Source organism: Methylobacterium sp. J-067 (genome assembly GCF_022829465.1).
GTDB classification, from domain to species: Bacteria; Pseudomonadota; Alphaproteobacteria; order Rhizobiales; family Beijerinckiaceae; genus Methylobacterium; species Methylobacterium litchii.
In genome coordinates this window covers 1-53,330 of sequence record NZ_JAKSXZ010000092.1, presented here as the reverse complement: position 1 = coordinate 53,330, position 53,330 = coordinate 1, and the positions used below count along the sequence as shown (strand labels likewise).

The following is a 53,330-nucleotide window of genomic DNA, read 5'->3' as shown; positions in this document are numbered from 1 at the left end:
GCTGCGGTCGGCCAGCATCACCATGTCCCGGTCCAGGGCATCGAGGCGCTGCGCGATCCGCGCGGCCGCAGCGGTCGCGGCGGGCGGAACGTCCTCGTCGGCGGTTTCGAGGCGGTGGAAGACGGCCCGCAGGCCGAGCAATTGCCGGTGAAGCCGCACGGCATCCCGCCGGATCGGCCCGAGCCTGCGGCGCTCGCCGCGCACGCGCTCGTCGAGGATGTGATCCTCGATCTCGTCGAGTTCGTCCGCGAGGCGGCTGCCCGTCCCGACCATGGCGGTGATGACGTGATCGACGATCCCCTCCAGCAGGTGGACCGGCGCAAGGATGCAATGCCCCTGGGCCGCCGCGTCCCGGGCGAGGTCCGGCCCGAGCACGGGATGGCGGCGGCCGCTGGCGAGGAGCCGCGGCCCCATCACGAAGTGCAGCCGCCCGCCCGCATCGACGGTGCGGCCCTCGCCGGCCTCGCGGACGAGATCGGCGACCACGCCGCCGATGTGACCGGCCTCGACGACGATGCGCTGGTGCGGATCGCTCGCGAAGGACGCGGCCGCGAGATGCGGCGGGCCGAGGCGCCCCTCCGCGACAAAGGCCGGCAGGCGCGCGTCGTTCAGGTTGAAGTGCAGCCAGGTGAAGCCTTCGCCGAAGCCTCCCGGATGGAGCGGCGGCTCGTCGCTGTCCACCGGATGACCCCGGCCGGTCTCATCGAACCGCATCGCCCAGAGCAGCCCCGGCAGGGGCGGCTCGTCGCAGAGGCGGCGGGGACTCGCGCCGGCCAGGGCCTCCATGGTCGTCAAAAGACGTGGCGGAGGATGAAGAACAGCGTGCCGGCGATCAGGATGGCGGCCGGCAGCGTCGTCACCCAGGCGAGCGCCATGTTGCGCACGGTGGCGATCTGCAATCCGGAGCCGTTGGCGGCCATCGTCCCCGCGACGCCCGAGGACAGGATGTGCGTGGTGGAGACCGGCAGGCCGTAGAGCTCGGCGAGCCCGATCGTGCCCGCCGCGACGATCTCGGCGGACGCACCCTGCGCGTAGGTGAGGTGGGTCTTGCCGATCCGCTCGCCGACGGTGACGACGATGCGCTTCCAGCCGACCATCGTGCCGAGGCCGAGAGCCAGGGCGACGCAGACCTTCACCCAGTCGGGGATGTAGCGCGTGCCGGCGTTGAGCAGGTCGGTATAGCCCTTGAGGGTCTTGCTCTCGGCCTCCGAGAAGCTGGCGCCGGTCTTCGGCAGCAGGCGGATCGCGTCCGAGGCGAGGTACATGTCGTTGCGGACGTTGGAGGTCGCCGCCGCCGGGACCTGCCGGATCGAGCCGTAGCCCTGCACGGCCTTGGCGATGTCGGTGGAGAGGGCGGCCAGCGCCGCGTAGACCGGCGGCTTATCGAGCTCCTTCGCCTTCAGCGCGTCGCTGACGACCTTGCGGGCTTGGGCCGGATCCGGCTGGGCCGCGCCGTTCGCCCGCGGCGCGAAGACGCCGCTCGCGGCCTGCGAGGATTGCACGAAGGCCGGCGTGGCGTCGGCGGTCATGGTGCGGTTCAGGGCGTAGGCGGTGGGGGCGGCGCCGATCAGGATCAGCATGATGAGGCCCATGCCCTTCTGCCCGTCGTTGCCGCCGTGGAAGAAGGAGACCAGCGTGCAGGTCAGGATCAGCAGGCTGCGGATCCACAGGGGCGGCGGGGCATCGCCCTTGGGCGCCTCGTAGAGGTCCTTGCGCCGCACCGTGAACTTCAGGGCCAGCAGCAGCAGCGCGGCCAGCACGAAGCCGCAGATCGGGCTGAAGGCGAGCGCCTTGAACACGCCGAACGCCTGGTTCCAATCGACGCCGGAGGTGCCGTCCTGCCCGCCCATGAGCTGGTTGGCGAGGCCGACGCCGAGCACCGAGCCGATCAGTGCGTGGGACGACGAGTTCGGCAGGCCCAGCGCCCAGGTGCCGAGGTTCCAGATGATCGCCGCGAGCAACAGCGCGAAGATCATCGCGTAGCCCGCTCCCGAGCCGACCTGGAGGATCAACTCCACCGGCAGCAGCGTGACGATGGCGTAGGCCACCGCGCCGGAGGAGAGCATCACGCCGAGGAAGTTGAACGTCCCCGACCAGATCACCGCGACGAGGGGCGGCATGGAGTGGGTGTAGATGACCGTGGCCACCGCGTTGGCGGTGTCGTGGAAGCCGTTCACGAACTCGAAGCCGAGGGCGATCAGCAGGGCGAGGCCCAGCAGGGCGAAGGCGCCGTAGGCGAGCGGCGCCTCGCCGACCGCGTTCATGTCGGTGACCAGGCTGACGACCGCGTAGGCGAGTCCCCCCACCAGGACGAGCAGGAAGGCGATCACGCCCCCCGGATGCATGGCATGGTCGAAGCGAGGCTTGCCCGCAGGCGAATGTCCAACCGCTCCGGTCGGAGCAAGGGCGGCGTCGGCCATAGCAACCTCAAAAAAATCACGGTTTCCGAAGGATTAAAGTCGGCTCGTGACGGTCAGGTGACGTGCTGTGGATGGCTTCGCCGTGCCGTTCGTGCCGATCACGGCCCGACACGAGCGACGCGGGATCCCTCACCGCTGAGCCATCCGAACCCGCGTGAGGCGAGCTTGATTTTTATCAATGCGTCTAGCCACACTATCGAGCACTAATACTTCCCATGCATACGCCATTTTTAGAAGATGATAGCCGGTGGCAAGGACTGTCATCGAGACATGGCGCAGCAAGAATATGCGGAGTTCCGGAAGAATCGCACGGGTGGATGAGGCGCCCCACGCCCGCCCGATCGACGGCGATCCTCTCGGGCCTCGTCGACCGCGAGATCCTGCCGACGCTGCGCGGCCTCCATCGCGAACAGCTCGAGTCCGCCGATCAGGATTCGCGCAAGCTGGCGAGGCTCCTGCTCGACGAGCCCGCTCGATTCCAGGCGGAGGTCATGCGGCGGGCGCTTCGCGGGACCCCTTGGCCCGTCCTCGCCGCGGAGATGCTGGCTCCGGTGGCGCGCGATCTCGGCGTGATGTGGGAAGATGATCTCTGTGATTTCCTCGACGTGACGGAGGCGATGGGACGGCTCCAGTCCGTCCTGCGGGATGCGATCGGCCCCCAGGTCGGGCGCGGCCGCGCACGGCTCGGCCGCAGCATCCTCCTCGCCGGGGCGCCGGGGGAAACCCACACCTACGGCCTCTGCCACGTCGCCGGGCTGCTCCGCGATGTGGGCTGGACGACGACGACGGTCGCGGGGACCGGTGCCGATCCCCTGGCGGCCCTCACGACGGCCCTCGCGACGGGCTGGTACGACGTCCTCGGCCTCTCCCTGGCCTGCGACGCCCATTCGCCCGCCCTGCGGCGGGCGATGCCGGTGATCCGCCGGGCCTCGCGCAATCCCGCGCTGCGCGTCGTCGTCGGAGGCGCCCTCGTCGCCCGGGGCGGCGCGGAGCCCGGCCTGTGGGGCGCCGATGCCTGCCTCACCGACCCTGCCCTGCTGTCGCCGGTGCAACCGGCCGCGTGAATGGCCCCGGCCGACCTGCAACCATTCCGGTCATGCCCGGTTGGCCCGGACCTTCCCGCCCCGAGACCGTCGCCGTGGCCCGCTACTTCTTCGAAATCGAGAACGGCGGCCTGCACCGGGACGATACGGGCGCGGAATGCCGTGACCTCGACGAGGTCCGGGCCATCGCGGTGCGGACGCTCACGGGCATCGCGGCGGAAGAGGCCGTCCTCCACGACCGGCACACGATCGCGGTCGCCGTCCGCGATGCGGCCGGAACCTCCGTGCTCGATGTGACCCTGACCTTGACGGCCGCGTGGTCGCGCCGGCCCGAGGCATAGCCGTGGCGGGCCCCCACCCCCAGACCCTGACGCCCCTCCTCCGCAAGCTCGAGAGCGTCATCCGCCTCAACGACGAGGAGCGGCGGGCCGTGCTCGCCCTGCCGCACACGATCCGGCAGGTCGGCCCCCATGAGGACGTCGCCACCGTCGGGGAACGGCCCGCCCATTGCTGCCTCGTGCTGGAGGGCTGGGCGCATCGCTACGGCTACACCGTGGCGGGCGACCGCCAGATCCTGTCGTTCTACATCGCCGGGGATATCCCCGACCTTCAGCATCTCTATCTGCCGGTGATGGACCATTCCCTGGCGAGCCTCACCGCCTGCACCCTGGCCTTCATCCCCCACGAGGCGATGCGCGCCCTCGTCGTCGGCCGTCCGGGGGTCATGGCGGCGCTCTGGCGCGACACGCTGGTCGATGCCTCGGTCTACCGAGAGCGGATCATGACCCTCGGCCGACGGCAGTCCCTGGGCCGGACGGCGCATCTGTTCTGCGAGATGTACATGCGCCAGCGCGCCGTGGGCCTCGCGGACAATCTGTGCTGTCCGCTGCCGCCGACGCAGGCGGAGCTCGCCGATGCCGTCGGCGTCACGGCGGTGCATTTCAACCGGTCTCTGCGGACGTTGCGGGCGCAGTGCCGCATCGTCCTCCAGGGCGGCAACCTGACCATCGGGGACTGGCCCGGCCTCGTGACCACGGCCGAGTTCGACCCCGTCTACCTGCATTTCGACGAGGATCGGCGCCGCTCCGGCGAACGGGCTTCGGCTTAGCGGCGAAGCATCAGGGAGAGCCGGCGCGCGCCTTCCCCCAGGGCGGTCACCAGCAGCACGGCCGTCGTCAGGCGCACCGCCCCGGCCAGGGTGGCGGCCTCGGAGCCGAGGGTGAGGATCAGCGCCGTCGCGCCGCCGGCCGGGTTGACCGCACCGAGGAGGGCCTGCAGCAGCAGGGTCCCGGCCACGGCGACCATCGTCGCGGCCACCCGCCCGGCCGTCAGGGGGTGGATCCCGCTGAAGCTCGGGTCATGCGCAGCCCCGAGCGCGTAGAGTGCCGCGAAACCGCAGGCGACGCCGCAGAGCTGGCCGACGACCGTGTTCCAGGCTCGCGCGCTCGGCAGGTCCGGCAGGTGGACCTGCAGGAGGATCGCGGCCCCGAGGCTCGGCACCAGCAGGGGCTCGCCCACGGCGAGGGAGACGGCGCCGACGAGGCCGAGCACCAGCGCCGCCAGGAGCGCCTGGAGGAGGTCCGTCGTCATGGCTGCTTCCCGTCAGGCCGCCGTCGCGTGCGGCGTCGCCCTGGGTCGGATGTCCTGCGCGGTCAGGGCGGGCGCGGGGCCGTCGAGGCGCCGGGCGAGGCGGGTCCCGAGGAGCGCGGCATCCCGAAGGCCCCGGAGCATCGGTACCGGCGCGGACGGGCTCAGGCCGCGGACATGCGGCCAGAGCTTGCTGTACCCGACCCCGCCGCCGTCCCTCACGGCGAGGGCCACGTCCCCGGTCCCGTCGCCGTGGATCCGCACGGCGACGCTGCGGATGGCCCGGAGGGGGATGTCGACCGTGCCCTGGAGGGCGATGCCGTGGCGGATCACGACGCGCAGGCTCGTGACGGTGTAGGTCGTGCTGCGGGCGAGCGCCCAGGCGAGGTAGGCGAGGATCCCCATGAGGGCCGCGCCCTGCCCTATCAGCACCGCTATGTCGAACACCTCCTCGGGGCGCAGGCCCCGGAGAGCGACGATGAGCGCGAGTTTCCACCCGAGCAGGAGGGCGAAGTAGGCCGCGAGCCAGCGCCCCTTCAGGAGGTGGCGGCGCAGGGCCGACGCCTCCGGGCGGCCCTGCCACAGGATCTGCTCGCCGGGCTCCAGGCGGACGCCCACGGGGCGCGGGGGAGCGCCGGGGGAAGTGGCGCGGTGTGGCGTGCGCATAGTCATACCCTGGGTCTCCGGCCGAGCCCGTCGCGGGCGTCCGCCCCGCCGCCGAACGCGCCTCGGCGCACGCCCTCGGCGAACATCTTGCCCCCGGCGAAGTAGGCGCTGATCCGATCCTCCTCCCGGGCGGTGATCCGGTCGGGATCCTTCAGTTCGGGAATCGCCGCGAACTGCTCGGCGAAGATCGAGCGCGTCTTCACCCGGCGGAACTTCGGGCTGACGTTGGCGAAGAAGACCGGCATCAGCCGGCGGCGCCCGTCGTTCAGCTCGACTTCGAGGTAGCGCAGCAGCTTGGCGCCGCGGTCCACCCACAGGTCGCGGACATGGCCGGCGACCTTGTCGTCCCGCCCGACCACCGGCATCCCGACCGGATCGGAATCGCCCCCTTGGACGTGCCATGCGTCGCCGACCTTGCGCAGGGGCACGAGTTGCAGCTTCTCGCCCTCCATCAGAAGGGGCTCCTCGTCGCGCAGCACCCACGAGGCCGGGCCAATGGGGTCGCGCATCGGGTTGGCGCCGGTCGGCACGAAGGCCGAGCCGGGGAACGGATGGAGATGGCGGGCCGGCACCTCCGGGGGTGAGATGAAGTTCGGCAGGGTGACCGTCCCGCCCTTCTGGAGGGTGAAGGTCTTGGGCGCGGGCGGCGGCGGGAAGCCGACGAGGGGATGGGCGCGGGGTGGCTGCGTCGGGTCCTCCATCGGATAGCCTTCGCGCTTGTCCTCGGCGCGGAGGTACCAGCACAGGGTGCCGAAGAAGAGCGCGAAGGCCCAGAACAGCACGACGACGCCGTCGATGTGCTGCGTCACCGCCCCAAGGTGGAACCCCCAGGCCCCGACCGCGTCGCTGGCGGTCGTGCTGCCGATGAGGCCCGTGGCCGGGTCGATCCCGTGGCCGGCGGATCCGGCGATCTGGCTGACGCCCTCGTTCACGGCTGGCCTCCCTGGTCGGCGGCGGAGGCGGCGTGCTCGCGGCCGGGCCCCTTCAGGCCGGGGAAGACCGTGAGCAGTTCCTGTGCGTGGTCGGCGGGCTTCGGCAGCCCGTAATGGCAGGTGCCGCACAGGACGAAGCCGTTGCCCTCCTGCGGACCGCGCATCCGGTCGGGCAGCACGATCGTGTGGGGGTCGTCCGCCGTCTCCCGGGTCTGCGGCATCCGCACCGCCAGGGGCAGCAGCACGTTGCGGTTGATGTCCCGGACCATCTGGATGCCGGAATAGCCGGTCCAGCGGGCGGGCAGGCTCTGACCCCAATCGTAGAAGGCGCGGGAGTTGTGGCAGTAGGTGCAGTTGACGCCCATGCCGGCCGACATCTGCATCATCACCTCGTAGAGGCGCTTCACCACCACCTGATCGGCCACCTGCCCGTTGGGCAGCGCCGTGTAGGACTGGGCGAGGCCCGGCGTGTCCTGAAGCAAGTAGAGTTCATAGCCGGCATTCGGGAAGAACTGGCGCACGCTGTCGCCGGACTCGTTCCAGTTCTCCGGCTTGTCCATGTGGGCGCCCTGCGGATGGGGCGGGCGGGAGAACCAGATCTCCGCCGGCACCGGCTGGCCCCGGTGGCAGGACCAGCAGGTCACGCCGGCCGCGCCGACATGCTCCGTCCAGTCCGCGTTGAGGTGGCGGACCATCTTGATCATGTCCCGCGCGGCCGCCTTGGTCGGCTTCGCGTCCGAGGCGAAATCGGCCCCCGCGTGGCAGAAGTCGCAGCCCTGCTGCGGGGCGACCCAGTTGGTGATCGCCTGCTGCAATTGCATGAACTGCCCGGCATTCAGGTCGGTCAGCACGGTGACGTTCTTGTACGCCTCCATCGCCGGGCGGGTGTCCTCGATCAGCGTCGGATTGGCCGGGGGCGGGCCGTTCCGGGTCTGGAACAGCGGGCTTCCCGTCGGGGCGTATTGCACGAGGGACGGCCCGTTCGGGCCGGTCTGGGTGCCCTTCGTCGGCAGGTTCCACGTCGGCACGAACAGGGTGAACAGGCCGGCGCAGACGAGGCCGACCGCCAGGATGGGAGGGCCGATCCTCATCGTCCGAGCACCTTGTCCTGCATGGTCTTGAGCGCCTTCGCCGGCGGCGCGGCGGGCAGGTCCGGTGCCGGCCGGTATTGCGGCGCGAGCCCGTTCTTGACGCCCCACAGGTACCAGTTGTCGACGAGCGTCCCGGTGGCGAGGATGCCGATGCCGCCGGTCAGGGTGACGAGGGTGGCGAACCAGTAGAGCCAGCGGTGGATCGACTCGTAGTTCGAGTTGAATCCCATGGTCCACCGCCAGAACAGGGCCGCGCGCTCGGCCGCCGTGCCCCGGTCGGTGATCTGATGGGTCTCGCGCTCGCCGCCGAGCGGCGTCACCGCCAGGATCGTCCCGGCATGCATGGCGAACAGCATCGTCGATCCGTAGAGGAACGAGATCGAGAGCATGTGGAACGGGTTGTAGAAGATGTTGCCGTAGCGGACCGAGAACGTCGCGGTCCAGTTCAGGTGCGGGATCACCCCGAACGGCACCGCCTCCGACCATGAGCCCATGGCGATGGGACGGATGAAGCCGAGCACGAGGTAGAGCCAGATCGCGCTGGCGAAGCACCACGGGATGTGCGTGCCCATGCCGAGCGCCCGCGCCCGGCGGTACATCTTCACCCACCACAGCAGGATCGCGGCGGTGAGGAAGAACCCCGCCATCAGCCACCAGCCGCCCTCGCGCAGCGGCGGGAACGGGTCGAGGCCGTACTTGGCCGGGGGCGGATCGAGGGACAGGAACGGCAGCAGCCGGATGAACCGAACGGGGTTCCAATCCACCGAGGCCAGCATGTTCAGGCCGATGATCTCGATGGCGATGAAGCCGCAGAGCAGGGAAGCGACCCCGGTCGGCCCGAGATGGGTCGGCAGCACCTGCATCTCGCCGATGCGCCCGAGCCATTGCGAGTGGAACGGCTTTCCGATGCGGCCGGGCGAACCGATCTGGAGCGGCGGGCCGGCCTCGTCGGGGCCGCGCAGCTCGATATGCGTCCACAGGGTGTGGAACTGCGGCATCCGGGTGGTCTCCGTGAGGATGTCGTCGAGGACGGGGTCGAGTCAGATCTTGCCGCCCGTGCTCCAGATCGGCAGGTTCAGGTACCAGTCCCACCAATAGGGCCAGCCCTGGGTCCAGAACGGCCCGGAGATGATGATGCAGACCGCGCTCCACAGCCCCGCATTCAGGGCGAGGAAGTATCCGAGCCGGTGGATGCCGATCTCGCCGATCGAATACGCGATCGTGTCGCGGAAGTAGGCGCTCTCGTACTCGTCGTACTTCACCGGCTTGCCCTTGCCGGGATTGGCCGCTGCCAGGATCTCGCCGGCATGGAGGCCGAGCGCGAAGGTCGTGGTGAAGAAGCACGTCACCGCGATCATGTGCGCGGGATTGTAGTGGAAGTGCAGGTGCTGGTAGCCGACGTTCGACACCCAATCGAGGTGGCTCATGATGCCGTAGGGGAAGCCGTAGCCCCAGGCTCCGAGCAGGATCGGCCGCACCACGTTGAGCGAGGCGTAGGCGAGGATCGCGAAGGAGAACGCCACCGGCACGTGGTAGCCCATGCCGAGCTTGCGGCAGATCTCCACCTGCCGCAGCGCCCAGGAGACGAACGCGCCGAGCGCGCAGACCGTGATGATCTGCCAGAGGCCGCCGTGCTTGAGCGGCGCGAAGGCCAGACCGTTGGCGATGGGCGGCGGATCGATGCTGATCTGGAACAACGCCCAGGTCGGGCCGATGGCGGCGCCGTAGACGATGAGCAGCGTGCCGAGCAGGGCGAAGAACGCCGCCGTGACGCCGAAGAAGCCGACGTAGAACGGCCCGACCCAGAAGTCGAACAGGCTCCCGCCCACCAGCGTCCCGCCGGCGATCCGGTATTTCCGCTCGAACGAGAGCATCGCCATGCCTGCGGCCCCTGGCACCCCATGTGTCATCGAGAAATGACAGCATGGGTGTCAGTTCGGTATGACATTTATCAAGTCCGCAGGAGGGGCGACGCGATACCGTGCGGTGGGCCGACGGGATCGGCGCCAGTGGGAAGACGGGTCGATGGGACGGATCTGGTCGGTGGCCCTGACGGCCGGATTGCTCTGCGGCGCGGCGGTGCCGGCGTCGGCCGCGCCGGAGGCGGCCCGCTGGGACACGTATTTCTATGCGGCCCCCCGCGGCAGCGCCCGGGTGCTGGATGAGATCGAACGCGAGACACCCCTCGACGTCCGGTCGTGCCAAGCGGGCTGGTGCCGCGTCGTCTACGGCGAGACGGAAGGCTTCGTGCGGGAGGAGATCGTGCACGGGCCGTCGAACGCCGTCCTGCCGGACGGCCACCGGCCGGAGGGAGCCTGCTTCACTGCGGTGCAGCCGGGCGGGGGGGCGTGGCAGGACGAGCGGTTCTGCCAGACGAAGCCGTAGCGCCGACGCCTGCCTCGGGCAGGCCGGCGGCAAAACTGATCGGCTGACGGTCTAGAGGCGTCATCCTCTGTTTTGCTCATTGCGAGAAATGGATGATTGCAGATCATCCCTCGCAAACGGATTTTTAATCGGCTTGCGAGAAATCCGTAGCGTGAAACTCGGTCTGGCACGGCACCGGCATGACCCCGCCCTTCGAGAAAGGGTGGGTTAGAAGCTCGGTGGGACGATGCTCCCCACTGGTAGCGTCGCGCGGGCCGTCTCTGCCGCCACGCAAGGATGGCACATCATGCGGCTGATCGTCGGCACACTGGTCGTCTTCGCCTGCGTCTTCGGCAGCTACTCGCAGATGGGGGGCCATCTGGCCGTCCTGTGGCAGCCCTACGAGTTCGTCATCATCCTCGGCGCGGCCATCGGTGCGTTCATCATCGGGAACATCGGGCCGGTGCTCAAGGCCGTGCCCGGCATGCTGCTCACCCTCGTGAAGGGCCCCAAATATAACCAGCAATCCTATCTCGAATTGCTGGGGATGCAGTATTCCCTGTTCAAGTTCGTGAAGTCGAAGGGCGCGATGGCGCTCGAGCCGCACATCGAAAACCCGGGCGAGTCGACGCTGTTCAACGCCTTCCCAACCTTCGCCGCGAACCATCACGCGGTCGAGTTCGTCTGCGATTACATGCGGATGGTGACGCTGGGCGTCAACAACGTCTACGAGATCGAAGTCCTCATGGATGAGGAGCTGGAGACGCACCACGAGGAGCAGGAGCGTCTCGTGTCGGCCATGCAGTCGCTCGCGGACGGCACGCCGGCCCTCGGCATCGTCGCCGCCGTGCTCGGCGTCATCAAGACGATGGGCGCGATCAAGGAGCCGCCGGAGGTGCTGGGACACCTGATCGGCGGCGCCCTCGTCGGCACCTTCTTCGGCGTCTTCGTCGCCTACGGCTTCTTCGGGCCCATGGCGCAGTCGCTGAAGAGCCTCTTCGCCGCCGAAGCCAAGTACTACCTGTCCCTCAAGGCCGGCCTGCTCGCCCATATCGGCGGCCAGCCGCCGGTGATGTCGATCGAGTTCGCCCGCAAGTCCCTGATGAGCGAAGTCCGTCCGACCTTCAACGAGGTCGAAGAAGCGACCGCCGCTCTGCCCGCCTAGTCCGGCCTCCATCTTCAGCAGGGACGTCCATGGCCACGATTATCGTCAAGAAGGTCAAGAAGGCCGCCCATGGCCATCACGGCGGGGCCTGGAAGATCGCCTATGCGGATTTCGTGACCGCCATGATGGCGTTCTTCCTGCTGATGTGGCTGATCAGCATGACGACGCAGGAGCAGAAGATCGGTTTGGCGGAATACTTCGCGCCGGCGGCGCTGAGCCCCACGAGCAGCGGCGCGGGCGGCATGATGTACGGCACCGCCCTCGATTCGGCCGGCAAGAAGTCGTCCACGCCCCGCGATACGGAGACGGGCTCCGACGAACCGGACGACACGGCGCGCATGACCAAGCCGTCCCGCACCGGCGAACTCGATGCCACCCGCTCGGCCACCGTCGCGCAGGCCAACTTCAGCGCCATGGCCAGCCTGCGGCAGGCGCTCCAGACGATGCCGGACATCAACGAGCTGTCGCACAACATCGTCATCGAGCCGACCAAGGACGGCGTGAACGTGTCCCTTATGGACGAGAACGGCCGCTCCATGTTCAAGGACGGCTCCGTCCAGCCCTACGAGCGCACCCGGCGCGTGCTGGAGACGATCGCGCCGACCCTGCGCCGTCTGCCCAACCGCCTGACGATCACCGGCCACACGGCCACCGCGCGTCCGGGCGCGACGCCGGCCGTCGAACCCTGGAACCTCACCGCCGGGCGTGCCCTCGCGGTGCGGGAGATCCTGTCGGGTGCCGGGGTGCCCAACGACAACTTCGCGTCCGTGGTGGGACGCGCCGACACCGAGCCGGTTTTCCCCGACGATCCCTACATCGCGTCGAACCGGCGGGTGACGATCACCCTGCTCAACGCGAGCCCGCCCGCGCCCTCGAACCTCCTGCGCTGACGACGCGGCGGGTCGCACCGCGCGTGTCCTACCGCGCGAAGGCGGCCCGCAGGCTGTCGGCCCCGTACGGTTTCTTGACCACCGGGACGTCGCCTAGTTCGGCCGGGACCCTGAAGCTCTCGCCGTAGCCGGTGGCGAAGGCGAAGGGGATGCCGAGGGCGGCAAGCTTGGTCGCCACCGCCACGCTCGTCTCGGAGCCGAGGTTCACGTCGAGCAACGCCCGGTCGGGCCGCGACGTCTCGATCAGGCGCAGCGCCTCCCGCACGGAGGCCGCCATGTCCACCGTCTCCGCCCCCATGGCGGTGAGCACCTCTTCCGCCTCCAGGGCGATGATCATGTTGTCCTCGACCACCAGCACCGTACCCGACAGGGCGAACGGCACGCGCTCCTCGGCCTTCGCCGTCCGCACGGCCCGGGGCGGGGCGGCGCGAATGAAGGTGGCGGGAATCGCGAACCGCGCGGTCAACCCCGTCAGGGCGTAGCGGATCTCGGCCTCGCCGGTGAGTTCGTAGGGGATCGAGCGCTCGATGATCGTCGAGCCGAAGCCCCGTCGGCGGGGGGCCGTGACGGCGGGGCCGCCCGATTCGGACCAGTGGATGACCAGGGCGTCGAAGGCGTCCCGCTCCCAGCGCACATCCACCCGGCCCGCGCTGTCGCTCAGGGCGCCGTACTTGGCCGAGTTGGTGACGAGTTCGTGCACCACCAGCGCCATCGTCGTGAAGGCCTGCGGCTCGAGCAGCACGTCGGTTCCGTCGAGGACCACGCGATCCGCCTTCGCTCCGAGATAGGCGGCGGCCTCGACGGTCAGAAGCTCGGCGAGGGAGCCGGGCCCCCAATTGGCGGAAGTGACCTGATCGTGGGCGCGGGCGAGCGCCTGGATGCGGTCCCCGACCAGGGCGGTGAAGGTCGCCGCGTCCGCCGCGCCGGCCCGGCTCTGCGTGACCACGCCCCGGATGAGATTGAGGATGTTGCGGACCCGGTGGTTCAACTCGGCGATCAGGAGTTCCTGCCGCTCCTGCGCCTCCTTGCGCTCGCGCTCCGCCGAATCGCTCAGGCGCAGGATCACCTCGAGCAGCGTGACCCGCAGCGCCTCCGCCGTGCGGGCCTCGGCCTCCGACCAGGGCAGCGAGCGCCCGCGCACGACCTCCTGCCACGCCTCGAAGCTCTTGCGCGGGCTGAGGCGCACGCCGTTGGGGCCGGGATTCGCGGGCTTCTCCGGGTTGCCGGCCCAGGTCACCGTGCGCGCCACCTCCTTGCGGAAGAACACGAGGAAGTCGCGCGGGGTGCGCGAGACCGGCACCGCGAGCATCCCGGCCGCGCGCTCGGTAAAGTCGCGGGCCGGCTCGTGGAAGCGTCCGATCTCATCGACGGCGTAGATCCGGCTCGCGGCCGTGCGGTTGAGGAAGCGGACGAGGCCGGTGAACTCCTCGCGGGTCGGCGTCATCCCCTGCAGGGTGATCGCGCCGTTCACCCACAGGCCGAGCCCATCGCAGGCGACGATGCCGGACAGTTCCTCGGCGAAGTCGGACAGACCGTCGAGGCCCGTGCCGCCCGAGGCCATGGCGCTCATCAGGCGGTTGTGCGTCTCCCGCGACAGGGCTTCCTGGGCGGCCACGACCTCCCGTTCGCGGCTCTCCAGGATCCAGGAGAACATCTGGCCGAACAGCTCCGCCGCCGTGCGCCGCTCCAGGGAGATGTGGCGCGGCTCGGTGTGATGGCAGGCGAACAGGCCCCACAGGCGCCCTCCCCGCATGATCGAGACGGAAAGCGAGGCGGCCACGCCCATGTTGCGCAGGTATTCGAGGTGGATCGGCGAGACCGTGCGGAGCGTCGAGAGCGACAGGTCGAGGGGCTCGCCCGTGGGGTCGCGCGCCGGCACGACGGGGATGGCCGGGGCATCGACGTCGGCGATGATGCGCAGCCAGTTCCGCTCGTAGAGCGCCCTCGCCTGCTTCGGGATGTCCGAGGCGGGATAATGGAGGCCGAGATAGCGGTCGAGACCGGAGCGCACCGCCTCGGCGATGACCTCCCCGGATTCGTCGGGGGCGAAGCGGTAGACCATGACGCGGTCGAACCCGGTCAGCGCCCGCATCTGACGGGCGGCCTCGCGGCACAGGGGCTCGAAGTCGGCCGTATGCTGGAGACGGGCGACCATCGAGCGGACGAGGTTGCCGGCGCTCAGGTGCTCGGTGGCGCAGGGCTCGGCCTCGATGATGATGGAGCCGCCGGACAGGTGCAGGGCGACGTCGAAGGGCGGTCGGCCCGGAATCAGGTTCACCCCGAACACCCGGTCGAAGGCGTCCGGCCCGCGCAGGGTCTGAAGGTGGCCGCGCAGGAGGTGGATGGCCTCGCCGTCGAGGATCGCGGCGAGCGGCAGGCCGAGCAGGTCCTCCGCCGCGTGCCCGAGCTGGTCCGCCACGTTGGCGCTGGCGCGGGTGACGATCCAGTCGGCCGAGACGGCGAGCAGGAAGCCGAACGGCTGGGTCGCGCCGAGCACATGGATCGGCTCGCGGTCGCAGGTGGTGAGGTCGATGGTCTGACCGGTTTCGTCAGGGCTCGGCATCATCCGCGTCGCGACGTTTCGGGGCTGGTCACGGGAAACCCTTGAAGCGTCGATTGCGTTCGGCGCGGTCGGAACGGGACGACCGCCCGGGTCTATCATGATCCCGGGCGGTCGTCCCCACGTGCGGTCAGGCCAGGGTACGGACCTTCGGCTCGCGGTCCCAGTACCGCTTCTTCGCCGCCTCGACGAAGCCGCCGAGATCGGTCACGCCCTCGTCCGCCTCGACGCCCGCCTTGTCGAGCAGCGGCTTGGCGGCGGCGTTGGCGCCGATGGCCTTCAGGTGCCCGAAGGCATCCATCACCCACTGCACCGCAGCCGCTTCCTTCACGAGCTTGCCGGCGGCCTTCTCGGAGAGGATCACCGCGCAGCCATCGACCGTCACCGAGGGCTGGCCGAACAATTGCGCGTCGGCGGCGATGGCCGAGCCGTCGGAGAGCGGCACCTTGCCGACCTTCGGGGCGATGGTCATCGCGTGGCCGCCCGCGGCCTTGATCGCCTTCTTGAGCGCCTTCAGCTCGCCCGCATCCGTCCCGTCGGCGATCAGGATGCCGATGGTGCGGCCTTCCAGCGTGTGCCGCTCGAGGGGACCCCGGATGATGCGCAGGGCCGGCGACGGCGCCATGTCCAGGACCGGCGCGGCGGTCGGCGAGGCGGGGGGCAGGTCCATCGCCAGCCCGTCGGCGACGCGGGTCGCCAGATCCTCATCGACGTTGCGCAGGTTGGCGACCATCGTCAGCCGGATGTGCTCCAGACTCACCTTGGACAGCTCGAACACCAGCGCGGAGGCGATGTGCGCCTGTTCGGCCGGGTCCATGGACCGGAAGAACAGCCGCGCCTGGCTGTAGTGGTCGGCGAAGCTTTCCGGCCGGATGCGCAGCTTCTGCCCCTCCTCCTCCGAGCGGAAGGTCACGTAGCCCTTGGAGGCGTCCTCGCGGGCGCCGCCCGGCTCGCCCGCGCGGGCGAGGCTGTTCGGCTCGTAGTTGGCGCGGCCCTTCGGCACCGCCATCTGCATGTGACCGTCGCGCTGCTGGTTCATGAACGGGCAGCCCGCCGCCGCAGCCCGCCCCTTCGCGGCGTTGATCGGCAGCTGGTGGAAGTTCACGGAGCCGAGCCGCGAGAGCTGCGTGTCCGTGTAGCTGAACAGCCGGCCCTGGAGCAGCGGATCGTTCGAGAAGCCGATGCCCGGCACGACGTGGCTCGGCACGAAGGCCGCCTGCTCGGTCTCCGCGAAGTAGTTGTCCGGGTAGCGGTCGAGGACCATCTTGCCGACGATGCGGACGGGGAGCACCTCCTCGGGGATGATCTTCGTCGCGTCGAGGACGTCGTAGGGCTGGCTGTTGGCGAAGTCCTCGTCGAACAGCTGCACGCCGAGTTCCCAGGTCGGGAAGTCGCCGCGCCCGATGCGCTCGAACAGGTCGCGGCGCTGGAAGTCCGGATCGGCTCCGGCGATCTTCACGGTCTCGTCCCAGATGGTCGAGGCGAGGCCGGCCTTGGGCTTCCAGTGGAACTTGACGAAGGTGCTCTTCCCTTCCTTGTTGATGAACCGGAAGGTGTGGACGCCGAAGCCCTCCATGTTGGCGAAGGTGCGCGGCAGCGTCCGGTCCGACATCGCCCACATGATCATGTGGGTCGACTCGGGCATGAGGCTGATGAAGTCCCAGAACGTGTCGTGGGCGGTGGCCGCCTGCGGGTAGCCCCGGTCGGCCTCCATCTTGGCCGCGTGGATCAGGTCGGGAAACTTGATCGCATCCTGGATGAAGAAGACCGGGATGTTGTTGCCGACGAGGTCCCAGTTGCCCTCGCGGGTGTAGAACTTGACGGCGAAGCCGCGCACATCGCGCGGCGTGTCGATCGAGCCCGCGCCGCCCGCCACGGTGGAGAAGCGGGTGAACACCTCGGTGCGCTGGCCCTTCTTCTGGAACAGGTCGGCAACGGTGACGTCCGCAAGGCTCTCCGTGCATTCGAAGTAGCCATGGGCGGCGGAGCCGCGCGCATGGACGATCCGCTCCGGGATGCGCTCGTGATCGAAGTGGTTGATCTTCTCGCGATAGACCTCATCCTCAAGCAGGACCGGCCCACGGGGCCCGGCCTTGAGCTGGTTCTGGTTATCGGAGACCGGCGTGCCGTGGTTGGTGGTCAGCACGGGGTGGTCGGCGTCGGCATTCTGGTGGGTCTCGCCACCGTGGCCGGCGTTGAGCGAGGTAAGTTCGGTCATGGCATCCCTTCTTGGTCCAGGGTACCAACCGACCGCGACCCCTCAAGTATCCCGGCCCTCGGCCGTCACGGCCAAGGATCTCACGCGGCGCCTGCCGAAAAGCGCCCGCTTGTCCCGCCGCCCGCCGCACGACGCCGGATGATTCGGCGCGACGTCAGTCGTCCAACAGGAACGTCGCACTAGGTATCGCCACACATCAAAAGCCAGAAATAACGGCAAATTGTCTTAGCGATGGGACCGATTGGGCAATAGAAATAAAGTAAGTTGTATACGTCGCGGCTTCAGCTTATTACCCTGCGGCATGTCCCAGGCATCTGGTTCTGCAGCCCAGTTTGGGACGCATTCAAAGGAAATCGCGTCCGTTCTCGGCATCTCTGTCGAGCAACTCCACGCCGAGACAGCACCGGCGGCCGTGGAGGAGATGATCGGTCTTCTTCGCGCCTATGTCGGCATTTCGGACGTGCAGGGCCGTCGCCGGGTGCTGAGCACCGTCCGGCAGGAGGTCAAGCGCAGCGTCCCGGCCCCGCTCGAGGGGAACGAGGAGGGGCAAGCGGGCGATCACGCGGGGCGCGCGGTGTTCGGGCCCCTCATCAGCAAGCTCAGGCACGGCGCGGACCTCAAGGAAGCCGATTGCGACCGGCTGGCGCGGCTCGCGGGAATCCGGCGGATCGGCGCGCGCCAGCAGATCGTCCTGCAGGGCGACCGTCCCGAGAACGTCTACGTCGTGCTCGATGGGTTCGCCTGCCGCTATAAGGTCCTGCGCCAGGGCAAGAGCCAGATCATGGCCCTGCTCGTTCCCGGCGACTTCACCGACCTGCACGGCGCGGTCCTCGGGACGATGGACCACGGCATCATGGCCGTGTCGGCGTGCACCGTCGCGGAACTGCCGCGCACGGCCATCCTCGAACTGGTCGAGAACCATCCGCGCATCTGCCACGCCTTCCACTGGGCCACCCTGGTCGATGGGGCGATCCTGCGCGAATGGCTGGTGAACATGGCCCTGCGCGAGGCGCCGCAGCAGATCGCGCATCTGTTCTGCGAGCTTCTGGTCCGCCTCCGGGCGGCGGGGGTGGGCGATGCGAACAGCTACCCGTTCCCCCTCACCCAGCAGGAACTCGCGGAGGTGCTGGGCCTCACGTCCGTGCACGTCAACCGGACGCTGCAATACCTGCGCGACGATGGACTGATCGTCCTGCGCCGGCGCCGGCTCATCATTCCCGACGTGGATCGCCTGAAAGCCTATTGCGACTTCAATCCCGACTACCTGCATCTCAGCCGGCGGATCGAGTGAGGCTGGGCCGTCAGCCGAAGGCGTCCGTCTCGACCTCGGGGATCGGCGTGTCGCCCATCCACAAGCCGGCGAAGGTCAGCGTCGCCGTGTAGACGGTGCTGTCGTTCTCGTCACGCACGAGAACGGTGAAGGCCTGCCGGTCGCCATCCGTCGGGATGAGGTCGCAGGCGATCTGCGGCAGCGTCTGCATGGCCTCGACGCGGACGCCGCGGAAGCCATCGCATTCCATCCCGATCGCATCGCGCTTCAGCGACAGCCCATCATGGATATCGAAGAAGTAGCGAGGCATGCCTCTCCCGCTGTTCGGGGCGGGAGCGCATCCGTCTACCAGCCGCCGGCGCCCTCATTACGATGCCAGCGATACGGTAGCCATATAGCAGATTCTCCGTGCTTTCACTCACAATAGTGAGTTTTTGTGCGCGGGCCGCCGCTATTTTACCAGTCTTTTGAAGCTGCTCCGCGAAGATAGTTTTCTCAGCAATGCAATCTTTTTTGAAAAAGCCGGGTCGGAGGGTGCCGAACGGCCCCTCCCCGGTCATTTCTCTTCGAGGAGATTGGTGAAGTTCGCGACGATGCCGGGCAATCGGTCGCCCTTCCGGGTCGAGGCGATCAGCCGGACCCGGTATCGCGCGCCATCGGCCCCATCGACCGTCCGCTCGAACGGCCGTTTCTCCATGAGCACCGCCGGGATTTCGTCCTGCAGCCAGGACAGGGGGATCGGCGCCGAGAAGTTGCGCAGGGAGCGGCCGACATCGCTCGGCTGCAGGCCGAAGATCTGCGCCGCCGCGTTCGTGAACAGGCGGATCCGGAGATCGGGCGTCAGCAGAACGCTCGCCGTGTTGGTGCCCTCGAACAGCAACGACTGGTCGTCGGTCATCTGGTCGATGGCTTCGATCTTCGCCGCCAACTCGGAATTGACCGTCTGAAGCTCCTCGTTCAGCGACTGCGTCTCCTCCTTCGAGGCTTCGAGCTCCTCGTTCGCGGCCTGCATCTCCTCGTTGACGGAGTAGAGCTCCTCGTTCGAGGATTTCAGCTCCTCCAGGGAGGTCTCATACTCCTCGATGACGGCCTGAAGCCGTTCGCGCATGCTGGCCAGTTCGCGCTCCAGCCCCTGGATCACGCTGTCCCGCTCGTCCGTCTCCAGGCTCTGCTGCCGCTCCCGCGTGACGGGGGCGGCGACCTCGTTGAACACGACGAGGAACAACGGCTCGGTCTCGCCGGGCGAGGGCAATGGCTTGACGACGAGGGAGACCGTCTGGAGCCGGCCATCGGGCAGTTCGACGCCGATGCCGCCGCGCACGACCCGCGTATTGCCCTCGATCGCCTCGCGCAGGGCCGTCCGCAGTTCCAGGCGCAGCCCCTTGCGCGCCATCGCGGCGAGTTCGCGGGTCGGCTGGCCCGCGACGACCTCCAGATGATCGCCGATCCGCGACGAGTAATGCACGGCTTCGCCCGTCCGCGTCACGACCGCGTGCGGCGGGGTGAACTCGGCCAGCACCTGGGCCTCCACCGCGTGCCGCAGGGCCATGTGCGTCGTCGCGTTGCGCCGCCGATGCTGTGCCACGCTCGTGAAGCTCGGCGTCTCGGGTCCGGACATCGCCGGCAGCCGCGCGAGCACCACCGCGTCGCGGGCCTGGAAGATGCGGTGCCGCTTGTCGATCGTGTCGAACAGGTCTTCGAAGCGCGTGACGTTCTCGGCCATGCCGATGAACAGGTATCCGCGCGGCCGCAGCGCGTAGTGCAGCACCGGCATCAATTGCTGCTGTGCCTCGACGCCGAGATAGATCAACAGGTTGCGGCAGGAGACGAGATCGAGCCGGGAGAACGGCGGATCGCGCAGGACGCTGTGCGGGGCGAAGGTGCACAGGTCGCGCAGGTCCTTGCCGACCATCACGCTGTTGCCCTCGGTCACGAAGTTCCGGGCGATCCGCTCGGGCGAGACGGCGTCGAGATAGGCCCGCGGATAGCGCCCGGCGCGGGCGACCGTGAGGGAGCGTTCGTCGATGTCCGTGGCGAAGATCTGCACGCGCGGCGGATCGGCCAGGGTCGCCATGTGCTCGCGCACGAGGATGGCCAGCGAGTAGACCTCCTCGCCCGTGGAGCAGGCCGGCACCCAGATCCGCACCACGTCGGACGACGAGCGGTTGTCGAACAGCTTTGGGACGACCTGGGTCGCGAGGGCGTCGAAGGCGGCGGTGTCGCGGAAGAAGTTGGTCACGCCGATCAGCAGGTCCCGGAACAGCGCCCCGACCTCGGCCGAATCCACGCGCAGGAGCTTGAGGTAGCCGCTCGGCCCGGAGGCCCCGATGATGCTGATGCGCCGCTGCAGCCGGCGGATGAAGGTGCTGGGCTTGTAGCCGGAGAAGTCGTGGCCGACCTGCCGGCGCAGGATGCCGAAGGTTTCCTTGAGGAATTCGGCGTCGATCTCGTCGTTCGCCTGGCCCTCCTCCGAGGCCGGGGAGGCGCTGCGATCCTTGAGGATGTGGGCGGCGATCCGGTCTCCCATCCGCTCGGCCGTCTCGCCGAAATCGACGAAGCCGGTGCGCATCGCGCTGATCGGCATGTCGGCGGCTTCCGGGCCGTAGCCGTCCGCCACCTGGGCCAGGGTCAGGCCGCCGTATTCCTTGATCGCCTTGACGCCGATGGCGCCGTCGCCGTCCCCGCCGGACAGGATCACGCCGACCGCCCGCTCGCCCTGGTCGATCGCCAGGGCGGTCAGGAACAGGTCGATCGGCTTCGTCTCGCGGCCTTCCGGCCCGAGCGGCCTCAGGGTCAGCCGGCCATCCGCGATGCCGAGGGTATGGCCGGAGGGCATGACGTAGACATGGCCCGGCCGGACCGCGACGCCGGCGGTGGCGGCCACGACCGTGAGGGGCGTGAAGCGGGCCAGGACATCCGGCAGCAGGCTCTCGTGCTGCGGGCTGAGATGCGTCACGACGACGAAGGCCGCCGTCAGCGTTTCCGGCACCCCGCGGAAGAAGCCGCGCATGGCCTCGATGCCGCCGGCCGACGCGCCGAGGCCGATGATCGGGAAGTGATCCTGGTCCATGATCGTGTTTCAAACCTATGGTCGATGCCACGGCGCCGATCGAGCCGAGCATCGCCAGGCTTGGCCACGTGTGGGGGGACGGCCTGGCGGATCAACCGTCGTGAATGGCTTCCTGCACGACATAGGACAGGCAGCGGGCCCGTGCCTCGGGACTTTTCAGCCGCACGAACAGGCGCAGCAGCGCCAGGACCTGGGCCGAGGCGTCCAGGTCCATCCCGGCCGACGCGATGTCCGGACCGGCCGCCGGGTCGGCCGCGAGGAAAGCCTCGACCGGCACCCCGAGGGTGGAGGCGATGCGGCCCAGCACGTTGGCATGACCCTCGCCGTAGGGATCTTCACCGGTCATGTGCCCTCTTCGCTGGCGGCCGCAACGGTGCGCTCAGTGCACGGCGATACCCATCCCGTTCGGGCCGACCGTATTCAGGACGCGCCGCCCCAGATGCTGGAGCACATGGCCCAGAAGCAGGCAGGTCTGCGCGTCCGCCTCGTCCTGCGCCGTCTCGTAGGCGTCGATGACGGACTCGACCAAGTCCTTCGAGGGCGGGAGGTCGTCGCCGCGGCGCGGCGCGGGTCCCGCCGCCGAGAGCGACTGTTCCGTTGAGCGCCGGAGGAGTTCGCGCGAGGTCTGAAGAGTCCGCCGCGTCTCCTCGGCCGCCGCGCGCAACGCGCGGGCGATTTCGAGGCACCGGTCTGCACGCGTGCGGTCCATCGTGACGCTCCGAGCCTCAGTGAATCCGCAAGACGAGACAGCCCCTCGGCCGCCTCGACCATGCACGCAATCCGCGAATGTGGCAAACCGCGTTGGCCGCAAGCACAACTGATGGCGCTGAGTTTGTATTCAGCAGGCAAAAGTCATAAAGACAATTTTGGCGATATTATATTTGCCAAACCCAACGGGTGTGATACGGTAGTGGCATCAAGGGTTTGCCGCCATGTCCACCTCTGTCCTGAACGCCGCTCATTTCGCCTCCGAGGAAGCAGCCTACGGTTGGGTTGAGAGCCGCCTGTGGCCGGAAGGCCCGGTGTGCCCTCACTGCGGCGGCTTCGAGCGCATTTCCAAGATGCAGGGCAAGGCGACCCGTCTCGGCCTGTACAAGTGCTACCAGTGCCGGAAGCAGTTCCGCGTGACTGTTGGCACCATCTTTGAGGCCAGCCACGTCCCGCTGAACCTCTGGCTCCAGGCCATGTACCTCATGGCGTCGAGCAAGAAGGGTATCAGCAGCAACCAGCTTCACCGCACCTTGGGCGTCACCCTCAAGACCGCGTGGTTCATGTCCCACCGGATCCGTGAGGCCATGACCTCCGGCGATCTCGGCCCGCTCGGCGGCGAGGGCATGACCGTCGAGGCGGATGAGACCTACTTTGGCCAGAAGGAGGGCCCTGTGCGCCCCTCAGAGCAGCGCAAGGACCGGCCCTACACCAAGGGCGGCAAGTCCGGCCCGGCTCACAAGCGTGCCGTCGTCTCACTGGTCCAGCGCGGCGGCAAGGTCCGCTCGTTCCATCCTGAGAAGGCCACCAAGGAAGCCGTCGTCGGCATCGTGAAGGACAACATTGCCGCCGAGAGCCGCTTCATGACCGATGAGAGCCGCCTGTATCATGGCCTCTCGGCTCACTTCGGATCGCATCTGACCGTAAAGCACTCGCACGGCGAGTACGTCCGTGGCGACGCCTACACCAACACCGTCGAAGGCTACTTCTCGATCTTCAAGCGCGGCATGAAGGGCATTTATCAGCACTGCGCTGAGAAGCACCTACATCGCTACTTGGCCGAGTTCGATTTCCGCTACAACAACCGCGTGATCCTCGGCGTCAACGACCGCGACCGCGCCGATAACATTCTGCGCGGCGTGGTCGGTAAGCGGCTCACCTATCGAACGGTTGGTGGCGGGCTATAAGCACCGGGGGCCGCGCTCCAAGCCACGTGGCTAGCCGGATCGGCAGGCGGTGGGGAAGGCGGTGGCGCCGAGGCGGAAAACGCGTCGCTAGTACACCTAACGTCGCTATAGTTTCTAATTCTGCTTCTCTTGCTTTGCAAAGCGCTGTTTGAGTTTTTGTAGACTTTGGTCAGAAGCCGGGGCATCATGATGATTGATGGTGCGAAGGCCATACATCTGCTGTCCACCAGCGTAAGTGTTTAGACTTTTAAAAACGCTGTCTCTCAATGGTCTATTATAGCACTTTAAATGCAAATAATCCAAGTACCCTAAATCATCGACCTTGCCTTGCGGAGATAGTTTTTCCGCATAGGTAAGTCCATATATCATGAACGCAACGGTATCAGCAATTTGTAGTCCAGCGGTCAACGCTGAGTCTGCAAACATCGGCGCTTCAATAATCCTACGAAGCATCTGGCCATCTTTATTTCCAAATACAAAACTCAAATAACTGATTGCCACCGTACGATCTAGTCCCTTACCCTTCTGCGAATGCGCCATCCGAGAGTCGAGGATGAAAATACCCGATGAGTCGTTTTCTCGTAGAAATACATCAAATCTTTCCGCAAGGATTTGAAGTCCTTTCGTGTATATTGACGTCTTGTTCATGGGCGACCTAACGCTTTTCACGAAAGAAACGCCCATAACTCGTCCATTAAATTCCTTGACGAGATCAAGAACCTTATAGCAAAACACCTTATTGCGTTTGGATGATGCGTTGTGGGGCCCCATAAGGTAGGACCCTTTGGCCTCCCAAGCCGAGTCAGTTTTGGATGACCGATCAATTTCAGCAGAGAAAAATTCACGCTTGAGGTATAAGTACTTGCGGTCGTATTCACGCCATCTATCTAGCGGAAGCGCAACGCCACCGATTGTAAATAGAGGCGTTTCCCCGGTTGGAACCGGAACCTTGTGTGGGTCTACCGAACCTGTTTCATCAAGGTAAGGGGCCCATTCAGCCATCGTGCTTCCCCCGACGACAAACGGCCCCTCCCGTTAGGAAGGGGCCGTTTTGGGTACCCACTTCTGACCATAAGGTCGTTCCGTCCCTAAGGGCCGGGCAAGTGAGCCTCATCGATGTAGGGGCTCGATAGCGGCGCGTCAATCGCAATTTTGCAACATCCGTTGTTATTGTGGATAGAATGTAATAGCGCGGAATTTATCCGATCTAACAGGACTTTCCAAGTATAAATAGCGATGATCTGATGTATCGCGGCGGCCTACGGATCGTGGTTGGCCATCGCGCTTCCTAAGGCGACGCAGATGCCTCTCAGCCGTGTAGGTATCGTTCGGCGCCGTCAGTCCGCCGTGCCGTCCCGTACCCTCGCGCGTTCCCTCCCGCTAGCGTATGCTCGGCACCAAGCAGGAGTGAAGGATGCCACAACAATTCCCGGCGTGCGCATGGTGCGGCGAGCAGTTCGGCCCCGGCGTTGCTCCCTGCTCGCAGGTGGGCGAGCCCGAGAGGAGGATTGTCAGCGCAACCACGACGAACGAAACGTGCAAGCGCGAACTAAAAAAGCGGGGCTACTAGAATGCCCACCGGACCCAAGGGCCAACACCGCCCCGCCGACGCCGACAAAGGCCAACTCGACCGCTTCAAGCAAACCGCCCGCGAACTCGGTTGCGATGAGACGGGGGAGGCCTTTGAGCAGGCGTTCGCTAAAGCTGCTCCTGCCAAGCGTCCGAAGAAGGCGGCGCAAAACGACCGGCCTTGAAAGCAGGCTTGGCCATGCGTCTAAGGTGCCGCAGTTTCTGACGGTCGTACTCAACAGCTACAGTCGGCACTCGCATAAACATTTGATGTACATGCGATAGCTCCTCAAACTCTTGCTTAAAATGCCTCACATAAGAGGCATGGACAAACCATGAGTAGAGATCAGCAGCTTGCAAAGGGACTACGATTTTATCGTCACGAAACGAAGGGGCGTTGCCAATAAATGGTCTCGCCATTGGCCTCATACTTGTTTTAAGGTTCTGCCACCATTGGACAGTCTCCGCACCAAGCTTCCCTTGTTCGTCAAAGACGAAATCGCAAGGTAGCGTCTGATCAGTGGATTTTGCAATATGCGCCACGCCTAAGCATATTGAGTAGAAACTTACCCAATACGGCGAAGTATATTCTATTCCGAGTTCTCTGCCAGCAATCCTTTCTAAGCTGGCGACGTGATGGTTCCATTCTGATCGAAGGATCTTGCACGAGATCCGATGCTCAACATGCTCGCAGATGACCTCGGTTAACTCGAAAATGCGCTGGTCAATTATGTCACGGGTCCAGCCGCGCTCAAACTCACCTGTGCGGTTCCTGGCCTCGCTAGCCTTGAAGTATGCCAGCGGCGGATCCTGAGCGAGCACACCTCGCCACTTGTCGGAGAACGCCTCCCATTTCTCGACGGTGGACACTAAGCCGCCGAGCACGAACACCGGGTCGGTGGCGTTGCTCCCGCTATCATCGAAGTAGGCTTGAAGCATGACGAGCCGGTGGTGCTTGCGCTGGTGCGAGGCTAAGCCGCTCGCAAACGACCTTATCGCGTCGTCTCGGGGCGGCTGGTACGCACTGATTCGGTCAGACATGCTACCACCTCAGGTTTGAGCCGAGGCGGGGCGATGCACTTCGCTGGGTTTGCGAAGTACAATATCGCCACAATTTTCTCAACGTCGCGAAGGATAGACTTTCTGGGACGTCGCACGCGGCCGACCGCGTCCAGGCCATGTCTTCCCACGCGACGCGCTGAACGCCGTCCGCGTTCCGGAGGGTGGCGATGAGGGACAGCGCCCAGTCCGGGTCGTCGCCGCGATGGGCGCCGAGGCAGCGCAGCGTGCCTGTCCCGGCCTCCTGCTCCAGGGTGCTCGACCGGATGGCGAGCCCTTCGGCGCGCAGGCGCTGCAGCAGGGCGGCGTGGGATGTCTCCCCGGCGTCGAACGCCAGCGTGACGGTGCCGTAGCTTCGCTGCCGCAGACGCTCTTCGACCACGCCGAGCCCCTGCAGCGTGGCGAGGGAGATGAGCGTCGTCGCGACGCCGAGCGGCCAGGCGCCGGCCCCGAAGCAGAGGCCGACCACCGTCGCCAGCCAGACCGTCGCGGCCGTGGTGACGCCTCGGACGGTGCTGCCCTGCTTCAGGATCGTCCCCGCGCCGATGAACCCGATGCCCGCGAGGATGCCGTGGGGCAGCCGCATCAGGTCGAGGCGGGACAGGCCGGCGGCGTCGCCCCGGGTTTCCGTGAGGAGGACACTGCCGAGCAGCATCGCGGTGCACGCCGCGAGGCAGAGCAGCACGATGGTGCGCATGCCCGCCGGATGACCCAATTCCTCCCGGTTCCAGCCCAGCAGGAACGCGGCGGCGAAACTCAACGCGAGACGCACCATCACGACATCGAAGGTGAGATCGGCTGTCACTCAAGCTCCACGGTTTCAAGTCCACGCCCGGCCTCGGCCCATCGGGGCCGCGGGCGAAGACAGGAAGGCCGGGCCCACCCCGGCGTTCCGGAATGAACCGGAATTTAGGGGTGATGCCCCCGGGAAACGTTCGGGGCTTCGCGGGTCGCCACCCGGTCAGCGGACGCTCACCGCCGGCCGTGAGTCGCAGCCGGGCAACGCTTTTCCCTGGTCAAGCTCTACGGTATAGGCCCTCATGCCTCGACTGACGCAACTGCGCGATGCCGGAGATTGGTGGTCCGTCGACGCGGCGGCGGCGCGTGAGGCTCTCCTGCGGGATCGCCCCATCGAGCCGGACGGACCGATCGCCCTCGCCCTTCGGCGCCTCGACGCGAACGAGCCGCCCGACGAGACCCTGGCGGGCCTCGCGATCGCGTCCGGACTCCGGTTGCGCACGGCCGGCGAGCGGGGGGCACTGGCTCACTTCCAGACGGCCCTTGCGCATGTCCTCCCGCGGGCATGGCCGGCGATCCACATCGCCGGTGAATTGTTGCTGTCCAACGAGGTGGAGGATGCGCAGGCCACGCTCGAATGGCTGATCCGTCACGAAGGTCCCTCGGTCTCCGCTCTCGTGCACCAGGGTATCTGCCGCGAACGGCTCGGCCGGCTGGACGACGCGTGTGCATCCTTCCGAGATGCCGCCGAGGCCGACCCCTCCTCACCGGACGCCCCCTATCTGCTCGGCCTTTGCCTCGCCCGGCTCGGAAACGAGCACGGTTCACGACGCGCCCTGCGCGCCGCGTATACGGCGGCGCCGCAGATGGTCCATCTTGCGGTGGGCTATGCGGCCGCACTGCGCCGGGCCGGACGGTTGCAGGAGGCCATCGACGTTCTGTGCTTGCAGACGCGACGTGAGCCTGGGCTGGTCGAACCCAGCCTGCACCTCGCCCATACCCTGGTCGAATGCGGGCGGGCGGCCGAAGCCCTGGCCGAAGCGCAACGCCTCGACGCGCTGAACACCAACGCGCCGGATGTGGCGGCATTGCTCGGGATGATGGCAACCGCCGCCAATGACTGGCCGGCGGCCCATGAGGCGTTCTCGCGGGCTCTCGCGAGCGAGGGCACTCACCCGCCGAGTATTTACGAGGGCTATGCCCGCTCCGTTCTCCGCACCGGCGCGCCGCTTCCCCCCGCCCTCTCGACGATGCTCGAGGCAGCGGTGCGTGCGCATCCGCATGAGGTCGGCCTGCGCCGCGTGACCAAGGCGTGCATGGCCCTGACGACGGTCGAACAGTTCTGGCGCGCGTGGACGACGCGCCCAAGCTCGGATCGGACCCCGCTCGCCCCCTTGGCGGACATCGCCGCCGACACCATCCGCACCGTGTTCCTCGAAGGCCCTCCGCCGGCGGTGCTGGGCCATGACGAGGTCGAGCGAGCCCGGTCGCGGGGCGCGCCCTTGACCCACCCGAGCGCGTTCGAGGCCGCAGGCTTTCAATTCCCCGATCGCGTCGAGGATGACCGCAAGGCGCTGGCCTCGCTCAATCAGGTGGTCGCGGAGCGTTGCGTTGTGACCGGAGCGGCTCTGGCCCTCCAACTGTCCATCATCCGAGCCCGGGCCGTCGATCTCCCCTGCCCTTTCGGGGGGAAATTCAGGTCCACGACGTCCCTCGTTCTGGAATACGACCGAACGCAAGCGGGCAAGACCGCCGGGGGATGTGTCGCGTATTTCGCGTACACGCCCCGACCGACTTTCGTGTTCTTCTACGGTGAGGATTTCTGGCCGCTCGCTTGGTACGATCCGCTGTCGGAGACCATCGTCCATCACCGTTCAATGACGGGCTACACGGCCTATCTGATCGACCGGGTCGCCGAACTCAAGACGCTGATCATCGCGGAATACGACCTCTTTTCCCGATATCTGAGTGCCGCCGCGGCACCTCGCCTTCACGTTCAGCTCATCGGATCGCTGAAATACATCAGCACCCATTACTTCTCCGATCTCAGCGGCGTACAGTCCGTCATCTCGGCCGGCCTGGCCGGATCCATTGATCGAATGCTCGTGACGGCCAATGAAGTCTTCGGTCCACTCCAAGAACTGTTCCCGGAACTCGACAGCACACGGTTGGCGCGGACAGCGATCGAGGAGATCGCGGGGATCAACCGCCACCTCTGGAACTCGAACGCCTTCGGTTTTCGCGTCAGCGGAGGTTTTTCCGATCCGAGGGTCGCGGCGCGCATCGTGGATCATAGCAAGCGAGCGATCGACGACGAGTGGACACGCACGATCGACGATTTTGTCGGATCTCATTATCCGGTCGTGTTCGTTGCCCTTCGGGCCCATAACCGGCGCTGGCTCATCCCGGGTTCCGAGTTGGCTCGGCTCTTCGAAGAGATTGCAGCCGTTTATCCCCGGCTCGGCTTGCTCTGGGACGGACATGGGACGACGGGCGACGCCCTTCCGGACGCATTGATCGACGGCGAGAGAGCCCTCTACCATGGCGTGAGACGCTGCCTGAGCGACTCCGTCCAGACCGTCTCGCTGATCGGCCGCACACTGTCCGAGGGCGTGTACGCGGCCAGCCGCGCCGACTGTCACCTGAGCGCGCAGGGCACCAACACCACCAAGCCGTTTCTCATCGCCAACAAGCCGGGGGTCGCCGTGGGCTCGCAAGCCTTCTGGTGGGACGCGAGGGCGTACCGGCGGTCGCCTGCTCCCTGCGCCACCCCCTGGTCTGCCGCCCTCGACGTCGGGCCCGACTTGAACACGGATTTCTACCTCGATCCGCGCGTGGTTCGGGACAGACTTCTGGCCATGATCGAGGAATCACCGGAGAGGAAAGTGTCCGAGAAGCCCCTCTGATCCACGCTCTGTTTCCGGATCATCCCCCGGCGACGTCGGAGAACTGGCGGTAGCGGTCTTCGAGGTCGGTGAGGTCGGACGGGTCCGCCACGTCGCGGCGGGCGGCGGCGATGACGAGGGCGGCGTGGCGGGCGAGGTTGGCCACCCTGTCCTCCCGCCGCTCGACCTCGGCGACGCGGGTGAGCACGTCGAGCATCCGGGCGAGGACATGGACCGAGCCGGCCGCGTTCTGCCGGATCATGTGGAACATGGCATCGCACAGCCCGTCGTAATCCGTCACCGGATGGACGAGAACGGGGCGGCCGTCGCGCAGCACCACGCCGGTCGGCAGGTGGCGCGGGGCGATCCGGCACAGGGCGTCGCCGAGATGGTCCACCACGCTGCCGGCGGTGAACGGGTCGTTGATGCCCGGCGAGAGCGCCCGGACCGCGATCTCCACCAATTGCCGGATCGAGTATTCCGGGTCCTGAAGCGCGGCGGGGCGGCGACCGAACGTCATGGCATCCCGGATGGCCTCCTCCGCGCCCTCGAGCGGCCGGGACAGGAACGCGATCCCGTATCCGCTCGGCACGTAGTCGCCCGGCCGTACCCGCAGCGTGACCGTCACCCGGTTCTCACGGGCCCAGTCGGCGAGCGAGTCGGCATCCATGGCCTGGACGTAGCCGCCCTTCGTCGCGGCGATGGCCCGCCCGCCCGGCGCCCCTGTGGGACGGGCGGCCCCCGCCTCGTCCCGCGTATGGGTCGCGATGGCCCGGCAGAGGTCCTGCTGCACGGCATCGACCACGGTCTCGATGTTGATGCTCGTGGCGATGTGGTGGACGAACCATACCAGCGTGCCCACCGCAACCAGCGCCAGGACCAGGGCGCCGGTGATGGCGAGGTGCGGAACGAACGGGTTCTCCTCGACGGTGCGCACCGTGCGCAGGACCATCAGCGCGTAGGCGAAGGTTCCGAGGAAGATGCCGAGCACCGTCTGGTTGCGGGCATCGCGGATGAAATTGCGCAGCAGCCGCGGGCCCATCTGGCCGGAGGCCAGGGTCAAGGCCGCGATGGTGATGGAGAAGGTCGTCCCGGCGACCCCGATATTCGAGGAGGCGATGGCGCTGAGGAGCGCCCGTGCCCCTTCGGCGCCGCCGGAATAGCCCCAGTTCGCATCCGGCGAGGAGGCGTCGTAGCCCGCGATGTGGGCCGTCTCCAGCCAGATTCCGAACTGGGCCAGCAGGATGCAGCCGAGGACGACCAGGGCCGGGCGCAGCCAGAAGACGTCGCCGAGGATCTCGACCCAGGCCGAAAGGCGCGCCCTCATGCCCGTGTCATCCTGCTCGTGATCTCAATTGGCTGCCTCCGGGGCGACGAGACCCCGAAGGCGTGGGGGCGCGTCAGCGACGTGGGCCGCCGGTCGTCTGGCCGTATTGCTGGCCGGCCGCGCCGCGCGAGGGCATGCTGGCATTGCCGCGGCTGGCCGAGCCCTGGCGCATCCGGTGGCGGCGATGCATCCGCACCTGCGTGAGGTCGGCGTTCGCGGGCGCCTGTACGCCGAAGGCGGTCATGGGGAGCGCCGACGAGGGCAGCGTCGTGGCGCAGAGGCCGAGGCCGGCGAGCAGCGCCGAGGCGAACAGAGTGTGCTTCATGGGTGTTGTCCTCCGCGAGGGCATCGGCCGCGAACCGCACCCTGCAACGTGCGGCCCCCGGAAACGTTCAGCAAAGATCGCGCGACCCTGGGGAGAACGTCCTCGGGTGAGTGATCGCGCCCGTGGCCGGTTCGGCCGAGCCCGGATTGCCGGTCCGCTCCCCATCCGGGCGGGGCCGAGGAGAACCCCGTGATCTCGCTGTTCGACCTCGCCGCTTTGCTCCTCGTCCTGTCGGCCCTGTTCGGCTGGCTCAACCGCCGCTTCCTGCGGCTGCCGCACACGATCGGCCTGCTGATGATGGGCCTCGCCTCGTCGCTCGCCCTCGTCGCCCTCGATCTCGTCTTTCCGGCGCAGCACCTCTACCGCGACCTCACGCAGGTGCTGGGGCAGGTCGACTTCACCGACGTGGTGATGAACGGCATGCTGGCCTTCCTGCTCTTCGCGGGCGCCATGAGCCTCGACCTGAAGGCCCTGCGGGACCGGGCCTGGGCCGTGGCGACCCTGGCCCTCGTGGGCACGGTGATCTCCACCGCCCTCGTCGGCGCCGTGTTCTGGGCGGCGGGGCAGGCGCTGGGGCGGCCGGTCTCCCCCGGCTGGGCCCTCGTCTTCGGCGCGCTCATCAGCCCGACCGATCCGGTCGCGGTGCTGGCGACCCTCAAGAACGTGCAGGTCCCCGAGGCGCTGGAGGTCGAGATGCAGGGCGAGGCCCTGTTCAACGACGGCGTCGGCATCGTGCTGTTCACCGTCCTCGTCGCCTTCGCGGCGGGGTCGGGGGGCGAGGCCACCACCGCCGGGGGCGTCGCCACGCTGCTCCTGCGGGAGGCGGGCGGCGGCTTGGTCCTCGGCGTCGTGACCGGCTACGCCGCCTACCGCGCCATGCGGGCCATCGACGACTTCCCGGTGGAAGTGCTGATCACCCTGGCCCTGGTCACGGGCACCTACGCCCTGGCGCAGAAGCTCGGCGCCAGCGGACCCCTCGCCGTCGTGGCGGCGGGCCTGCTCGTCGGCGACCGGGCGCCCCGCGACGCCATGAGCGAGCGCACGCAAGGCTATGTCGAGGCCCTGTGGACGCTGATCGACGAGGTGCTGAACTCGGTCCTGTTCCTGCTCATCGGCCTGGAGGTGCTGGTGCTCCGGTTCGAGGTGAGCGGGCTCGCGCTCGCCGCCTGCGCCGTCCCCATCGTCCTGCTCGCGCGGCTGGTGGCGGTGTCCGTGCCGCTCCTCGCCTTCCGCTGGGGCGGCCACCTCTCGGCGCGCAACGTGCCGTTCCTGACCTGGGCCGGCGTCCGCGGCGGCATCTCGGTCGCCCTGGCGCTGTCGCTGCCGGAGAGCGGCTCCAAGTCGGTCATCCTCGCGGCGACCTACGCGGTGGTGCTGTTCACCATCGTGATCCAGGGGCTGACCCTGGGCACGGTCGCCCGGCGCACCCTCCGGGACCGGTCGCCGGCCCCCTGAGGGGCCGGATCACGCCGGGAACCAGTTGCCGTGGAAGCCCGGCGGGATGCGGTGCGCGAGGCGCACCGTGGCGACGGGCGGCGCCGCGAACGCGCGCGCGTCGAGGATGGTGAAGTCCGTCGTGTCGCGGGCCGTGTCGAGGACGAGCCCGACGAGCCAGCCTTCATCCTCCCCGGCTCCGGCATGGGCGGGCACGAAGACGAACTCCCCCGGGATACGGTCGGGGCCGAACGTGTGAACCTGCCGCTCCCCCGTGGCGAGGTCGTGCTTGTAGATCTCCGTCGCGCCCGCGAGTTGCGTGTTGCCGTCGGCGGGGACGCTCACCGTGTAGACGAAGCGGTGCGGCTGCCCGAAACGCCGCTCGTCGACGCGGGGGAATTCCTGCGCGTCCTGATCGAGCAGGCGCCGCGCGACCCGCCTCGTGACGGGATCGACGGTCCAGCGTTCGAGCCGGCCCGGCCGGTCGAGGCCGCCGCCGATGGCGGTGAACACCGACTCGTAGGCGATGACGTCGAGGACCACCCGCCCGTCCGCGTCGTCGTAGGCGTTGGCGACGTGGAACACGAAGCAGGGATCGACGTCGCACCACAGGATGTCGCCGCCCTCCCCCTGCCGGGGGAGCAGGCCCACGCGGGCCTTGTGCGCCGGGTTCCAGCGGAACGGGAAGCGATAGCCCGCGAGCAGGGCGCGGAACGAGAACGTGACGGGCAGGTCCAGCACGATCGCGAAGCGCGCGGTGATCGCGCAATCGTGGATGCAGGGCCCGTGCTCGACCGCGACCGGCACCTCCCGCACGACCTGCCCCGTCGGCGAGACGACGACGTGGCGGACGCTGTCCCAGACGCGGCCGTCATAGGCGATGGCGTGGGTCTCGCCGGTCAGGGGGTCGCGGTGGGGATGCCCCGTGAAGGACCCGGCCAGCGTCCCGTCGAACGGGTTGTAGCGCTGCTCCTCCAGGGTCCGCGAGAGCTCGACGGGAAAGCTGCCCGCCTCCACCACGGCGAAGATCCGCCCGCCGATCTCAACGACGTTGGTGTTGACGGTGTCGTTGCCGCCCCGTCGGGGCCCGGGCGCGGCCGGGCGTCCGAGGGCGGCGGCGGCCGTGCGGGAGCCGATCCACCGGTTGCGGTACCACGGCGCCCGGCCATCCTGGAGGGCGAGACCGTGCACCATGCCGTCGCCGAGAAACCAGTCGTGGCCCCGCGTCGTGGGGGCGACGGGGTTCGCCCCCATCTTGAGGTAGAGCCCGTCGAGACCGGGCGGGATGGCTCCGGTGACGGGCAGATCCGTCAGATCCAGCTCCTCGCGCATCGGCGCGTGGACGCCGACCACGAAGGGGTTTGCCGTGCCGGGCAGGCGCAGCCGGTTGCAGGCCGCCCACAGGCCGACGCCGCCCTCGGCCGCAAGCCGGAAGGCCGACTGGACACGGTTCGGCATCGGCCGCGATCCGTCAGTCCGCCCCGTCCATGTGCGGATGCCCGGCATCCGTGAGGGCGCGGTCCAGCGCCTCGATCGCGCCCAGGATCTTCCTGAAATCCTCGGCCATGGACACCGGCGCCAACTCGATCCCGCCCATGCGCTTGGCGATGTAGTTGCGCTGGCGGGCCAGGGCGCCGCGCGCCCGGCGCAGGTCTTCGACTTCCTCGGTGTTCATGGGTGTCGGGTCCTCGCTGCACATCGTGACTGGCGCGGCTTGGATCGCCGGTTCGATCCCCCACCGCCGTTCAGGCCCTCGGGCGGCCCGCGTCGCCGCCCGTCCCTGCCCCGAAGGCGTTCGGACCTTCGTTCGGTCCAGACGACTTGGCCTGATCGGCGGCAAGATCAAGCAGCCGCTGCGCAAGAAGCACGGCGGTGGCCGCATCGACCGCCGAGGCGTCCGCCCCCACCCGGTGAACGAGGTCCGGGTGCCGCAGGAACATCGGGCCGCCGACCATCACGCCGACGGCGCGGTTGCACGAGGCCTCCCGCACGGCGCGGATGATCGCGGCGACCGGCTCGACGCGGGTGACGCTGCTGAGCGTCAGGCCGACCACGCCGAACCATTCGGCGGCGACCCGGGCGGCGATCTCCTCCCGGCTCGCGGAGAGGCCGATCGCCACGTCCCAGCCCGCCCGGCGGAGGAATTGCTCGACGACCCGCACGCCGAGCGTGTGCTGCTCGTCCGGGGCGCCCAGCAGCAGCAGGCGCCGCCGCCCGTCCGGGGAGGCTGTCCCCTCCCCCAGGCGGAACCGCGCGACGAGGCGCTGGAGCCGGGCCACGCCCGTCGTCACCTCGATGAAGTCGCATAGATCCTCGTCCCATAGGCGGCCCAGGAGGGCCGCGCAGGGCGCCAGCAGGTCGAGGAACAGGCGGTCGGTGGAGTGGCCCGCCGCCATCAGGGCGGTGAAGGCGGCGACGATGGGCTCATCGTCCGCCGCCAGGGCGAGGTCGGTGAAGGCCGCCACCTCGCCCTCGGCGAAGTCGCCCGCCGGCTCGGCGCGCTCGGCCGGCGAATCGCGATGGCGGAGAACCAGCTGCGGAATGATCTCGGCCCGGACGACCTGCCCCAGGGCCAAGCAGCGCAGGCGCGCGGCCTCGGCGGCCCGCTTGCGTGCGTAGAGCTGGCGGGCTTCCGCCGCATGGTGGGAATCGCGAGGAGGAGCGTCCTCCCAACGGCGTCCGGACGAACCGAAGTCGCGCATCGTCCCCCCTTTGCGGAGGCAGCGGCGGCCTTACCGGCCGCTCGATCACCGCAACCCATGAGAGCCGTGCCCGAGCCCGATGTAAAGACCGCAAGAATATTCCTAGCGGTGGTCAGAGCCGGGTGGTCAGGGTGGTGAGCCAGTCCGGCGAGGCGTTCACCAGGGCGGTCTCGGCCGCCTTGTCGTAGCCGGTGGCGATCATCAGGCCGGTGGCCACGAGGATCAGGCCGAGGGCGGCCTTCAGCCCCTTGCCGAGCCCCATCATCCGGTCGCGCCAGCGCATCAGCACCTCGCGGGAGAGGAGGCCGAGCAGGAGCAGCGGCAGGGCCGCGCCGAGGCCGAACAGCAGCATCGTCAGCGCCACGACGCCGAGGTCCCGCCCCTGCGAGGCGAGGAGCGAGGCCGCCCCGAGGGTCGGCCCGACGCAGGGGCTCCACACCGCCCCGAGCAGCAGGCCGACGCCGAACTGGCCGGCGAGCCCGGCGGAGGAGAAGCCGCCGAAGCGGCGCTCGGTCCAGTCGCTCACCGGCCCGGCGGCGGCGGCGAGGCGCGTCTGCGCGACGGGCACCATCAGCACGAGGCCGACGAGCACCAGCAGGAGGGCGGCGACGAGGCGGAAGAGTCCGGCATCGAGGCCGATGGCGAAGCCGACCGTCGCCACGAACAACCCGATGGCCACGAAGGACAGCGCCAGCCCCGCCGCCAGCGCCGCCGGCCCAAGCCGGTGCTCGGACGCCGCCGCGCCCAGCACCAGCGGCAGCAGGGGCAGCACGCAGGGGGACAGGACCGACAGGATGCCGGCGAGGAAGGCGAGGCCGAGGGTGCCGATCATGGAGGGAGGTCAGATCGCCTTGTCGAGGAGGGCGGAGAGGGCCGCGGGCTTGGTTTCGCCCGTGGAGCGACCGGTTTCCGTCGCACCGCGATAGGTGATCAGCGTGCTCTGCATGGTCGCCCGGAACTGTTTGACCACATCCTTGCGGCTGTCGAAATCGACATCGAACACCTGCAGGTCCTTGAACTTCGGTTCGGCTTCCAGCTTGGCGAGGATCGGCCTCTGCGCGGCGCAGGTGGTGCACCAGGGCGCGGTGATGTGGACGAGGATCGGCTTGCCGGCCTTCTGCGCGGCCGCGAAGGCGGCGGGATCGTAGGGTTGCTCGGCGGCCGAGGCGGCGGTGCCGAAGACCATCGGTGCGCCGGCGATGAGCCCGAGGAGGAAACGGCGGCTGGTCATGGGGTCGATCCTCGTGTGCGGCCGGGGATGAGGTTCGGCGGGGGTCCGCCCGCCCCCGGCGGCGGGAAGGACCTGTCGGCCTTTCGCCGGAAGACCGGCTTCGGTTTCACCGACCGCTCAGTGGGAGGCCTGCGTGACGGCGCGGTCGATGTTGACGCGGCTCCCCCAATCCCGGGCGCGGTCCTCGCCCTTGAGGTCGATCAGTCTCGCGCCGCTGACATCGACGTTCTTGAAATCCGCGCCCGCGACGGTGGCCCCCGTCAGGTTCGCGCCCGACAGGTCGGAGCCCATCAGCACCACGTCGGTGAGGTCGGCGTCCGTGAGGTTGGCGTATTCCAGGCGCGACCGGCCGAGATTCGCCCCCTTCAGATTCGCGCCCGACAGGTTCACCGAGGTGAAGACCGCGCGCATCAGGCCCATGGACTGGTTCTTGATGTCGGCGCCGCCCCTCAGGTCCACCAGGGTCGCGCCGCTCATGTTGGCACCCTTGAAGTCGCCGATGGGCAGGGAGCGGCTGAGGTCGGCGCCGCTGAAATTCGCGTCCCGCGCGGTGATGCCGAACATCGCCGCGTCCGCGAGCTTGGCACCCGACAGGTCGGCCTTCAGCAGCCAGGCCTGCTGCAGGTTGGCCCCGGTGAGGTCCGCGCCGCGCAGGTTGGCCTTGTTGAGCCGCGCCGTCCGCAGGTTGGCGCCCTTCAGGTCGAGCCCGGACAGGTCGAGGCCGGAGAGCGACTTGTCGTGCAGGTCGAGGGGCTTGCCGTCCGCCGCCTTGATCATCGCCTCGATGTCGGCGCGGCTCATCTCGGCCTTCGTCATGGCGGGCGACGTCATGTCCGCCCCGAGCAGGAGATCCTGTTCGGCGGTCGCGGGGCCGATGGCGAGGGCGGCGAGCAGGACGCTCAGGGCGAGGCGGCGCATCGTGTCACTCCCCCGGAGAGCCGGGCAGGGTCGGCCTCCGTATCGTTTTCAATGTGCGGCGATGCTATGCCGATCCGCTGCAGCCGGTCGGTGACCCAGGTCACACAAGTCGGGCGCACCGGGAGAGATACGCCAGCCATGACGGATGCCCAGAAGGTCGAGCGGTGGATCGACCGGTTTCCGCCGATCCGCGCGCTCAGCCCGGCGCATCTCCAGATCGCCCGGGGGACGGTGCATTTCCCGGTGCTCGACGCGGGGGCCATCGCATACGAGTTGAACGGCGCGTGTGCCAACTACCTGATGTGCCTTGAGGGCCGGACGCGCATCTTCAGGATGTCGGAGGGCGGCCGGGAGGTCCTGATCTACAAGGTCGGCCCCGGCGGCACCTGCGCCCTGACCACGCAATGCCTCCTGTCCGGCGGGACCTTCCCGGCGGAGAGCGTCGCCGAGGAGCGGACCGTCCTCGCTGCCCTGCCGGTGGGCACGTTCCAGCACCTGATGGGCGAGAGCCCCGCCTTCCGCAGCTTCGTCATGGACGATTACACGCGGCTGATGTCCGGCCTGTTCACGCTGATCGACGAGGTCGCTTTCGCCCCCCTCAAGCAGCGCCTCGTCCAGCGCCTCCTGGCCGAGGCCGATCCGCGGGGCGTCGCCGCGCTCACCCACCAGACGCTCGCGGACGATGTCGGCAGCGTGCGCGAGGTGGTGAGCCGCATCCTCGCGCAATGGGCCGAGGCGGGCCTGATCGAACTCCGGCGCGGGGCCGTCGCCATCGTCGACCGGGCGGGCTTGGCCGCCGCCGGCCGACGGTGATCGCGGGCGCCCCGCGAAAGCCTAGCGGTGCGGGGCCGTCCGGATCGTCAGCCTCAGGGTCGCCGCCATGACCTCGTTGCCGTCCTCGTCCAGGGCGTGGATCGAGAAGCTCTGCAGCGCATCCTCGCGGTTGCACTCGGCATCGAACATGTTGGACAGCGTGGCGCGAACCATGTCGTGCAGCGCGTCCGTGCCGGACAGTTCGGTCCCCTCCTCGTCCTCCAGGACGAGCCGTTCGCTCGCGGTGTTGAAGAAATAACGCGGCATCAGCGGTCCCGTCCGACTGGTATGCCCCCCTGCCGGCGCGAGGGGCGTCGACCGGGACGAGCCTGACCTCAATCCCGGACGGGCGCCCTCACCTGTATCAGCTTGCACCTTTCTTCGGATGTGCCGGCGTGATCCCATGATTACTGGTTCATTGCGCTCATCACCTCAGACACGCCCGAAGAATGAGGTCCCGGCGGGGCTATCTTTGCGTCCCGCGAAGGCGCACAGTGCCCGCATCACCGGATCGGTTGATCCAGGCTCCGGTGGCTGAGGGTCCGTACCCCCGCCTGCAAGGGACAGGCGCGCGTGGCAGACCTCATCGCATTCCCCGCCCAACCCCGCTCCCGGCACGCGCGCCGCGCCTATCAGGTGCATCGGCTCGCCCCGAGCGGCGGCGTCATCACGACCTGCATCATCACCGCCCGCAACGACGGTGACGCGCAGCGGCAGGCGAAGGGTTTGACCGCGGGGCACCGCACCGAACTCTGGGCCAGCAACCGCCTCGTCGCCGTGCTCGGCGCGTTCGACTTCCCGATCGCGGCCACGATCCGGATGCTCGCGGAGCGACCGGCGACCGAGGCGTGACGACGGCCCGACCGGCCTGCCACGCAGAGCGAGGAGCAAGACCATGGCGATCGAAAAGAAGCGCGGGAACCGCGAGACCAAGAAGCCGAAGAAGCCCGTGCCCAAGAGCAACGCGGCGGCGCCCTCGGCCAAGGGGACCGTCGCCTCGGTCATGAAGACCGGCGGCCGGAGCTAAGGCGATCCGGGCCACCCGCTTGAAGCGATGCGCCGGGAGCCTTATGCCGAGGCCGTCGCTCCCGCGCGGTCATTGATGGACAAGAGCATGAACGAACGCGACGCGGGGCTCGACGCCCTTCGCACGCTCGCCGACAGGGCGGACCGGAACGATCTCGCCGCCGCCCAGGACATCCTGCTGCAGACGATCCTGCGCGAGGACGGCGCGGAGCGGCGCAACCAGGCCCTCGACGCACTTCTGGCCGAATTTCAGAGCGACGACCGCGCAGGCTCCCGCTCCCAGGAGCAGGACGCCTTCCGTGCGGTGCTGTGCGCGATGATCGAGCGGACCCGCGAGATGGCGGGAACGCGGCAGGGGTGACGCCCCGCCCCGTCTCCGTGCCTCAGATGCCGACGCTCTCGGCGCCGGCCTCGGCGGCCTGCTGGACGGTCGCGCCGTTGCGCAACGCCATGGCGATGGCGACGGAGATCGTGTCGATGGCCAGCGCCCGGTCCTGTCCGTAATCGTAGGCGCTGTTCCGGCCCGGACTCAGCCGCGCGTAATAGGCATCCGGAAACCGCCGGTCGATCCGCGTCCTCAACAGGCGGGCGGCCGCCGCGTAATTGTCTTCGAAGGTCCTGGCCTTGGGCGCGGACGCGCCCTCGAAGGTCCCCTCCTCCTTCTCCTTCGCGATCCCGTCGGATTTCCGCTCGTGGGCGCTGCCGAGAAAGAACTGGGTCGTCCTAGCGAGCAGCCACCGGATGATGGACATCGGATCCTCCTGAGCAGGCCGCCTGAGTGACGCCGCCGGGCGTTACGCGGGGAATTGCAGGCCCGGATGCACCAGGGTCGCCCCCCGCTCGGAGACCTTCCACACGGGCAGCGAACCCTCCCGCACGAACATGGCGAAGGCTTCGGCCGTGTCCGCCCGGTCGAGATCGTCGGCATCCCGCACGGCGCGACCGACGATGCAGGCCCCATCCGGGGCGTCGGACGCCGGCGACCGGCTCTCCAGCGAGAACATCACGCCGGATCGGTCGGGCCTGAGCCCATCCGGCAAGGCGTCGATCCTGCGCCACAGGCAGTTCCACCGCGCGCAGACCTCCGGGCGGTCGCGGTAGATCCCGCATCCGGTCCCGGTGTTGTGGCGGCACAGGACGCCCGCCGGCTTGTCGAGGACCTGGATCTCCAGGACACGACAGCACAGGGTGCAGGGGCCACAGGCCCGTGTCTCGCTCGCGATCGGCGTGGTCCTCGCTGCGCGGTCCCGTGGGACCGGCCGCATGGATCAGCTCGCGTGCGTGAGTTCGCCTTCCCGCACGGCGCGCTCGCCGGTCGCGGACTTGATCCGGTAGGTCGGCTCGCCGGAACGGTCGTCCGGCGTCAGGCGCACCACCTCGAAGAGGCCGTCGACGATGCTCTTGCTGCCGGCATAGCTGGTCCCCAGCTGGCGGACATGCTGGCCGATCTTGAACTTGTGAGACATGACTCGTCCTCCAGGGTGATGGCGGGTGCGGGCGGTGCCGCCTAGCGGCGGGCGCGCGCCTTGCGGGCCGCGAAGCGCGCATCGCGCGCGGCCTTCTGCTCGGCGGCGAGGGCCGCCTGCCGTTCGACCTTCTCGGCCGCCTGGCGGACGATCTCGGCCTCGGCCCGCTCCTTCTCGGCGAGCGCCTCGGCCTCGCGCGCGGCTTCGGCGGCGAGCCGTGCCACTTCCCGCTCGGCCGTCCGCACGTCCCGCGCCTCGACGATGGCGCGACGCGCCGCCTGGCGGGCGATCACGGCCGGATCGTCGGCGGCGGGACGGGACCGGAAGCGGGCCAGCGTGGCCTCCCGCGCCTTGGCCGTTGCTTCGAGGCGATCGACGAGCTGGTCTGTTCTGGATTGACCCACAAGGATTCCTTTATGCACCGCGGCTCAACCGGGGTGCCGAAAACAGGTGAAGCCGCTCCCGACGGAGCGGCTTCGAAATGACTCGCTAACGGGCGAGCGTGGCTCAGACAGCCTGGAGGCTGCCGGCCGACTGCTTGCCGGTGCGACGGTCGGACTCCATCTCGTAGGAGACCTTCTGGCCCTCGACCAGGTTGTTCATGCCGGCGCGCTCAACGGCGGAGATGTGGACGAACACGTCCTTGCCGCCGTCATCTGGCTGGATGAAACCGAAACCCTTGGTGTCGTTGAACCACTTAACGGTGCCGATGGTCATAGGTATTCCGTATCTATTTTAGGCGAACGAATGTGCCGAGCGCATGGGATCCACGCGCTCAATCGCTGATCGTCGAAGATGGGAGAGATGCAGTGCGCTCGCCCCTCAGGGGCGATACGGCCGAATATCTGGCCAAAGCTCGATGTATTTGTTGTACGCCAGCCGCGAGACAATCACAAGCACTAAATTCGTTTTGACGAAAATGAGCCGCCGCGCTGTGATAAAGCGCGTCTCGCCGCGCATAATAAAACTGCCGAAAAGAAAGATAAAACTGCGCCTGTTTCTCTCTTGAAAATACTGCCCAGCTCGCGACGAATGCGGCCGTGAGGACAGGATTCAGGCGACCAAGGCGCGTGCTGTCGCCGAGACCTCGCTCAGGCTGAAGGGCTTGGGAAAGAACCGCGCCTTGTCCGGGAGGGCGCGCGGCCGGAAGGTCACCGGGCCGGAGCACACCATCACGGCGGTCTCGGGCCAGCGCTGGGCGATCAGCTGCGCGAGATGGATGCCGTCCACCCGGCCGGGCATGCGCACGTCGGTGAACACCACTTCGATATGCGGCGAGTTTTCCAACAGGCGCAGGGCCATGTCCCCGGTCCAGGCTTCGATCACCTCGAACCCCGCATCGGCAAAAATGTCGACCGTCTCCATCCGAGTGATGTTCTCGTCTTCGACGATCAGAGCGGTTGGCTTCAAAACTATTTTTCCCATAGCCTAGAGCAAGCGCCCCAAATTATTTTTGTTCAATTTAAAATCTCTACTTTTTCCTGAAAACCTGCGAGGGGCGCCACGAGATCGCAGACGACGCCGCTCGGGTGATACGCCAGCTTGACCACCCCGCCGATGGTCCCGGCGAGGCCGCGCTCGATCAGGCGGGTGCCAAACCCCGCCCGCGTCGGCGCCGTCACGGGCGGGCCGCCCTCCTCGGTCCAGCCGAGCCGCACCTGCGGGGCGTCGTCCGCCTCCTCGATCCGCCACCGGATGCCGACATGCCCCGTCTCGGTCGAGAGCGATCCGTATTTGGCGGCGTTCGTCGCCAGTTCGTGGATCATCAGGGCGAGCGCCAGCGCGGCTTTCGGGCCGATCTCCAGGGCCGGCCCGTCGATCCGGAAGCGCCCCGCCTGCTGGTTGTCGTGCAGCGCCAGCGCCCCCCGGATCACGGCCTCCATCCCGGCCTGCTCGGTGTTGCTGGCCAGGAGGATGTCGTGCGCCTTGCCGAGGGCGATCAGGCGCCGCAGCAGGGCGTCGCGCGCGTCGTCGAGGCTCGCGGCGTTGCGCAGGGTCTGCGCCGCGATGGCCTGGACCATGGCGAGCGTGTTCTTCAGCCGGTGGCTGAGTTCGTGGTTGAGCAGGGTCTGGTGCTCGTCCGCCGCCACCCGCGCGCTGTTGTCCAGCATGACGCCCGTCATGCGCACCACGCGCCCGGCCTTGTTGCGGATCAGGAACGCCTGATTGAGCACGTCGGCGTAGGAGCCGTCCGCCCGCTGGAAACGGTACGCGTCGGCCCACCGGGAGCCGGACTCGTGGGCGCCGAGGACCCTCCGGCGGACGCGCTCGCGATCCTCCGGGTGGATGCGCTCGAACCACCACGCGGCCGTGGGCGCGACGATCGAGGCCACGTGGCCGTAGACGCGGGTGAGGGCGCCGTCCCAGTGGAAGGCGTCGCCCTCGCGATCCCAGTCCCACATCACGTCCGTGGTGGCGCGCGAGGACAGCCGGAACCGCTCCTCGCTGATCTGCAGGGCGTCGCGGGCCTCGTCGGAGAGGGTGAGCGCGCGGTCCCGCTCGCCGATGGCCCGCCGCAGCTCGAGCTGGGACATCACCTGACGGGCCAGCGCCTGCAGGCCGGACCTCTGCTGCGGGGTCAGGCCGTCGGGCCGGGGCACGGTGTCGATCACGCACAACGTGCCGATCGCGACGCCGTTGGCGGCCTTCAGCACGGCGCCCGCGTAGAACCGGATGAACGGCTCGCCGGTCACCAGCGTGTTGTCGCGGGTGCGGGGGTCCAGCGTCAGGTCGGGGATGATGAGGATTTCCCCCTCCGCCAGCGCGTGGGCGCAAACGGATTGGCTGAGCGGCGTCTCGCAGGGGGCGAAGCCGATCCGCGCCTTGAACCATTGCCGGTCGCTGGACACGAAGCTGATCAGCCCGACCGGCGTATCGCAGATCTGGGTGGCGAGGGCGACGAGGTCGTCGTAGCCGGGCTCGGCGGAGGTCTGGAGGATGTCGTAGCTGGTTAAGGCGGTCTTGCGCGCGCGCCCGCTCGGGTCATTCATCGATCAAGTGTGTGCCAGGGCGGAGAGTATTCGTAGCCGGAAGTGCCGTTCTTCGCCACCCGGCAAACTCCACCCTCACCCGGATCGACAGCGGAGCGGCACATCGGTCACATCACATCAAGGTCAGCCGCACCGTTCAATCGACGCTCACCTCCACCGCCATGTCGAGGAACGCGCCGGCCGGTCCGGCGTAGCTGCCGGTCAGCGGCATGGCGAGGCGGATGTCGCGGGCCACCGCCGCCGGGATGAGATTCGCGCCGCCGACGGCCCGGTTCGTGGGATCGAAGGTGATCCACCCCGCCCCCGGCAGGAAGATCTCCACCCAGGCATGGGTGGCGCCCGCGTCGGCCGAGCCGAGCAGGGTCCGCGTCGGATCGTGGAGATAGCCCGAGACCAGCCGGGCGCCGAAGCCCAGGCTGCGCACCGCCTCGGCGAGGAGCGTCGCCAAGTCCCGGCAGGAACCCGTCCCGCGCGACAGGGTCTCGCTCGGCGATTGCGTGCCTTCGTCCTCGCGCGCCTGATAGATGATCGCGCTCCCGACCCCGGCATTCAGGTCCTTGAGCAGGGACAGGGTGTCGGTGGGCCAGGATGCGACGAATCCCTGGGCCCAGTCCCGCAGGCTCGGCTGCCACTCCGAATATTGCAGGATGGTCAGAGCCCCGAGATCCGCCCAGGCGTCGTCGGTGTACCGGAAGGGGAAGGTGATCGCCGCGGCGGCGATGTCGAAGACCGGATAGGCGCTCGCCGAAAGCTCCACCCGCGACAGGCATTCCACGACGAGGGTCTCGGACGGCGATCCGAACAGGGCCGTGGCCACGGCATTGCCGGCGACGTCCTGCGCCCAGGTCACGTTGGCCTCCGGCGTCAGGGTGAGGACGCTCGACAGGAGGCGCAGCTCGCGGCTTTCGCGGGGCCGCATCATCAGCCGGTGCGGCCCCAGGCTGACCGGCTGGCGGTAGCGATAGGTGGTCCGGTGCCGGATGCTGACCTCGACCAACGGACCATCCCTGGATCTGCCGTGGCCGGGCATGGACGTCCCGGCCTTCGGCCGAACCTAGCACGGCACCGCGGGCGACCGATGGCGCAAATGCCGGCCGGACGCTCCTTCCATGTATTTTATGCGGGCAGGCTGCTTTTTCGGCCGCGATGCGCGTTGAATGACGTGACACAGAAAAATTCGCGCGATGCGCCCCACGCCGTTGTCGTCGATGACGATGCCCTGATCTTGATGGACGCGACCAGCATCCTCGAAGATGCGGGCTTTCAAGTGTTGGAGGCGATGAACGTCGCCCAGGCACTTGATGTCCTCGAACGGCACCATCCCAAGGTCCAGTTGCTCTTCACCGATGTGCAGATGCCGGGCGGGCAGGACGGCTTCGACCTGGCCCGCCAGACGGCCGAGCGCTGGCCCCACATCGCCGTCGTGGTCGCCTCCGGCCGCGCCGCGCCGAGGCCGGGTGACCTGCCCCAGGGCGCGACCTTCATCAGCAAGCCGTTCAGCGCCGAGATCGTGCGGCAGCACGTGCGGGACTCGATGCCCGACGAGAAGCAGCCGAACATGCTCAAGGAGTAGCGGCGCCCGGGCCGATTCGGCCGGACGGGCGCCGGCGGCCGTTTCCGGTGTGATGCAACCTAAATCTCCTGCGTCCGTTGGTGAGTATCTACTCAATCGACCGCATGAGGCGCGACTTTCGCAAGAAGTCGCGAGGCAGAACCTATGTCTTTCACTCCGTCTCCGTTCGTGAGCCGCACCACCACGCACATGGATATTCATGACCGCGCGGTGCGCTCGGCATGGACTCAACGCTACGGGATCACGGAAGCGCAGCTGCGCAAGGCCGTGTGGATGGTCGGGTCGCGGATCAGCACGCTCTCAAGCCATCTCCGGACAGGGTCTTCGTCATGAGTCCCGCGCTCAGCCCCGACCGGCAGGTGTCCTCGTCCGCGCGGAAGATCGGCGTGCTCCTCGTGGACGACGATCCCATCGTGTTGATGGACATGGCCCAATCCCTCACCGAGGCCGGCTTCGTCGTGTTCGAGGCCTGCAACGCCGACGAGGCCCTGCGGGTGCTGTCCACCGAGCCCGACGTGCTCATGACGATCACCGACGTCGACATGCGCGACGGCAGCCTCGACGGATTCCAGTTGGCTCAGGTGATCGCGATGCGCTGGCCGGAGGTCGGCCTGCTGATCATCTCCGGCCAGAGCCGCCCACGGGTGAGCGATCTGCCGGAGGGCGCGCGCTTCCTGACGAAGCCGTGCGAACCCCGTTCGCTGGTCGGGAGCGTGTTCGCCTTCGTGTCCCAGCGGAGCGGGTCGATCTAGCGGGTGGCATCGGGCCGACGCCCTCGCCTTGTTCAACGCCAGATTGAAACCCGTGCCGGCGCGTGCGGCATGCGGGCCACAGCTCCCCAAATCCGTTTACCGTCTGGGAACCATAGGCAATCCGGTCGTTTGACGCAGGTAATCGCCCCGGGGGACGGCATGAAATTTATAGTTGTACCCACGCGACAGGGCGATGCGCCGGACGATGCGGTCCTACGGGGCGTCGCCGATGGGTTGAGCATGCTGTTCCCGGTGCCCCAGCATCCGCACCACGTGCTCCGCTGGCTGAGTTCAACCTCAGGCGATCAGGCTGACGGTGAGCAGGCTCCCCGTCCGGATGGGCCGTCCCGCGACATGCTCCACGAAGCGTAGGCCGTCCCACAGGTCCAGGGCACAGTCCCGCACCAGCATTTCCGCCTGCGCGATGGCCTCCGCATCCGACCCGGCCCACAGCAACCGGACCTCCCTCACGCGCCCGTCATGGGTAAGGGTGATCGCGCGGTATTCCCGCCTCTCGGCCTCGTTCGAATCGGGCAAAGGGTCGAAGTCCATGGGCAGGCCCCTGACCGGTGAACGAGAGACGCCGCTTGTATCCGCTTTGTTCTCGCGCGCAAGCACGGCGGCAGGATATGTGAATCGGCGATACATTGGCAATGCGGACGGGTCGAGACTCCGCGCGGCCGAGCCCGTCGCGGCCACGGACGCCGCGAGGGGACCAAACCGACCGGGCGACGTTGTCCTGCGAATGTGTTTTCCCAGGTGCCCACGAGCCGACGACACGGCCGCCGGATACCGAGCCGCGGGTGCCCGATGGCCGACCTCCACACGATGACGCCGTTGATCCCGCGAGACACCATCCCGGTGGGCGTGCCCGGCCTCGACGAGATCCTGGCCGGCGGGTTGACCCGGGCGCGGCTCTACCTCCTCGAGGGGACGCCCGGCACGGGCAAGACCACCCTGGGCCTGCAATTCCTCCTCGAAGGCGTCGCCCGGGGCGAGAAGGCCCTCTACGTCACCCTGTCGGAGAGCGCCGACGAGCTGCGGGCCAGCGCCGCCTCGCACGGCTGGAGCCTGGACGGCCTCGAACTCTACGAGCTCGTCAACGAGATGGGGCTCGATCCCGACAGCGAACAATCGGTGCTGCACCCGTCCGAGGTCGAACTCGGCGAGACCGTCCGCGAGGTGATCGCGCGGATCGACGACCTTCGGCCGGATCGCGTGGTGTTCGACAGCCTGTCCGAATTGCGCCTCCTCGCCCAAAACCCGCTGCGCTACCGCCGCCAGATCCTGGCGCTGAAGCAGATGTTCGCCGCACGCGGATGCACAGTCATCATGCTCGACGACGGCACCGCCGACGCGCAGCTGCACAGCATCGCCCACGGGGTGATCGTGCTGGAGCAGTCGCGGCGGGGCTTCGGGGCCGCGCGGCGGCGGCTTCACGTCCTGAAGATGCGCGGCGTCAAGTTCCACGGCGGGATGCACGACTTCACCCTCGACACCGGCGGCGTCGAGGTCTTCCCGAGCCTCGTGGCCGACGATCACGGCGCCGTCTTCTCGATGGTGCCCGCCTCCACCGGCTCGCGGGAGCTCGATTCGCTGCTGGGGGGCGGGCTGGTCCCGGCGACCAACACCCTGCTCCTCGGCCCCTCGGGCGTCGGCAAGACCACGACGGCGATCCGCTGCATGCTGGAAGCGCTGGAGCGCGGGCAGCGGGCCTCCTACTTCCTGTTCGACGAGGGGCGCCAGACGATGCTGGCGCGGGCCCGCTCCCTGGGGATGAGCCTCGATGCCCATCTCGCGAGCGGTGCGCTGATCATCGACGAGATCGAGCCGGCGGAGTTCTCGCCGGGGGAATTCGCCTGCCGGGTCCGCAGGACGGTCGAGAGCGGGGGCGCCAGCTTCGTCGTCTTCGACAGCCTCAACGCCTACATCCACGCCATGCCGGGCGAGGAATTCCTCGTGCTGCAGATGCACGAACTCCTCAACTACCTGAACCAGAAGGGGGTCACGACCCTGCTGGTCCTCGGCCAGCACGGGGTCGTCGGCGACGTGCGCTCCGACATCGACCTCAGCTATCTCAGCGACGGCATCCTGCTGTTCCGCTACTTCGAGGCGAAGGGCGAGGTCCGCACCGCCCTGTCGGTCCTGAAGAGCCGGGTCAACGCCCACGAACGCACCATCCGGGAGCTGACGCTCACGCCGATCGGCCTGAAGGTCGGCGACGCGCTCACCGACTTCCTCGGCGTCCTCTCCGGCGTGCCGACCTATGGGGGCGACGGTGCCCTCATCGCGGGCGGGGCGACGTTGCAGGGGTCCAATCCCCCCGAGACGCGGTGATGGACGAGGACCGCATCCTGATCCTCGCCCCGCGCGGGCGGGACGCCGCCGTGGTGTCGAGCCTGCTGGCGCGATCCGGCCACGCCGTCGCCGTCTGCCCGGACGCCGCCGCGTGGCTCGACGGCCTCCGCGGTGCGGCGGCGACCTCCATCGTCACGGAGGAGGCGCTCCTCGACGTGGACCAGGACGCCCTGGATGCCTGGATCGCCGACCAGCCGCCCTGGTCGGACTTCCCGTTCGTGGTGCTGGCCACCCGGCAGCCCGGCCGGCGCACCGCGCGGGCGGCCACCGTCATCGACCGGCTCGGCAACGTCGTGCTGCTGGAGCGGCCGGTCAACGCCGAGACCCTGGCCAGCGCTGTGTCCTCGGCCCTCCGGGTCCGTCGGCGCCAGTACCAGGCGCGGGCCCATATCCGCGAGCGCGAGGAGGCCCAGGAGCGGCTGCGGGCGGCCAACGACCTGCTCGAACGGCGGGTGGAGGACCGGACGCGGGCCGTCGAGGCGGCGCGCGAGACCCTGGCCTTCGCCCTCGATTCGGCCGGGATGGGCTCGTGGGACCTCGATCTCATCCACGACACCGTGCGGCGCTCGCGCCGGCACGACGCCATCTTCGGCTACGACGCGCCGTTGCCGTCATGGCGCCGGGCCGACTTCGTGACCCATGCCGTCCCGGAGGACCAGGGCGTCGTCGAGGCCGCCTTCGCCCGCGCTGTCGAGAGCGGCTCCCTCGATCTCGAATACCGCATCCGCCGGCCGGACGGCAGCGTCCGCTGGATCGCCGCCAAGGGCCGGGCCGAGTATCGCACCGACGGGCAGCCCGTCCGCATGGCCGGGATCGTGCTGGACAGGACCGACCAGCGCAACACCGAGGAGGCCCTGCGGCAGGCGCAGAAGATGGAGGCCATCGGGCAGTTGACCGGGGGCGTCGCGCACGATTTTAACAACCTGCTCACCGTCATCGTCGGCGGCCTCGACATGATCCTGCGGCGGCCGGACAACCTCGACCGGGTCGTGCGCCTGGGGGAGGCCGCGATGAGCGCGGCCCGGCGCGGCGAGCAGCTCACCCAGCAGCTCCTGGCCTTCTCCCGGCGGCAGATGCTGCGGCCGCAGACCCTGAACCCGAACCGGCTCCTCATCGACTTCCGGCCCCTGGCCGAGCGGGCGGCCGGGGGCGCGATCCAGGTCGCCTTCGACCTCGACCCGGCCCTGGACCCGATCCGCATCGACCCGGCGCAGTTCGAGGCGGCGGTGCTGAACCTCGTCGTCAACGCCCGCGACGCGATGGAGGGCGGCGGCTCGCTGATCGAGATCCGGAGCCGGAACGTGCATCTCGATACGGCCGCCGTGGCGGATTACGGAGTCCAGCCGGGGGCCTATGTCGAGGTTTCCGTCACCGACCAGGGCAGCGGCATGCCCCCCGAAACCCTCGCGCGGGTGTTCGAGCCGTTCTTCACCACGAAGGAGGTCGGCAAGGGCACGGGGCTGGGCCTGTCGCAGGTCTACGGCTTCACCCGCAGCGCCGGAGGGTTCGTCGGCATCGCGACCGATATCGGCCTCGGGACCACCTTCCGCCTCCTGTTCCCCCGGTCGCGCGACCCGGCGGGCGAGGAGCGGGGACCTGGCGCCATGGGCAGCCTGCCGCTGCGCCGGGCGACCGACGGCGACACCGTGCTCCTCGTAGAGGACGACGAGCAGGTGCTCGGGATGGCGGTCGAGAGCTTGGAAGAGCTCCATTACCGGGTGGTGGTGGCCCGGAACGCCCCCGAAGCGTTGATCCATCTTCAGGGCATCGGGCGGATCGACATCCTGTTCTCCGACGTGATGATGCCCGGCGGCATGAACGGGTCGGAACTCGCCGCCGAGGCGAAGAAGCTGCGGCCGGGCCTCAAGGTGCTCCTCACCTCCGGCTACGTCGCCAACCTCGACGAGGGCCAGGTCCTCGGGCGGGGCGACCTGCCGGTCCTCAACAAGCCCTACCGCCGGGACGAGCTGGCGCGCTCGCTGCGGATGGTCCTCGGGGGCAAGGCCTCGTGATCGCCGTGGCTCCCGCGGGACCCCGGCGCCGATCGGCGCGTTGACCGGGATGAACGCCCCCTCCCTCCCCTCACCCAACCCCGACCGGCTCGGCCTCACGGAGGCGGCGCTCGCGACGGCCGACCGGCGCTGGCGCGCCGAGATGCGCCGCAGCTACGGCCCCGACGGGGTCCTGATCCACGGCTTCACACCGGAAGGACAGGGCGACCTCGGGACGGATCTGCGCCGCAGCTACGAGGCCCGCCGGGTTGCGGTCGCCCTCTGGCGCCACGAGCGGCGACGGTAAGATCGATTTGCCTGCAGCCTCGACAATGGCAGTGAATCAGCCGGCAAGACGCGCGCGTCCTGGCGCATTCGACAAGTTTTACCCGCGCTTTCAGCGATTGTAATTGGTCCTCATAACCCGATATATGATGGACCCTTCGCGCAATATCGTGCCTGGGCCGACGATCGAGAGGCCGACATGGCACGCGAACTCACCACCGGGCGCGCTCAGGGCGTTTCCACCCAGGACTTCAACGAACGTGTGAAGCGCCTGATGGCGGACAAGCCGGATCCTCGGAAGGCCGAGGTGAAGACCAAGGGCTTCAAGAACAGCAAGCCGCCCGTGAAGGACTGACGTCCCGCCGGGCGAGGGCGTGCGGGGAACGGGCGCTCTGCCCCGTCCCCGCTAGAGGGCCCGTGCGTAGCCCGGAAGCAGTTCGATCGCCTGGGCCGTCGCCTGGGACAGACGCACCTCGGTCATCGTCACCTCGGCGCCTTCCTTGACGGCGCCCCGGACGATCTCGACACCACGATCCGAACTGTCCGCAATGACGGCATAGAACAGCGTAATCGCGTTCTCCGGTGCCGATTCGTCCGGCAGCGCGACCTTCACGATGAAGGCGGTTTGATTAGGCTCTATCATCCGCCGAACTTACACGAAGTCGCCGTTTCTTCTAGGGACGACGGCCTGTTCCGGGTCGCGCTCACACGCCGACCTTCGGAGTCGGCAGCGGCGAGCGGGTCAGGCTCGCGATCTCCCGGGCCGGACGCCCGGACTTCTGGGCGACCTCGCTGTCCTGGGCGGTGATGAGATCGCGCGCGGGCGCGTCCCCATCCAAGCCTCCAAGGATCTCGACGGGCACGCGCCGGTTCGAGGCGCGGCTGCCATCCTCGTACACGACATCGAAAAGGACGAAGCCCTGGAGCTTCGGGGCGGATTTGGTGCGCTTGGTCATGAGCGGCTGATATCCGCTCCGCGCGCACGGCGACAGCCTCTGCGACGCTTGGCCTGTCTGTGCTGGCGCGATGGCGGCGCCGCGAACGGTCGCGGTGATCGCACCGCCACGCACCGGTGATACGTGCGTACCACGATCATAACATAAAATTTGGAACCGCCTTGCGCGCAACCAGTTCAAGGCTCGCTGACGCACGGCGCGCGGCGACTCGTGCGGGATCGGTACCCGCCGCAAGGAGGCGGATTTCGATCCTACAGATCTGGAACAAGATGACCATTTTACCAGTATAGAATGCTTATTGAATTCCAGTAACGAGCCCTCATTTCACAGTCGGTCCCGGGTTTTCTTGCTGATTACGGAGCGCCCATGGCCGAAGACAGACATTCTACTTCCGTCGAGCACCTCAGGGGCTCGGTCAAGGAAGCCCTCGGCAAGCTCACCGGCGACAGCCGGATCGAGGCCGAGGGCCGGCGCCAGAAACGGGGCGCCCCCTCCTCCAGGGTCGGCCGGTCCAAGCCCCACGGGCAGGACGGCGGCTGACGCTGCCATCGCGATACGACAAGACAGGAGCACGAACATGGTCGATACGGACCGGATCACGGGTGCCGCCAAGGAGTTCGGCGGCAAGGTGCAGGGCGCGGTGGGCGACCTCACCGGCTCGAAGCAGGACTCGGTCGAGGGCCGCGCCCACGAAGCGGCCGGCAAGGCCGAGAACCTCTACGGCCAGGCCAAGGACACGGTGCGCGACGCGGCCGAGCAGGTCGCCGACACCGCCCGCGATCTCGGCGGCCGGATCCGCGAGACCGTCGGCGGCATCGTCGGCTCCGACGACATCGAGGACCGCGCCCGCCGCGCCCAGGGTGCCGCCGAGGACCAGTTCGACCGGGCCCGCCACTCCGCCCGCCGCACCGCCGGGGAGGTCTCCGACTACGCCCAGGATGCCTACGGACGCGGCAGCCGTGCCCTGCGCCATGGCGGCGTCAGCGGACAGGTCGCCGAGTATCCCCTCGCCGCCCTGCTGATCGCGGGAGCTGTCGGCTTCGGCCTCGCCCTTCTCGTCAAGACGACCCGCGACTGAGTCGCCGCCCCCGGCGACCACGGTTTGCCAACACCCGGAGTGACAGTGTGACCACCATCCAGACCACCGGTACCCCCCTCGCCGCCCCGTCGGCGGAAGCCCACACGCGGGCTGTCCTGCTCAACGAGGTGTCCTGGGGCGCCATCTTCGCCGGCGCCGTCACGGCCCTCGTGACCCAGGTGATCGTGAACCTCGTCGGCGTCGGGGTGGGCCTCGCCAGTGTCGGCGTCAACGCCACCGACAACCCGGCCGCCTCGACCGTCTCGGCCGGCGCCGGCATCTGGTTCGTGGCCTCGGGCATCATCGCCTCGCTGGCCGGCGGCCTCATCGCCGGCCGCCTCTCCGGCAAGACGCTGCCGGGCGCGGCCGCCCTGCACGGCCTCGTCTCCTGGGCGGTGACGACCCTCGTCGTCCTGTACCTCCTCACCTCCGCCGCCAGCGGCCTCGTCGGTGGCACCCTGAGCACCGTCTCGGGCGCGCTGGGCGGCGCCGGCAACCTCGTCGGCGGCACCGTCCAGACCGCCGCGCAGGCCGCCGCGCCCTCGCTGTCGAAGATCTCGAACCCCATCGACGGCATCGAGCAGACGGTCCGCCAGCAGGCCGCCGGCCAGGACCCGCAGGCCGCCAAGGACGCCGCCGTGGCGGCCGTGCGCGCCGTGCTGACCGGTGATCCGGCCCAGAAG

General features: G+C 68.4%; 61 protein-coding genes (1 of these 61 running past the window's edge). 24 read left to right on the top strand and 37 right to left on the bottom strand.

The genetic code is table 11. The features are described 5' to 3' along the window. Both MKK52_RS09360 and MKK52_RS09355 read right to left on the bottom strand, forming a co-directional pair. On the bottom strand, positions 1-786 hold the 5' portion of the coding sequence (locus tag MKK52_RS09360; RefSeq protein WP_243953532.1) for a transporter. 252 nt of this gene lie to the left of the window's left edge; the window shows 786 of its 1,038 coding nt (coding positions 1-786); it begins with the start codon at positions 784-786; its stop codon lies beyond the left edge, outside the window. 5 nt (positions 787-791) lie between these two features. Further along, positions 792-2,420, bottom strand: coding sequence for an inorganic phosphate transporter (locus MKK52_RS09355; protein WP_243953531.1), 1,629 nt, complete (start codon positions 2,418-2,420; stop codon positions 792-794). Positions 2,421-2,737: 317 nt separating this feature from the next. Here MKK52_RS09355 and MKK52_RS09350 point away from each other — a divergent pair, with 317 nt between their 5' ends. From MKK52_RS09350 to MKK52_RS09340, 3 genes are read left to right on the top strand one after another with little or no spacing between them, the layout of a single operon-like run. Next, the gene (locus MKK52_RS09350) at positions 2,738-3,484 is read left to right on the top strand and encodes a cobalamin-dependent protein (RefSeq protein WP_243953530.1); all 747 of its coding nucleotides are present in this window, start codon (positions 2,738-2,740) and stop codon (positions 3,482-3,484) included. Positions 3,485-3,516: 32 nt separating this feature from the next. Further along, positions 3,517-3,804, top strand: a complete 288-nt coding sequence (locus tag MKK52_RS09345) for a DUF6894 family protein (RefSeq protein ID WP_243953529.1) — start codon at positions 3,517-3,519, stop codon at positions 3,802-3,804. 2 nt (positions 3,805-3,806) lie between these two features. After that, positions 3,807-4,571 carry a Crp/Fnr family transcriptional regulator gene (locus MKK52_RS09340; RefSeq protein WP_243953528.1) on the top strand — a complete coding sequence of 255 codons (765 nt, stop codon included), beginning with the start codon at positions 3,807-3,809 and terminating at the stop codon, positions 4,569-4,571. Here the strand turns inward: MKK52_RS09340 and MKK52_RS09335 are convergent. From MKK52_RS09335 to pufL, 6 genes are read right to left on the bottom strand one after another with little or no spacing between them, the layout of a single operon-like run. Further along, complete coding sequence (locus tag MKK52_RS09335; RefSeq protein ID WP_243953527.1) at positions 4,568-5,053, bottom strand: HPP family protein; 486 nt, start codon at positions 5,051-5,053, stop codon at positions 4,568-4,570. The two genes, MKK52_RS09340 and MKK52_RS09335, sit on opposite strands and share 4 nt — an antisense overlap. A gap of 12 nt (positions 5,054-5,065) precedes the next feature. Continuing rightward, positions 5,066-5,722, bottom strand: coding sequence for a photosynthetic complex putative assembly protein PuhB (puhB, locus tag MKK52_RS09330; RefSeq protein ID WP_243953526.1), 657 nt, complete (start codon positions 5,720-5,722; stop codon positions 5,066-5,068). Further along, complete coding sequence (puhA, locus tag MKK52_RS09325) at positions 5,719-6,648, bottom strand: photosynthetic reaction center subunit H (protein WP_243953525.1); 930 nt, start codon at positions 6,646-6,648, stop codon at positions 5,719-5,721. The genes puhB and puhA overlap by 4 nt, the downstream gene beginning before the upstream one ends. Continuing rightward, on the bottom strand, positions 6,645-7,739 hold the full coding sequence (gene pufC / locus MKK52_RS09320; protein WP_243953524.1) for a photosynthetic reaction center cytochrome PufC: 1,095 nt from the start codon (positions 7,737-7,739) through the stop codon (positions 6,645-6,647). Before pufC ends, puhA begins: the two co-directional genes overlap by 4 nt. Beyond that, the gene (gene pufM, locus MKK52_RS09315) at positions 7,736-8,737 is read right to left on the bottom strand and encodes a photosynthetic reaction center subunit M (protein ID WP_243953523.1); all 1,002 of its coding nucleotides are present in this window, start codon (positions 8,735-8,737) and stop codon (positions 7,736-7,738) included. The genes pufC and pufM overlap by 4 nt, the downstream gene beginning before the upstream one ends. A 42-nt stretch (positions 8,738-8,779) precedes the next feature. Continuing rightward, positions 8,780-9,619 carry a photosynthetic reaction center subunit L gene (pufL, locus tag MKK52_RS09310; RefSeq protein ID WP_243953781.1) on the bottom strand — a complete coding sequence of 280 codons (840 nt, stop codon included), beginning with the start codon at positions 9,617-9,619 and terminating at the stop codon, positions 8,780-8,782. 145 nt (positions 9,620-9,764) lie between these two features. Here pufL and MKK52_RS09305 point away from each other — a divergent pair, with 145 nt between their 5' ends. From MKK52_RS09305 to MKK52_RS09295, 3 genes are all read left to right on the top strand, one after another. Continuing rightward, positions 9,765-10,124, top strand: a complete 360-nt coding sequence (locus tag MKK52_RS09305; protein ID WP_243953522.1) for an SH3 domain-containing protein — start codon at positions 9,765-9,767, stop codon at positions 10,122-10,124. Positions 10,125-10,410: 286 nt separating this feature from the next. After that, entirely contained in the window at positions 10,411-11,268 is an 858-nt protein-coding gene (gene motA, locus MKK52_RS09300; RefSeq protein ID WP_243953521.1) for a flagellar motor stator protein MotA, read from the top strand. 29 nt (positions 11,269-11,297) lie between these two features. Continuing rightward, positions 11,298-12,158 carry a flagellar motor protein MotB gene (locus MKK52_RS09295; RefSeq protein ID WP_243953520.1) on the top strand — a complete coding sequence of 287 codons (861 nt, stop codon included), beginning with the start codon at positions 11,298-11,300 and terminating at the stop codon, positions 12,156-12,158. Between the two features lie 28 nt (positions 12,159-12,186). Here MKK52_RS09295 and MKK52_RS09290 read toward each other — a convergent pair whose 3' ends face one another. Beyond that, on the bottom strand, positions 12,187-14,721 hold the full coding sequence (locus MKK52_RS09290; protein WP_409564642.1) for an HWE histidine kinase domain-containing protein: 2,535 nt from the start codon (positions 14,719-14,721) through the stop codon (positions 12,187-12,189). Between the two features lie 127 nt (positions 14,722-14,848). Further along, positions 14,849-16,936 carry a catalase gene (locus tag MKK52_RS09285; RefSeq protein ID WP_243953518.1) on the bottom strand — a complete coding sequence of 696 codons (2,088 nt, stop codon included), beginning with the start codon at positions 16,934-16,936 and terminating at the stop codon, positions 14,849-14,851. 421 nt (positions 16,937-17,357) lie between these two features. Here MKK52_RS09285 and MKK52_RS09280 point away from each other — a divergent pair, with 421 nt between their 5' ends. Further along, entirely contained in the window at positions 17,358-18,227 is an 870-nt protein-coding gene (locus tag MKK52_RS09280) for a Crp/Fnr family transcriptional regulator (RefSeq protein ID WP_243953517.1), read from the top strand. Positions 18,228-18,237: 10 nt separating this feature from the next. On the opposite strand, the gene MKK52_RS09275 is transcribed toward MKK52_RS09280, so the two are convergent. From MKK52_RS09275 to MKK52_RS09260, 4 genes are all read right to left on the bottom strand, one after another. Beyond that, positions 18,238-18,516, bottom strand: coding sequence for a DUF6894 family protein (locus MKK52_RS09275; protein WP_243953516.1), 279 nt, complete (start codon positions 18,514-18,516; stop codon positions 18,238-18,240). A gap of 246 nt (positions 18,517-18,762) precedes the next feature. After that, the gene (locus MKK52_RS09270) at positions 18,763-21,276 is read right to left on the bottom strand and encodes a CheR family methyltransferase (RefSeq protein WP_243953515.1); all 2,514 of its coding nucleotides are present in this window, start codon (positions 21,274-21,276) and stop codon (positions 18,763-18,765) included. Positions 21,277-21,367: 91 nt separating this feature from the next. After that, positions 21,368-21,622, bottom strand: coding sequence for a hypothetical protein (locus MKK52_RS09265; protein ID WP_243953514.1), 255 nt, complete (start codon positions 21,620-21,622; stop codon positions 21,368-21,370). Between the two features lie 33 nt (positions 21,623-21,655). After that, positions 21,656-21,985, bottom strand: a complete 330-nt coding sequence (locus MKK52_RS09260) for a hypothetical protein (RefSeq protein ID WP_243953513.1) — start codon at positions 21,983-21,985, stop codon at positions 21,656-21,658. 223 nt (positions 21,986-22,208) lie between these two features. Between MKK52_RS09260 and MKK52_RS09255 the strand changes: the two genes are divergently transcribed. Next, positions 22,209-23,171 (top strand): IS1595 family transposase, encoded by a 963-nt coding sequence (locus MKK52_RS09255; protein WP_243953512.1) that lies wholly within the window; start codon positions 22,209-22,211, stop codon positions 23,169-23,171. A gap of 114 nt (positions 23,172-23,285) precedes the next feature. Here MKK52_RS09255 and MKK52_RS09250 read toward each other — a convergent pair whose 3' ends face one another. The 3 genes from MKK52_RS09250 to MKK52_RS09240 all read right to left on the bottom strand — a co-directional run bounded on the left by MKK52_RS09250 (position 23,286) and on the right by MKK52_RS09240 (position 26,604). Continuing rightward, positions 23,286-24,173 carry a DUF3800 domain-containing protein gene (locus MKK52_RS09250; RefSeq protein WP_243953511.1) on the bottom strand — a complete coding sequence of 296 codons (888 nt, stop codon included), beginning with the start codon at positions 24,171-24,173 and terminating at the stop codon, positions 23,286-23,288. Positions 24,174-24,869: 696 nt separating this feature from the next. Further along, a complete protein-coding gene (locus tag MKK52_RS09245; protein ID WP_243953510.1) occupies positions 24,870-25,781 on the bottom strand; it encodes a DUF3800 domain-containing protein in 912 nt (303 codons plus the stop codon). Position 25,782: 1 nt separating this feature from the next. Further along, on the bottom strand, positions 25,783-26,604 hold the full coding sequence (locus MKK52_RS09240) for an MgtC/SapB family protein (protein WP_243953509.1): 822 nt from the start codon (positions 26,602-26,604) through the stop codon (positions 25,783-25,785). Positions 26,605-26,839: 235 nt separating this feature from the next. Between MKK52_RS09240 and MKK52_RS09235 the strand changes: the two genes are divergently transcribed. Next, positions 26,840-29,443, top strand: a complete 2,604-nt coding sequence (locus MKK52_RS09235) for a tetratricopeptide repeat protein (RefSeq protein ID WP_243953508.1) — start codon at positions 26,840-26,842, stop codon at positions 29,441-29,443. A gap of 19 nt (positions 29,444-29,462) precedes the next feature. Here MKK52_RS09235 and MKK52_RS09230 read toward each other — a convergent pair whose 3' ends face one another. After that, positions 29,463-30,749: a DUF2254 domain-containing protein gene (locus tag MKK52_RS09230; RefSeq protein ID WP_243953507.1), complete on the bottom strand. Its 1,287-nt coding sequence runs from the start codon at positions 30,747-30,749 to the stop codon at positions 29,463-29,465. A 73-nt stretch (positions 30,750-30,822) separates the two neighbouring features. Continuing rightward, positions 30,823-31,074: a hypothetical protein gene (locus MKK52_RS09225; protein ID WP_243953506.1), complete on the bottom strand. Its 252-nt coding sequence runs from the start codon at positions 31,072-31,074 to the stop codon at positions 30,823-30,825. 189 nt (positions 31,075-31,263) lie between these two features. Here MKK52_RS09225 and MKK52_RS09220 point away from each other — a divergent pair, with 189 nt between their 5' ends. Next, positions 31,264-32,529, top strand: a complete 1,266-nt coding sequence (locus tag MKK52_RS09220; RefSeq protein ID WP_243953505.1) for a cation:proton antiporter — start codon at positions 31,264-31,266, stop codon at positions 32,527-32,529. 9 nt (positions 32,530-32,538) lie between these two features. Here MKK52_RS09220 and MKK52_RS09215 read toward each other — a convergent pair whose 3' ends face one another. From MKK52_RS09215 to MKK52_RS09190, 6 genes are all read right to left on the bottom strand, one after another. After that, a complete protein-coding gene (locus MKK52_RS09215; RefSeq protein ID WP_243953504.1) occupies positions 32,539-33,966 on the bottom strand; it encodes a carotenoid oxygenase family protein in 1,428 nt (475 codons plus the stop codon). 13 nt (positions 33,967-33,979) lie between these two features. Continuing rightward, positions 33,980-34,183, bottom strand: coding sequence for a hypothetical protein (locus tag MKK52_RS09210; protein ID WP_243953503.1), 204 nt, complete (start codon positions 34,181-34,183; stop codon positions 33,980-33,982). A 70-nt stretch (positions 34,184-34,253) separates the two neighbouring features. After that, positions 34,254-35,210, bottom strand: a complete 957-nt coding sequence (locus MKK52_RS09205) for a B12-binding domain-containing protein (protein WP_243953502.1) — start codon at positions 35,208-35,210, stop codon at positions 34,254-34,256. A gap of 112 nt (positions 35,211-35,322) precedes the next feature. Next, on the bottom strand, positions 35,323-36,042 hold the full coding sequence (locus MKK52_RS09200) for a cytochrome c biogenesis CcdA family protein (RefSeq protein WP_243953501.1): 720 nt from the start codon (positions 36,040-36,042) through the stop codon (positions 35,323-35,325). 9 nt (positions 36,043-36,051) lie between these two features. Next, positions 36,052-36,441 (bottom strand): thioredoxin family protein, encoded by a 390-nt coding sequence (locus MKK52_RS09195; RefSeq protein WP_243953500.1) that lies wholly within the window; start codon positions 36,439-36,441, stop codon positions 36,052-36,054. Positions 36,442-36,558: 117 nt separating this feature from the next. After that, on the bottom strand, positions 36,559-37,359 hold the full coding sequence (locus tag MKK52_RS09190; RefSeq protein ID WP_243953499.1) for a pentapeptide repeat-containing protein: 801 nt from the start codon (positions 37,357-37,359) through the stop codon (positions 36,559-36,561). Positions 37,360-37,497: 138 nt separating this feature from the next. On the opposite strand from MKK52_RS09190, the gene MKK52_RS09185 reads away from it, so the two are divergent. Next, entirely contained in the window at positions 37,498-38,172 is a 675-nt protein-coding gene (locus MKK52_RS09185) for a Crp/Fnr family transcriptional regulator (protein WP_243953498.1), read from the top strand. 21 nt (positions 38,173-38,193) lie between these two features. On the opposite strand, the gene MKK52_RS09180 is transcribed toward MKK52_RS09185, so the two are convergent. After that, positions 38,194-38,439, bottom strand: a complete 246-nt coding sequence (locus MKK52_RS09180; RefSeq protein WP_243953497.1) for a DUF6894 family protein — start codon at positions 38,437-38,439, stop codon at positions 38,194-38,196. Between the two features lie 306 nt (positions 38,440-38,745). Between MKK52_RS09180 and MKK52_RS09175 the strand changes: the two genes are divergently transcribed. The 3 genes from MKK52_RS09175 (at position 38,746) to MKK52_RS09170 (ending at position 39,559) form a co-directional block, all read left to right on the top strand. Further along, positions 38,746-39,024: a hypothetical protein gene (locus MKK52_RS09175; RefSeq protein WP_243953496.1), complete on the top strand. Its 279-nt coding sequence runs from the start codon at positions 38,746-38,748 to the stop codon at positions 39,022-39,024. A gap of 43 nt (positions 39,025-39,067) precedes the next feature. Next, positions 39,068-39,199 carry a hypothetical protein gene (locus tag MKK52_RS26915; protein WP_279597732.1) on the top strand — a complete coding sequence of 44 codons (132 nt, stop codon included), beginning with the start codon at positions 39,068-39,070 and terminating at the stop codon, positions 39,197-39,199. An 87-nt stretch (positions 39,200-39,286) separates the two neighbouring features. Next, a complete protein-coding gene (locus tag MKK52_RS09170) occupies positions 39,287-39,559 on the top strand; it encodes a hypothetical protein (RefSeq protein WP_243953495.1) in 273 nt (90 codons plus the stop codon). A 22-nt stretch (positions 39,560-39,581) separates the two neighbouring features. Here MKK52_RS09170 and MKK52_RS09165 read toward each other — a convergent pair whose 3' ends face one another. The 8 genes from MKK52_RS09165 to MKK52_RS09130 form a co-directional block, all read right to left on the bottom strand. Beyond that, positions 39,582-39,950, bottom strand: a complete 369-nt coding sequence (locus tag MKK52_RS09165) for a hypothetical protein (protein ID WP_243953494.1) — start codon at positions 39,948-39,950, stop codon at positions 39,582-39,584. Between the two features lie 42 nt (positions 39,951-39,992). Continuing rightward, a complete protein-coding gene (locus MKK52_RS09160; protein WP_243953493.1) occupies positions 39,993-40,463 on the bottom strand; it encodes a hypothetical protein in 471 nt (156 codons plus the stop codon). A gap of 3 nt (positions 40,464-40,466) precedes the next feature. Next, positions 40,467-40,664 (bottom strand): hypothetical protein, encoded by a 198-nt coding sequence (locus MKK52_RS09155; protein WP_243953492.1) that lies wholly within the window; start codon positions 40,662-40,664, stop codon positions 40,467-40,469. Between the two features lie 41 nt (positions 40,665-40,705). Then, a complete protein-coding gene (locus MKK52_RS09150) occupies positions 40,706-41,068 on the bottom strand; it encodes a DUF6481 family protein (RefSeq protein ID WP_243953491.1) in 363 nt (120 codons plus the stop codon). Between the two features lie 103 nt (positions 41,069-41,171). Continuing rightward, complete coding sequence (locus tag MKK52_RS09145) at positions 41,172-41,381, bottom strand: cold-shock protein (RefSeq protein ID WP_243953490.1); 210 nt, start codon at positions 41,379-41,381, stop codon at positions 41,172-41,174. A 336-nt stretch (positions 41,382-41,717) separates the two neighbouring features. Continuing rightward, complete coding sequence (locus MKK52_RS09140) at positions 41,718-42,089, bottom strand: response regulator (RefSeq protein WP_279597731.1); 372 nt, start codon at positions 42,087-42,089, stop codon at positions 41,718-41,720. Positions 42,090-42,121: 32 nt separating this feature from the next. Next, complete coding sequence (locus tag MKK52_RS09135; RefSeq protein WP_243953488.1) at positions 42,122-43,654, bottom strand: sensor histidine kinase; 1,533 nt, start codon at positions 43,652-43,654, stop codon at positions 42,122-42,124. Positions 43,655-43,790: 136 nt separating this feature from the next. After that, entirely contained in the window at positions 43,791-44,651 is an 861-nt protein-coding gene (locus tag MKK52_RS09130; protein ID WP_243953487.1) for a transglutaminase family protein, read from the bottom strand. Between the two features lie 90 nt (positions 44,652-44,741). On the opposite strand from MKK52_RS09130, the gene MKK52_RS09125 reads away from it, so the two are divergent. The 3 genes from MKK52_RS09125 to MKK52_RS09115 all read left to right on the top strand — a co-directional run bounded on the left by MKK52_RS09125 (position 44,742) and on the right by MKK52_RS09115 (position 45,979). Then, entirely contained in the window at positions 44,742-45,227 is a 486-nt protein-coding gene (locus tag MKK52_RS09125; RefSeq protein ID WP_313898743.1) for a response regulator, read from the top strand. A gap of 144 nt (positions 45,228-45,371) precedes the next feature. Beyond that, positions 45,372-45,560 carry a DUF3606 domain-containing protein gene (locus tag MKK52_RS09120; RefSeq protein ID WP_313898742.1) on the top strand — a complete coding sequence of 63 codons (189 nt, stop codon included), beginning with the start codon at positions 45,372-45,374 and terminating at the stop codon, positions 45,558-45,560. Continuing rightward, the gene (locus MKK52_RS09115; RefSeq protein ID WP_243953486.1) at positions 45,557-45,979 is read left to right on the top strand and encodes a response regulator; all 423 of its coding nucleotides are present in this window, start codon (positions 45,557-45,559) and stop codon (positions 45,977-45,979) included. The genes MKK52_RS09120 and MKK52_RS09115 overlap by 4 nt, the downstream gene beginning before the upstream one ends. A 297-nt stretch (positions 45,980-46,276) precedes the next feature. On the opposite strand, the gene MKK52_RS09110 is transcribed toward MKK52_RS09115, so the two are convergent. Further along, complete coding sequence (locus MKK52_RS09110) at positions 46,277-46,531, bottom strand: hypothetical protein (protein ID WP_243953485.1); 255 nt, start codon at positions 46,529-46,531, stop codon at positions 46,277-46,279. Positions 46,532-46,789: 258 nt separating this feature from the next. On the opposite strand from MKK52_RS09110, the gene MKK52_RS09105 reads away from it, so the two are divergent. The 4 genes from MKK52_RS09105 to MKK52_RS09090 all read left to right on the top strand — a co-directional run bounded on the left by MKK52_RS09105 (position 46,790) and on the right by MKK52_RS09090 (position 50,968). Then, the gene (locus MKK52_RS09105; protein WP_243953484.1) at positions 46,790-48,316 is read left to right on the top strand and encodes an ATPase domain-containing protein; all 1,527 of its coding nucleotides are present in this window, start codon (positions 46,790-46,792) and stop codon (positions 48,314-48,316) included. Further along, positions 48,316-50,349 (top strand): PAS domain-containing hybrid sensor histidine kinase/response regulator, encoded by a 2,034-nt coding sequence (locus MKK52_RS09100; RefSeq protein ID WP_243953483.1) that lies wholly within the window; start codon positions 48,316-48,318, stop codon positions 50,347-50,349. The genes MKK52_RS09105 and MKK52_RS09100 overlap by 1 nt, the downstream gene beginning before the upstream one ends. Positions 50,350-50,398: 49 nt before the next feature. Continuing rightward, positions 50,399-50,635, top strand: a complete 237-nt coding sequence (locus tag MKK52_RS09095; RefSeq protein WP_243953482.1) for a hypothetical protein — start codon at positions 50,399-50,401, stop codon at positions 50,633-50,635. Between the two features lie 177 nt (positions 50,636-50,812). Further along, positions 50,813-50,968 (top strand): hypothetical protein, encoded by a 156-nt coding sequence (locus tag MKK52_RS09090; RefSeq protein ID WP_243953481.1) that lies wholly within the window; start codon positions 50,813-50,815, stop codon positions 50,966-50,968. 51 nt (positions 50,969-51,019) lie between these two features. Here the strand turns inward: MKK52_RS09090 and MKK52_RS09085 are convergent, their stop codons facing one another. Continuing rightward, positions 51,020-51,226, bottom strand: a complete 207-nt coding sequence (locus MKK52_RS09085; RefSeq protein ID WP_243953480.1) for a hypothetical protein — start codon at positions 51,224-51,226, stop codon at positions 51,020-51,022. Between the two features lie 91 nt (positions 51,227-51,317). After that, a complete protein-coding gene (locus MKK52_RS09080; protein WP_243953479.1) occupies positions 51,318-51,569 on the bottom strand; it encodes a hypothetical protein in 252 nt (83 codons plus the stop codon). 366 nt (positions 51,570-51,935) lie between these two features. Here MKK52_RS09080 and MKK52_RS09075 point away from each other — a divergent pair, with 366 nt between their 5' ends. The 3 genes from MKK52_RS09075 to MKK52_RS09065 all read left to right on the top strand — a co-directional run. Further along, the gene (locus MKK52_RS09075; protein WP_243953478.1) at positions 51,936-52,109 is read left to right on the top strand and encodes a CsbD family protein; all 174 of its coding nucleotides are present in this window, start codon (positions 51,936-51,938) and stop codon (positions 52,107-52,109) included. Between the two features lie 37 nt (positions 52,110-52,146). Continuing rightward, positions 52,147-52,647, top strand: a complete 501-nt coding sequence (locus MKK52_RS09070; RefSeq protein ID WP_243953477.1) for a CsbD family protein — start codon at positions 52,147-52,149, stop codon at positions 52,645-52,647. Positions 52,648-52,694: 47 nt separating this feature from the next. Further along, positions 52,695-53,330, top strand: a 636-nt coding sequence (locus MKK52_RS09065; protein WP_243953476.1) for a PhnA-like protein, incomplete at its 3' end; no start/stop codon positions are given.

Bases quoted from the DNA above. Each gene is read 5' to 3' on its own strand.
- MKK52_RS09355 (WP_243953531.1), bottom strand. From the start codon at position 2,420: ATGGCCGACGCCGCCCTTGCTCCGACCGGAGCGGTTGGACATTCGCCT.
- MKK52_RS09350 (WP_243953530.1), top strand. From the start codon at position 2,738: ATGAGGCGCCCCACGCCCGCCCGATCGACGGCGATCCTCTCGGGCCTC.
- MKK52_RS09345 (WP_243953529.1), top strand. From the start codon at position 3,517: ATGCCCGGTTGGCCCGGACCTTCCCGCCCCGAGACCGTCGCCGTGGCC.
- MKK52_RS09335 (WP_243953527.1), bottom strand. From the start codon at position 5,053: ATGACGACGGACCTCCTCCAGGCGCTCCTGGCGGCGCTGGTGCTCGGC.
- puhB (WP_243953526.1), bottom strand. From the start codon at position 5,722: ATGACTATGCGCACGCCACACCGCGCCACTTCCCCCGGCGCTCCCCCG.
- pufC (WP_243953524.1), bottom strand. From the start codon at position 7,739: ATGAGGATCGGCCCTCCCATCCTGGCGGTCGGCCTCGTCTGCGCCGGC.
- pufM (WP_243953523.1), bottom strand. From the start codon at position 8,737: ATGCCGCAGTTCCACACCCTGTGGACGCATATCGAGCTGCGCGGCCCC.
- pufL (WP_243953781.1), bottom strand. From the start codon at position 9,619: ATGGCGATGCTCTCGTTCGAGCGGAAATACCGGATCGCCGGCGGGACG.
- MKK52_RS09305 (WP_243953522.1), top strand. From the start codon at position 9,765: ATGGGACGGATCTGGTCGGTGGCCCTGACGGCCGGATTGCTCTGCGGC.
- motA (WP_243953521.1), top strand. From the start codon at position 10,411: ATGCGGCTGATCGTCGGCACACTGGTCGTCTTCGCCTGCGTCTTCGGC.
- MKK52_RS09295 (WP_243953520.1), top strand. From the start codon at position 11,298: ATGGCCACGATTATCGTCAAGAAGGTCAAGAAGGCCGCCCATGGCCAT.
- MKK52_RS09290 (WP_409564642.1), bottom strand. From the start codon at position 14,721: ATGCCGAGCCCTGACGAAACCGGTCAGACCATCGACCTCACCACCTGC.
- MKK52_RS09285 (WP_243953518.1), bottom strand. From the start codon at position 16,936: ATGACCGAACTTACCTCGCTCAACGCCGGCCACGGTGGCGAGACCCAC.
- MKK52_RS09280 (WP_243953517.1), top strand. From the start codon at position 17,358: ATGATCGGTCTTCTTCGCGCCTATGTCGGCATTTCGGACGTGCAGGGC.
- MKK52_RS09275 (WP_243953516.1), bottom strand. From the start codon at position 18,516: ATGCCTCGCTACTTCTTCGATATCCATGATGGGCTGTCGCTGAAGCGC.
- MKK52_RS09270 (WP_243953515.1), bottom strand. From the start codon at position 21,276: ATGGACCAGGATCACTTCCCGATCATCGGCCTCGGCGCGTCGGCCGGC.
- MKK52_RS09265 (WP_243953514.1), bottom strand. From the start codon at position 21,622: ATGACCGGTGAAGATCCCTACGGCGAGGGTCATGCCAACGTGCTGGGC.
- MKK52_RS09260 (WP_243953513.1), bottom strand. From the start codon at position 21,985: ATGGACCGCACGCGTGCAGACCGGTGCCTCGAAATCGCCCGCGCGTTG.
- MKK52_RS09255 (WP_243953512.1), top strand. From the start codon at position 22,209: ATGTCCACCTCTGTCCTGAACGCCGCTCATTTCGCCTCCGAGGAAGCA.
- MKK52_RS09250 (WP_243953511.1), bottom strand. From the start codon at position 24,173: ATGGCTGAATGGGCCCCTTACCTTGATGAAACAGGTTCGGTAGACCCA.
- MKK52_RS09245 (WP_243953510.1), bottom strand. From the start codon at position 25,781: ATGTCTGACCGAATCAGTGCGTACCAGCCGCCCCGAGACGACGCGATA.
- MKK52_RS09235 (WP_243953508.1), top strand. From the start codon at position 26,840: ATGCCTCGACTGACGCAACTGCGCGATGCCGGAGATTGGTGGTCCGTC.
- MKK52_RS09230 (WP_243953507.1), bottom strand. From the start codon at position 30,749: ATGAGGGCGCGCCTTTCGGCCTGGGTCGAGATCCTCGGCGACGTCTTC.
- MKK52_RS09225 (WP_243953506.1), bottom strand. From the start codon at position 31,074: ATGAAGCACACTCTGTTCGCCTCGGCGCTGCTCGCCGGCCTCGGCCTC.
- MKK52_RS09215 (WP_243953504.1), bottom strand. From the start codon at position 33,966: ATGCCGAACCGTGTCCAGTCGGCCTTCCGGCTTGCGGCCGAGGGCGGC.
- MKK52_RS09210 (WP_243953503.1), bottom strand. From the start codon at position 34,183: ATGAACACCGAGGAAGTCGAAGACCTGCGCCGGGCGCGCGGCGCCCTG.
- MKK52_RS09205 (WP_243953502.1), bottom strand. From the start codon at position 35,210: ATGCGCGACTTCGGTTCGTCCGGACGCCGTTGGGAGGACGCTCCTCCT.
- MKK52_RS09200 (WP_243953501.1), bottom strand. From the start codon at position 36,042: ATGATCGGCACCCTCGGCCTCGCCTTCCTCGCCGGCATCCTGTCGGTC.
- MKK52_RS09195 (WP_243953500.1), bottom strand. From the start codon at position 36,441: ATGACCAGCCGCCGTTTCCTCCTCGGGCTCATCGCCGGCGCACCGATG.
- MKK52_RS09190 (WP_243953499.1), bottom strand. From the start codon at position 37,359: ATGCGCCGCCTCGCCCTGAGCGTCCTGCTCGCCGCCCTCGCCATCGGC.
- MKK52_RS09185 (WP_243953498.1), top strand. From the start codon at position 37,498: ATGACGGATGCCCAGAAGGTCGAGCGGTGGATCGACCGGTTTCCGCCG.
- MKK52_RS09180 (WP_243953497.1), bottom strand. From the start codon at position 38,439: ATGCCGCGTTATTTCTTCAACACCGCGAGCGAACGGCTCGTCCTGGAG.
- MKK52_RS26915 (WP_279597732.1), top strand. From the start codon at position 39,068: ATGGCGATCGAAAAGAAGCGCGGGAACCGCGAGACCAAGAAGCCGAAG.
- MKK52_RS09170 (WP_243953495.1), top strand. From the start codon at position 39,287: ATGAACGAACGCGACGCGGGGCTCGACGCCCTTCGCACGCTCGCCGAC.
- MKK52_RS09165 (WP_243953494.1), bottom strand. From the start codon at position 39,950: ATGTCCATCATCCGGTGGCTGCTCGCTAGGACGACCCAGTTCTTTCTC.
- MKK52_RS09160 (WP_243953493.1), bottom strand. From the start codon at position 40,463: ATGCGGCCGGTCCCACGGGACCGCGCAGCGAGGACCACGCCGATCGCG.
- MKK52_RS09155 (WP_243953492.1), bottom strand. From the start codon at position 40,664: ATGTCTCACAAGTTCAAGATCGGCCAGCATGTCCGCCAGCTGGGGACC.
- MKK52_RS09145 (WP_243953490.1), bottom strand. From the start codon at position 41,381: ATGACCATCGGCACCGTTAAGTGGTTCAACGACACCAAGGGTTTCGGT.
- MKK52_RS09140 (WP_279597731.1), bottom strand. From the start codon at position 42,089: ATGGGAAAAATAGTTTTGAAGCCAACCGCTCTGATCGTCGAAGACGAG.
- MKK52_RS09135 (WP_243953488.1), bottom strand. From the start codon at position 43,654: ATGAATGACCCGAGCGGGCGCGCGCGCAAGACCGCCTTAACCAGCTAC.
- MKK52_RS09125 (WP_313898743.1), top strand. From the start codon at position 44,742: ATGCCGGCCGGACGCTCCTTCCATGTATTTTATGCGGGCAGGCTGCTT.
- MKK52_RS09120 (WP_313898742.1), top strand. From the start codon at position 45,372: ATGTCTTTCACTCCGTCTCCGTTCGTGAGCCGCACCACCACGCACATG.
- MKK52_RS09115 (WP_243953486.1), top strand. From the start codon at position 45,557: ATGAGTCCCGCGCTCAGCCCCGACCGGCAGGTGTCCTCGTCCGCGCGG.
- MKK52_RS09110 (WP_243953485.1), bottom strand. From the start codon at position 46,531: ATGGACTTCGACCCTTTGCCCGATTCGAACGAGGCCGAGAGGCGGGAA.
- MKK52_RS09105 (WP_243953484.1), top strand. From the start codon at position 46,790: ATGGCCGACCTCCACACGATGACGCCGTTGATCCCGCGAGACACCATC.
- MKK52_RS09100 (WP_243953483.1), top strand. From the start codon at position 48,316: ATGGACGAGGACCGCATCCTGATCCTCGCCCCGCGCGGGCGGGACGCC.
- MKK52_RS09095 (WP_243953482.1), top strand. From the start codon at position 50,399: ATGAACGCCCCCTCCCTCCCCTCACCCAACCCCGACCGGCTCGGCCTC.
- MKK52_RS09090 (WP_243953481.1), top strand. From the start codon at position 50,813: ATGGCACGCGAACTCACCACCGGGCGCGCTCAGGGCGTTTCCACCCAG.
- MKK52_RS09080 (WP_243953479.1), bottom strand. From the start codon at position 51,569: ATGACCAAGCGCACCAAATCCGCCCCGAAGCTCCAGGGCTTCGTCCTT.
- MKK52_RS09075 (WP_243953478.1), top strand. From the start codon at position 51,936: ATGGCCGAAGACAGACATTCTACTTCCGTCGAGCACCTCAGGGGCTCG.
- MKK52_RS09070 (WP_243953477.1), top strand. From the start codon at position 52,147: ATGGTCGATACGGACCGGATCACGGGTGCCGCCAAGGAGTTCGGCGGC.